At 67.2% G+C, this 55,323-nt stretch carries 50 protein-coding genes and 1 riboswitch (1 of these 51 cut by a window edge); of the genes, 14 read left to right on the forward strand and 36 right to left on the reverse strand.

Translation table 11 applies throughout. From position 1 onward, the window contains the following. Nucleotides 1-1,615, forward strand: the 3' portion of a protein-coding gene (locus CW348_RS01965; RefSeq protein WP_104612853.1) for an iron ABC transporter permease. Its footprint begins 122 nt before the window's first position; the window shows 1,615 of its 1,737 coding nt (coding positions 123-1,737); the start codon falls outside the window, past its left edge; its stop codon occupies nucleotides 1,613-1,615. A gap of 128 nt (nucleotides 1,616-1,743) precedes the next feature. Here the strand turns inward: CW348_RS01965 and CW348_RS01970 are convergent, their stop codons facing one another. From CW348_RS01970 to CW348_RS01990, 5 genes are all read right to left on the reverse strand, one after another. After that, on the reverse strand, nucleotides 1,744-2,604 hold the full coding sequence (locus CW348_RS01970) for an ABC transporter permease (protein WP_011291747.1): 861 nt from the start codon (nucleotides 2,602-2,604) through the stop codon (nucleotides 1,744-1,746). After that, nucleotides 2,604-3,437: an ABC transporter ATP-binding protein gene (locus tag CW348_RS01975; protein ID WP_011291746.1), complete on the reverse strand. Its 834-nt coding sequence runs from the start codon at nucleotides 3,435-3,437 to the stop codon at nucleotides 2,604-2,606. The genes CW348_RS01970 and CW348_RS01975 overlap by 1 nt, the downstream gene beginning before the upstream one ends. A gap of 8 nt (nucleotides 3,438-3,445) precedes the next feature. Next, nucleotides 3,446-4,507, reverse strand: a complete 1,062-nt coding sequence (locus tag CW348_RS01980; RefSeq protein ID WP_227480853.1) for an ABC transporter substrate-binding protein — start codon at nucleotides 4,505-4,507, stop codon at nucleotides 3,446-3,448. 259 nt (nucleotides 4,508-4,766) lie between these two features. Continuing rightward, nucleotides 4,767-6,782 carry an FAD-dependent oxidoreductase gene (locus CW348_RS01985; protein WP_011291744.1) on the reverse strand — a complete coding sequence of 672 codons (2,016 nt, stop codon included), beginning with the start codon at nucleotides 6,780-6,782 and terminating at the stop codon, nucleotides 4,767-4,769. Between the two features lie 123 nt (nucleotides 6,783-6,905). After that, the gene (locus CW348_RS01990; protein ID WP_061783541.1) at nucleotides 6,906-8,984 is read right to left on the reverse strand and encodes an acetate--CoA ligase family protein; all 2,079 of its coding nucleotides are present in this window, start codon (nucleotides 8,982-8,984) and stop codon (nucleotides 6,906-6,908) included. 161 nt (nucleotides 8,985-9,145) lie between these two features. On the opposite strand from CW348_RS01990, the gene CW348_RS01995 reads away from it, so the two are divergent. Further along, nucleotides 9,146-10,162 carry an LLM class flavin-dependent oxidoreductase gene (locus tag CW348_RS01995; RefSeq protein WP_016188582.1) on the forward strand — a complete coding sequence of 339 codons (1,017 nt, stop codon included), beginning with the start codon at nucleotides 9,146-9,148 and terminating at the stop codon, nucleotides 10,160-10,162. Nucleotides 10,163-10,388: 226 nt separating this feature from the next. Here CW348_RS01995 and CW348_RS02000 read toward each other — a convergent pair whose 3' ends face one another. Both CW348_RS02000 and CW348_RS02005 read right to left on the reverse strand, forming a co-directional pair. After that, nucleotides 10,389-12,032 carry an ATP-dependent acyl-CoA ligase gene (locus CW348_RS02000; protein WP_011291741.1) on the reverse strand — a complete coding sequence of 548 codons (1,644 nt, stop codon included), beginning with the start codon at nucleotides 12,030-12,032 and terminating at the stop codon, nucleotides 10,389-10,391. Further along, a complete protein-coding gene (locus CW348_RS02005; protein WP_016188581.1) occupies nucleotides 12,032-12,823 on the reverse strand; it encodes an enoyl-CoA hydratase/isomerase family protein in 792 nt (263 codons plus the stop codon). Before CW348_RS02005 ends, CW348_RS02000 begins: the two co-directional genes overlap by 1 nt. 294 nt (nucleotides 12,824-13,117) lie before the next feature. Here CW348_RS02005 and CW348_RS02010 point away from each other — a divergent pair, with 294 nt between their 5' ends. Together CW348_RS02010 and CW348_RS02015 are read left to right on the forward strand one after the other, a co-directional pair. After that, nucleotides 13,118-13,867, forward strand: coding sequence for an SDR family NAD(P)-dependent oxidoreductase (locus CW348_RS02010; protein WP_016188580.1), 750 nt, complete (start codon nucleotides 13,118-13,120; stop codon nucleotides 13,865-13,867). A 7-nt stretch (nucleotides 13,868-13,874) separates the two neighbouring features. After that, on the forward strand, nucleotides 13,875-14,663 hold the full coding sequence (locus CW348_RS02015) for an amidohydrolase family protein (RefSeq protein WP_011291738.1): 789 nt from the start codon (nucleotides 13,875-13,877) through the stop codon (nucleotides 14,661-14,663). 259 nt (nucleotides 14,664-14,922) lie between these two features. Here CW348_RS02015 and CW348_RS02020 read toward each other — a convergent pair whose 3' ends face one another. The 22 genes from CW348_RS02020 to CW348_RS02125 all read right to left on the reverse strand — a co-directional run bounded on the left by CW348_RS02020 (nucleotide 14,923) and on the right by CW348_RS02125 (nucleotide 37,508). Next, on the reverse strand, nucleotides 14,923-15,420 hold the full coding sequence (locus CW348_RS02020; protein WP_016188579.1) for a nuclear transport factor 2 family protein: 498 nt from the start codon (nucleotides 15,418-15,420) through the stop codon (nucleotides 14,923-14,925). 32 nt (nucleotides 15,421-15,452) lie between these two features. After that, nucleotides 15,453-16,955 (reverse strand): MFS transporter, encoded by a 1,503-nt coding sequence (locus tag CW348_RS02025; protein ID WP_011291736.1) that lies wholly within the window; start codon nucleotides 16,953-16,955, stop codon nucleotides 15,453-15,455. Nucleotides 16,956-17,042: 87 nt separating this feature from the next. Then, a complete protein-coding gene (locus CW348_RS02030; RefSeq protein ID WP_011291735.1) occupies nucleotides 17,043-17,759 on the reverse strand; it encodes an ABC transporter ATP-binding protein in 717 nt (238 codons plus the stop codon). Next, on the reverse strand, nucleotides 17,752-18,528 hold the full coding sequence (locus CW348_RS02035; protein WP_011291734.1) for an ABC transporter ATP-binding protein: 777 nt from the start codon (nucleotides 18,526-18,528) through the stop codon (nucleotides 17,752-17,754). Before CW348_RS02035 ends, CW348_RS02030 begins: the two co-directional genes overlap by 8 nt. Further along, a complete protein-coding gene (locus tag CW348_RS02040; RefSeq protein WP_104612854.1) occupies nucleotides 18,525-19,469 on the reverse strand; it encodes a branched-chain amino acid ABC transporter permease in 945 nt (314 codons plus the stop codon). Before CW348_RS02040 ends, CW348_RS02035 begins: the two co-directional genes overlap by 4 nt. Further along, complete coding sequence (locus CW348_RS02045; protein ID WP_011291732.1) at nucleotides 19,466-20,353, reverse strand: branched-chain amino acid ABC transporter permease; 888 nt, start codon at nucleotides 20,351-20,353, stop codon at nucleotides 19,466-19,468. Before CW348_RS02045 ends, CW348_RS02040 begins: the two co-directional genes overlap by 4 nt. A 101-nt stretch (nucleotides 20,354-20,454) precedes the next feature. Continuing rightward, the gene (locus CW348_RS02050) at nucleotides 20,455-21,633 is read right to left on the reverse strand and encodes an ABC transporter substrate-binding protein (protein WP_011291731.1); all 1,179 of its coding nucleotides are present in this window, start codon (nucleotides 21,631-21,633) and stop codon (nucleotides 20,455-20,457) included. A gap of 485 nt (nucleotides 21,634-22,118) precedes the next feature. After that, nucleotides 22,119-22,880, reverse strand: a complete 762-nt coding sequence (locus CW348_RS02055) for a FadR/GntR family transcriptional regulator (RefSeq protein ID WP_011291730.1) — start codon at nucleotides 22,878-22,880, stop codon at nucleotides 22,119-22,121. A gap of 121 nt (nucleotides 22,881-23,001) precedes the next feature. Then, nucleotides 23,002-24,231, reverse strand: a complete 1,230-nt coding sequence (locus CW348_RS02060; protein ID WP_011291729.1) for a CaiB/BaiF CoA-transferase family protein — start codon at nucleotides 24,229-24,231, stop codon at nucleotides 23,002-23,004. Between the two features lie 47 nt (nucleotides 24,232-24,278). Continuing rightward, the gene (locus tag CW348_RS02065; protein ID WP_104612855.1) at nucleotides 24,279-25,757 is read right to left on the reverse strand and encodes an aldehyde dehydrogenase family protein; all 1,479 of its coding nucleotides are present in this window, start codon (nucleotides 25,755-25,757) and stop codon (nucleotides 24,279-24,281) included. Beyond that, a complete protein-coding gene (locus CW348_RS02070) occupies nucleotides 25,757-26,236 on the reverse strand; it encodes a MaoC family dehydratase (RefSeq protein WP_011291727.1) in 480 nt (159 codons plus the stop codon). The genes CW348_RS02065 and CW348_RS02070 overlap by 1 nt, the downstream gene beginning before the upstream one ends. Before the next feature lie 2 nt (nucleotides 26,237-26,238). Continuing rightward, nucleotides 26,239-27,147, reverse strand: a complete 909-nt coding sequence (locus CW348_RS02075; RefSeq protein ID WP_104612856.1) for a CoA ester lyase — start codon at nucleotides 27,145-27,147, stop codon at nucleotides 26,239-26,241. Beyond that, a complete protein-coding gene (locus CW348_RS02080) occupies nucleotides 27,147-28,313 on the reverse strand; it encodes an acyl-CoA dehydrogenase family protein (RefSeq protein ID WP_011291725.1) in 1,167 nt (388 codons plus the stop codon). Before CW348_RS02080 ends, CW348_RS02075 begins: the two co-directional genes overlap by 1 nt. A 70-nt stretch (nucleotides 28,314-28,383) precedes the next feature. Continuing rightward, complete coding sequence (locus CW348_RS02085; protein ID WP_016188577.1) at nucleotides 28,384-29,154, reverse strand: SDR family NAD(P)-dependent oxidoreductase; 771 nt, start codon at nucleotides 29,152-29,154, stop codon at nucleotides 28,384-28,386. 170 nt (nucleotides 29,155-29,324) lie between these two features. Beyond that, nucleotides 29,325-30,467 carry an acyl-CoA dehydrogenase family protein gene (locus tag CW348_RS02090; RefSeq protein WP_199850761.1) on the reverse strand — a complete coding sequence of 381 codons (1,143 nt, stop codon included), beginning with the start codon at nucleotides 30,465-30,467 and terminating at the stop codon, nucleotides 29,325-29,327. 204 nt (nucleotides 30,468-30,671) lie between these two features. Then, nucleotides 30,672-31,835 (reverse strand): acyl-CoA dehydrogenase family protein, encoded by a 1,164-nt coding sequence (locus tag CW348_RS02095; RefSeq protein ID WP_287462578.1) that lies wholly within the window; start codon nucleotides 31,833-31,835, stop codon nucleotides 30,672-30,674. Between the two features lie 359 nt (nucleotides 31,836-32,194). Further along, nucleotides 32,195-32,977 (reverse strand): crotonase/enoyl-CoA hydratase family protein, encoded by a 783-nt coding sequence (locus tag CW348_RS02100; protein WP_011291721.1) that lies wholly within the window; start codon nucleotides 32,975-32,977, stop codon nucleotides 32,195-32,197. A gap of 65 nt (nucleotides 32,978-33,042) precedes the next feature. Then, nucleotides 33,043-33,801 carry an SDR family NAD(P)-dependent oxidoreductase gene (locus CW348_RS02105; protein WP_011291720.1) on the reverse strand — a complete coding sequence of 253 codons (759 nt, stop codon included), beginning with the start codon at nucleotides 33,799-33,801 and terminating at the stop codon, nucleotides 33,043-33,045. A gap of 30 nt (nucleotides 33,802-33,831) precedes the next feature. Further along, nucleotides 33,832-35,025: a thiolase family protein gene (locus CW348_RS02110; RefSeq protein WP_011291719.1), complete on the reverse strand. Its 1,194-nt coding sequence runs from the start codon at nucleotides 35,023-35,025 to the stop codon at nucleotides 33,832-33,834. A gap of 170 nt (nucleotides 35,026-35,195) precedes the next feature. Beyond that, entirely contained in the window at nucleotides 35,196-35,930 is a 735-nt protein-coding gene (locus CW348_RS02115; RefSeq protein WP_011291718.1) for a FadR/GntR family transcriptional regulator, read from the reverse strand. Between the two features lie 263 nt (nucleotides 35,931-36,193). Beyond that, nucleotides 36,194-37,162, reverse strand: a complete 969-nt coding sequence (locus CW348_RS02120; protein WP_011291717.1) for a zinc-binding dehydrogenase — start codon at nucleotides 37,160-37,162, stop codon at nucleotides 36,194-36,196. Nucleotides 37,163-37,316: 154 nt separating this feature from the next. Then, complete coding sequence (locus tag CW348_RS02125) at nucleotides 37,317-37,508, reverse strand: ferredoxin (protein WP_011291716.1); 192 nt, start codon at nucleotides 37,506-37,508, stop codon at nucleotides 37,317-37,319. 189 nt (nucleotides 37,509-37,697) lie between these two features. Between CW348_RS02125 and CW348_RS02130 the strand changes: the two genes are divergently transcribed. The 8 genes from CW348_RS02130 (at nucleotide 37,698) to CW348_RS02165 (ending at nucleotide 46,298) form a co-directional block, all read left to right on the forward strand. Next, nucleotides 37,698-38,948 carry a cytochrome P450 gene (locus tag CW348_RS02130; protein WP_104612857.1) on the forward strand — a complete coding sequence of 417 codons (1,251 nt, stop codon included), beginning with the start codon at nucleotides 37,698-37,700 and terminating at the stop codon, nucleotides 38,946-38,948. 21 nt (nucleotides 38,949-38,969) lie between these two features. Then, entirely contained in the window at nucleotides 38,970-40,160 is a 1,191-nt protein-coding gene (locus CW348_RS02135) for an NAD(P)/FAD-dependent oxidoreductase (RefSeq protein ID WP_104612858.1), read from the forward strand. A 424-nt stretch (nucleotides 40,161-40,584) separates the two neighbouring features. Then, complete coding sequence (locus tag CW348_RS02140) at nucleotides 40,585-40,941, forward strand: hypothetical protein (RefSeq protein ID WP_258076878.1); 357 nt, start codon at nucleotides 40,585-40,587, stop codon at nucleotides 40,939-40,941. 132 nt (nucleotides 40,942-41,073) lie between these two features. Further along, nucleotides 41,074-42,831: a SpoIIE family protein phosphatase gene (locus CW348_RS02145; RefSeq protein WP_016188570.1), complete on the forward strand. Its 1,758-nt coding sequence runs from the start codon at nucleotides 41,074-41,076 to the stop codon at nucleotides 42,829-42,831. A gap of 173 nt (nucleotides 42,832-43,004) precedes the next feature. Further along, nucleotides 43,005-44,084: a Zn-dependent alcohol dehydrogenase gene (locus CW348_RS02150; protein WP_011291711.1), complete on the forward strand. Its 1,080-nt coding sequence runs from the start codon at nucleotides 43,005-43,007 to the stop codon at nucleotides 44,082-44,084. Between the two features lie 240 nt (nucleotides 44,085-44,324). Continuing rightward, the gene (locus tag CW348_RS02155) at nucleotides 44,325-44,708 is read left to right on the forward strand and encodes a hypothetical protein (protein WP_258076879.1); all 384 of its coding nucleotides are present in this window, start codon (nucleotides 44,325-44,327) and stop codon (nucleotides 44,706-44,708) included. A 77-nt stretch (nucleotides 44,709-44,785) separates the two neighbouring features. After that, on the forward strand, nucleotides 44,786-45,412 hold the full coding sequence (locus tag CW348_RS02160) for a hypothetical protein (protein WP_258076880.1): 627 nt from the start codon (nucleotides 44,786-44,788) through the stop codon (nucleotides 45,410-45,412). Nucleotides 45,413-45,629: 217 nt separating this feature from the next. Beyond that, nucleotides 45,630-46,298, forward strand: coding sequence for a lytic polysaccharide monooxygenase (locus CW348_RS02165; RefSeq protein WP_011291709.1), 669 nt, complete (start codon nucleotides 45,630-45,632; stop codon nucleotides 46,296-46,298). Nucleotides 46,299-46,389: 91 nt separating this feature from the next. On the opposite strand, the gene CW348_RS02170 is transcribed toward CW348_RS02165, so the two are convergent. The 4 genes from CW348_RS02170 to CW348_RS02185 all read right to left on the reverse strand — a co-directional run bounded on the left by CW348_RS02170 (nucleotide 46,390) and on the right by CW348_RS02185 (nucleotide 50,155). Continuing rightward, entirely contained in the window at nucleotides 46,390-47,061 is a 672-nt protein-coding gene (locus CW348_RS02170) for a DsbA family oxidoreductase (protein ID WP_011291708.1), read from the reverse strand. A 247-nt stretch (nucleotides 47,062-47,308) separates the two neighbouring features. Further along, nucleotides 47,309-48,184, reverse strand: a complete 876-nt coding sequence (locus CW348_RS02175; RefSeq protein WP_104612859.1) for a helix-turn-helix domain-containing protein — start codon at nucleotides 48,182-48,184, stop codon at nucleotides 47,309-47,311. A 176-nt stretch (nucleotides 48,185-48,360) separates the two neighbouring features. Continuing rightward, nucleotides 48,361-49,239 carry an NAD(P)-dependent oxidoreductase gene (locus CW348_RS02180; RefSeq protein ID WP_011291706.1) on the reverse strand — a complete coding sequence of 293 codons (879 nt, stop codon included), beginning with the start codon at nucleotides 49,237-49,239 and terminating at the stop codon, nucleotides 48,361-48,363. A 331-nt stretch (nucleotides 49,240-49,570) separates the two neighbouring features. Next, the gene (locus CW348_RS02185; protein WP_011291705.1) at nucleotides 49,571-50,155 is read right to left on the reverse strand and encodes a general stress protein; all 585 of its coding nucleotides are present in this window, start codon (nucleotides 50,153-50,155) and stop codon (nucleotides 49,571-49,573) included. Between the two features lie 179 nt (nucleotides 50,156-50,334). Here CW348_RS02185 and CW348_RS02190 point away from each other — a divergent pair, with 179 nt between their 5' ends. Beyond that, nucleotides 50,335-51,612, forward strand: coding sequence for a hemolysin family protein (locus CW348_RS02190; RefSeq protein WP_104612860.1), 1,278 nt, complete (start codon nucleotides 50,335-50,337; stop codon nucleotides 51,610-51,612). Between the two features lie 645 nt (nucleotides 51,613-52,257). On the opposite strand, the gene CW348_RS02195 is transcribed toward CW348_RS02190, so the two are convergent. Continuing rightward, nucleotides 52,258-52,959 (reverse strand): TetR/AcrR family transcriptional regulator, encoded by a 702-nt coding sequence (locus tag CW348_RS02195; protein WP_081638431.1) that lies wholly within the window; start codon nucleotides 52,957-52,959, stop codon nucleotides 52,258-52,260. Nucleotides 52,960-53,341: 382 nt separating this feature from the next. Beyond that, nucleotides 53,342-53,403, forward strand: a riboswitch (guanidine-III (ykkC-III) riboswitch). 25 nt (nucleotides 53,404-53,428) lie between these two features. Between CW348_RS02195 and CW348_RS02200 the strand changes: the two genes are divergently transcribed. Next, complete coding sequence (locus CW348_RS02200) at nucleotides 53,429-53,743, forward strand: multidrug efflux SMR transporter (RefSeq protein WP_011291702.1); 315 nt, start codon at nucleotides 53,429-53,431, stop codon at nucleotides 53,741-53,743. Between the two features lie 27 nt (nucleotides 53,744-53,770). Here CW348_RS02200 and CW348_RS02205 read toward each other — a convergent pair whose 3' ends face one another. Beyond that, the gene (locus tag CW348_RS02205) at nucleotides 53,771-54,304 is read right to left on the reverse strand and encodes a sugar O-acetyltransferase (protein WP_016188565.1); all 534 of its coding nucleotides are present in this window, start codon (nucleotides 54,302-54,304) and stop codon (nucleotides 53,771-53,773) included. 122 nt (nucleotides 54,305-54,426) lie between these two features. Next, on the reverse strand, nucleotides 54,427-55,179 hold the full coding sequence (locus CW348_RS02210) for an enoyl-CoA hydratase/isomerase family protein (protein ID WP_016188564.1): 753 nt from the start codon (nucleotides 55,177-55,179) through the stop codon (nucleotides 54,427-54,429). Nucleotides 55,180-55,323 lie beyond the last annotated feature (144 nt).

Here is a 55,323-nt window from a genome sequence, read left to right on the forward strand (position 1 = left end):
CATCGTCTACCCGGTGGGCCGCGCCTTCATCGGTGAGCTGGGCATGGAGCTGCCCGCCGTGGTCGAGGTGCTCACCAGCTCCCGCACCCTGGAGGTCTTGCGTAACGCGGTAGTGGCCGTGGCTGCGGGCGGCGCCCTGGCCTTCCTCATCGGCGCGGTGCTGGCGTGGATCAATGTCCGCACCGACGCCCGCATGGGGTGGGCTGCTGAGGCCCTGCCGCTGATGCCGCTGTTCGTGCCCGCCATCGCGGGGTCGATCGGCTGGGTTTTCCTGGCCACGCCCGAGGCTGGTTTCCTCAACTACTGGCTGCGGAAGCTGCTGGCGCTCGTCGGCGTCCACCTGCAGACCGGTCCGCTGGACATCTTCACCTGGCCCGGGCTGGTCTTCGTGTACGCGCTCTACCTGACCCCCTACGCCTACCTGGCGATCTCCAGCGGGCTGCAGTCCTTGGACCCGGCTTTGGAGGAGGCGGCCCAGGTCTCCGGGTGCGGGCCGGTGCAGACCCTCTTCCGGGTGACCCTCCCTAACCTCAAGCCCGCGCTGGGCGCAGCGGTGCTGCAGCTCATCACCATCGGTTTCGCGCTGTTCTCCGTGCCCGTGGTGATCGGTACCTCCGCGCAGATCGAGGTGCTGCCGGTGTCCATCGTGCACGCGGTGACCCGGAAGTACCCGCCGGACCTCATCACGGCGCTGAGCATGAGCCTGGTGCTCATCACCATCGTGGTTGTCGCCTGGCTCGTGGAGCGCCGGATCGTGGCCAAGGGGCGGTTCGCCCGGATCGGGGGGCGTGGAGCGCGCGCAGCCCTGGTCACCATGGGCCGGTGGAAGCTTCCGGCGCGGCTGTTCGTGCTCGGCTACCTGGGCGCCACCTCGGTGTTGCCGTTCCTGGCGCTGCTGCTCGTGTCCTTCCAGGGCTTTTGGACCCCGCAGGTCGACTTCGGCGCGTTGACCGGGGACAACTACGTCGACTTGTGGAACCGCCTGTCGGTGCGCCGGGGAATCACCAACAGCCTGCTGTTGGCGTTGATGACCGCGACCATCACCACGCTGCTGTCGGCGCTGCTGGCGTACCTGTCCTACCGGCGCCGCTCCTTCCTGGGGCGTGTCGTCGACGGCGTGATCAAGGTTCCGGCGGCGATCTCGCACATCGTGGTGGGTATCGCCTTCCTGGTGGCCTTCGCTGGTCCCCCCTTCCGTTGGAACGGCACTCTGCTGCTCCTGGTCACCACCTATGTGGTGATCTTCCTGCCGCAGGCGTCGTTCTACGCCAACTCCGCGATCCAGCAGATCGGTCCGGAGATGCGCGAGGCCGCGGAAGTGTCCGGTGCCCGCGACTGGCGGGTTTTCCTCCGGGTGATCCTGCCGCTGATGGCGCCCAGCCTGGTGGCGGGGTGGTCGCTGCTGTTCATCCTGTCGGCGGGTGAGATCAACGCCTCGGCGATGCTGGCCGGTCCGGGGTCTCCGGTGGTGGGCCAGGCCATTTTGGACCTGTGGACCTCCGGAACGTTCCCGCTGCTGGCAGCGCTGTCGGTGGTGATCACCGCGGTGTCCACGACCGTGGTGCTGACGGTGCTGGCCCTGGGCGTCCGCCCCAACAGCGGCAACGCGCCCTAGCCGGGTGCCGGTCGGTGTGGCGGCCCTCCCGTGACGCTGCGGGAGGGCCGTTTTCGTGTCCCCCGGGCCGGGGCGTGCCCCGGCCGCGGAGCTGCGGGCGGGGACGCTGCGGTCCCTGCCCGCGGCGCTTAGGCCGTGGTGTCGTTGTTCTTCCACAGCAGGGCCCGGCGCGTCACGAGGTTCATCAGCCGGTCGACGAGGAAGCCGACGATGAGCAGCGCGAAGATCGCGGCGAAGGTGCCGTCGCTGTTGAACGTGCCCGCGTGCATCGCCACCAGGAAGCCGAGGCCGCGGTCGCCCGCCAGCATCTCGGCGACCACGACGCCGACGATCGCCTGGGGGACCGCGAGTTTCAGTGCGGCAAACACCCAGATCAGTGCGGACGGCAGCATGACCCGGAAGAGGACGTCGAACGCGGTTCCTCCCATCACCCGCACTGAGTCCACCAGATTCTTGCTGACGTCACGGATACCGAAGAAGGTGTTGTAGAAGACCAGGAAGAACACGATGGCCGCGGCGGTGAGCACGCGCAGCTCCGAGCCGATTCCCACCCACATGATGAACAGGGGGATCAGCGCGTGCTTGGGCATGGTGTAGAACGCGGTGATGAACGGTTCGCACACCCGGGCCAGCCACTGCGACTGGCCGAGTACGCACCCCACGACCAGCCCTAGTCCCCCGCCGGCCAGCAGGCCGAGGAACGCGTCCTTGAAAGTGCTGGAGGCGTGGTAGAGGAGCTCGCCGGAGACCACCCACGACCAGAAGGTCGGGAAGACCTCGGAGGGGCGGCTGGTGAGCAGGTCGTCGATCAGCCGTCCAGCGCTGAGCTCCCAGGACGCCAGCAGCACGACGATCACGCAGAGCTGCACGAAGTGGTGGAGCCGGGGCCGCCACCGCGCCCGGCTGCGGCGCGGCTGCGGCGCGGTCGCGGGTGCGGCCGAGTCGGTGGTGGTCTTGTCCGGCTCGGTGACCGTGGTGCTCACCGACATCACTCCTCTTCCTTCTGTTTCGGCACCCGCGCCCGGGTCAGCGCCTCTTGGAGTTCCTGCTGGATGCGGGCGAACCCGTCTTCGTAGGGCAGCGTCGCGGGGTCGCGTTCCGCTCCGAAGGGGATGGTGAATTCCGCGACCACTCCCCCGGGCGGCCCGCCGCCGATGACGAGGACCCGGTCAGCGAGGACGGCGGCCTCGGTCAGGTCGTGGGTGACGAAGAGGACCGTCTGCTGGGTGCTGTGGACTGCGCGCCGCAGGTCGGCGTGGAGCTGCTGGCGCATCTGCGCGTCCAGTGCGGCGAACGGCTCGTCCATGAGCAGCAGCTCCGGGTCGTAGATCATGCTGCGGGCGAGTAGGGCCCTGCGCCGCATCCCGCCGCTGAGCTGGGCCGGGTACAGTCCGGCCGCGTGCTGCAAGTCCAGGAAGGCGAGGTAGCGGGAGACTTCCTGCTGGATGCGCTGCTTGGGGACTTTGCGCATGCGCAGCGGGAGGGCGACGTTGGCGGCCACGGTGCGCCACGGCAGCAGGGTGTCGTCCTGCGTCATGTAGCCGACGGAGGTGTTCACCCCGGTGATGGGGCGGCCGTCGAAGAGCACCTCGCCCCGGCGGGGGCGCAGGAGGCCCGCCGCCAGGTTGAGGATGGTGGACTTGCCGCAGCCGCTGGGTCCGAGCAGGGCCACGAACTCCCCCGCGTGGACTTTTAGGTCCACGTCGGCGAGGACGTCGGGGCGGTCTCCGAATCCGACGGCCATGCCTCGGGTTTCGAAGACGACCCGGCGGGGTTCGGTGGCCTGGGGGGAGGTGGCGGTTTCCTTAGTGGAGATGGTCATGGCCTGCCTTAGGACTCACCACGGGCGGGTTCGGCGACGAAGTCCTCGTACACGATGCTCTCCAGGTCCTTGTCGGAGGCGTCCCCGAAGAGTTCGAGGTAGGTCTCCCAGTTCTCGCGGGTGAACAGCACGCCTTCGGGGTAGCCGGTCTGCGCCTGCTCCCAGGCGGTGGCGAAGACGTCGGCGTCGAGGTTCGCAAAAGAGTTCTCGTGGAGCGCCTTTCCGGCCGCTTCCGGGTCGGAGGCGACGAACTCTTGGGCTTCGGCGAGGGCAGCGTGGAAAGCTTCGACGATTTCGGGGTTGTTGTCCACGAACTCTCTCGTGCTGACGATGCAGACGCCGATCAGCTCGTTGAACTCTTCGATGTCGCCGCGCGGCAGGGAGATCCACAGGGTTCCGGAGCCGTCGGCGATGTTGGCGTCGGCGACACCGACACCGAAGAAGCTGCCGTCGAACTTGCCTTGGCGGATGCCAGCGACGATGGAAGAGGTGTCGGTGACCGGGACGATGTTGAGGTCCTTGTCCGGGTCGAGGCCGTGCTGCTGCACCAGGTGGCGCAGGGTGAGGTTGCTGGAGGACCCTGGTGGGCTGGTGGCGATCGTCAGGCCGCGCAAGGCCTTGATCCGCTCCTCTACCGGGTCGTCGGGGGCGACGTCGAGTCCTTTGGCGACGTCGGCGTTGAGGACGATGTTGTTGATGAGTCCGCCGGTTCCGGCGACGATGACCAGTCCGGCGCCTTCGGCGACGGCGTCCGCGGCGGTGGCGGTGCCCACTCCGGCGAAGTCGTATTCCCCGGCGCGCAGGGCCGCGATCTGGTTGGTGCTTCCTGCGCCGCTTCTCGTGGGCTGCATGTCAAGGCCGTGGTTGGCGTCGATGTCCTCGTCGATCACGAGGTTGATGAGGGCGGTGTTGAACGTGGGCTCGGCCAGGCCCACCCGCACCGTGGTGAGTCCGTCCTCGTTCTGTGCGGGGCCGTCTGACTCCGACGGGCCGCACGCGCTGAGAGTGAACGTCAGGGCTGCAGCGAGAGCCAAAGCGCGGAACGCTCCACTCCTGCGGGCACTACCCATGATTGCTGTCCTCACTAGTTGGGGGATTCTGTCCTGTCGGTGCGGTGCCGGCAGGACAGGTTCTCGGGGGTACGGCACACCCTTCCTTACTGATCCATCAGTAAGTGAAATACGCCACACGGGTACAAGATCATGATTCAGATAGTTATAACCAATGTCAAGAGATGGGATCTTTGTGGGACGCCCGCACATACGACAGCGGGCTTCCCACACCGGAGCGCCACGGTGCGGGAAGCCCGCCGGAACCAGTCCGCCAGGACTACTTCTGCAGCTCTTTCGCGAGCGCGTAGGCCTGACGGGTCACGGCCACCAGCCGGGTAGGAGCGAACGCGTCACCGAGGATGTGCAGCTCTGGCACACGGCCGCGCAGCTCCTCGTACAGGCTTGAGTCGGCGTCGCCGCCGCAGGCGAGGACCACCGAGTCGAAAGCGCCCAGCTCGCTCTCCTGGTGGGAGTAGGTGTGGCGGATCCGGATCCGCTCCTCCTCGATCCCGATCACGTCCTCCATGAAGCGGAACTGCACGCCGCGCGAAGTCAGCCGCGCCAGCATGCCGCCGAGGATGTAGCGGCCCAGCATCGGAGCCGGACCGGCCGTGGGGTAGACGATCGTCACGTCGTGCCCGCGGTCACTGAGGTAGTCGGCGACGATCAGCGGCGGCAGGTGGTCGTCCTGGGCCACCACGAGGACTTCCTGGCCGACCGCCACATTGCCGAGGAGCACGTCGCGGATGTCGTAGACGAAGTAGTCCTGGTCGACCCCTTCGATCTCCGCGGGACGGCGCGGCCGGGCGCCCGTGGCGACCGCGACCACGTCGAAACCGGCCTCGGCCACCGTGTCGGCGGTGGCGCGCGTGTTGCGGCGGACCGTCACCCCAGCCTTCTCCAGGCGGCGCTCCTGCCACTCCAGGTAGCGGGCCATCTGCTCCTGGAACGGCGCGTTGAGAATGGTCCGCAACTGGCCGCCCAGCTTGTCGGTGGCCTCCCACAGCTCCACGGTGTGGCCGCTCTCCGCGGTGAGGGCCGCCAGCTCCATGCCCGCGGGGCCGCCGCCCACCACCAGGATGCGGCGGGGGTTGGCCGCCTGCTTCCACGGGCCGTCGATCTCATTGCTGGTGTGGGGGTTCACCGCGCAGCCGAACGGCAGCTTGTCCACGTAGCGGCGGGTGATGCACTCGTTTCCGCCCACGCACGGCCGGATGTCGGCGAGGCGTCCTTCCCGCGCCTTGCGCAGGATGTCGCCGTCGGCGATGAACGCCCGGGCCATGCCCACGACGTCGGCGTTCCCGTCCGCGAGGACCTTCTCCGCGACCTCGACACTGTTGATCCTGCCGGTGTAGATGACCGGCAGGGACACCGAGCGGCGGAGCTGCCCGGCGAGGTCGGCCCACTGGGCCGGCTGGTAGAAGTAGGGCTGGATGTAGCTGGGGTCGCCCCACGGGCTGCCGATGACCGCGTGGAGGAAGTCCAAGAGCCCGGTGGACTCGAGGTACTGGGCGATCTCGATACCGTCAGCGAGGGTGTAGCCGCCCGGTTCTTCTTCGCGGAGGTTGAAGCGCACCCCCAGCGCCATGTCGGAGCCGATCTCCTCCCGCACCGCGGTGAGGACCTCGACCGCGAACCGCGCCCGGTTCTCCAGCGAACCGCCGTAGGCGTCGGTGCGCTGGTTGGTCAGCGGGGAGAGGAACCATTCCAGCAGGTCGTCGTGGTTGAGATGGAGTTCGATCCCGTCCAGCCCGGCCTTGCGGGCCTGGCTGGCGGAGAACCGGTACTCTTCGACGAACTCGGCGATCTCATGGGTGCTGAGGACGTGCGGCCGGTGGTTGTACAGCGTGGAGCTGCGCCGCGGGGACGGGGCGTGCGGCACCCCGCCGAGCAGGGTCAACTGGGTGGTGACCACTGCTCCCAGCGCGTGCATCTCCTCCACGAACCGCCCGATGCGCTCCACGTAGAACGGCTGGCGGAAGTAGCCGGTGGTCTCCGCGCCGTAGCCGTGCGGTTCGAACCCGGGGATGAGGATGTTGCGGACCCGCCCGGTCACTCCCCCGACCCAGGCGGGGCCGTCTCCACTGACTCGGGACCGCCAGTAGGCGAAGGTGCGCTCAACCTCCTTTTCGTCGGTGCCCCACAGGTTGCCGATCGCCGAGGAGTGCGGGGGAGCCATCACGCGGTTGCGCAGCCGCATCGGACCGATCTGGAACGGGCTGAACAGGTGGGGGAATCGGGTGCCGTCTCCGGTCGGCACGCTGTTCTCTTGCTGGTTGGGTGTGCTCCGCATCGTGCTTCCTCACTCGTGGTTGCGGTGTGGTCTGCGCGGACGTCCCTGGGTGCTGCTCCGGAGGGGCAGACCAGCCTCGGCGGTCCTGGGTGCGGTCGACCTCCTCGGCTCTTCCGGCGCGTTTCAGGCTTGGGGGGCGATTCCGATCACGGCGTCCACTGCGGCCGCACCCTGGCCTTTGAGGCCGACGATGACCGGGTTGAGGTCGATTTCGGTCATCCACGGGCTGCCCGCGAAGACTCTGGAGAGCGCGACTGCGACATCGACCAGCGCGTCCACGTCGTGGTGGCGTCCGCGGGCTCCGTCGAGCACCGGGTAGACGGCGAGTTGTTTGAGCGCGGCGCGCACGTGCTCCGGTGCGGCAGGGCAGGGCAGGAAGACCCGGTCGGCGAAGTGTTCGGCGAGGATGCCGCCCGCCCCGACCATGAGGACCGGGCCGAAGGTCTCGTCGCGAACCGCGCCGAGGATGATCTCGGTTCCGGAGAGCCGCTCGGCCACCAGGTAGCCTTCGACGGTGAGGTTCTCCTTCTCTGCGACGCGGGCCAGGTCGGCGAGTGCGGCCTCGGCCTCGTCTGCCCGGTCGAGCAGGCGGACCAGTCCCAGCTCGGACTTGTGGGTCACGCCGGAGGCGACGAGTTTCACGACGAGCGGCCCGTCGATGTCGCGGGCGGCGCGCAGGGCCGCTTCCGTATCGGGGGCGAGGGTTTCGGCGACGACCGGCACCCCGCCTTCCGCGAGCAGCCGCTTGGCGGCGTATTCGTTGAGTTCCGTGACCTCGGGCCGGGGCAGGGAAACCGGTTCCGGAGGCGTGGCCGACGGGGCCTGGGCGAGTTCGGCGTAGCGCCGCAGGTTGGCCAGCGCGGCGATGGCCTCGTCCGAGCTGGCGAACCAGCAGATCCCGGACTCGCGGAGCAGTTCTTCAGCCCGTTCGGTGAGGTTGCGCGCGGTCCACGCGGAGAGCACGGCGGGCTTGTCGCAGGCTTTGACAGCGTCGATGATCCGCGGGAGCAGCGCGTTGGAGTCGTAGGGCCCCCAAGTGGGGATGCTCAGGGTGATCATGTCCAGGTTCGGGTCGGCGGTGAAGATCTGCATGAGTTCGCTGAGCAGTGCACCGTCACCGATGACCTGGCCGGTGGTGTCGAGCGGGTTGCCGGGACGCGCCAGCTTCAGCTTCTCGCTCAGTTCGTCGAGGGTCTGCTGGGTGGGCAGGGGGATCTCCAGGCCGTGCGCGCTGGCACGGTCGGCGATGTAGCCGCACTCGCCGCCGGAGGGGCTGAGCGCACCGAGGCGCGGCCCCGCGGGCAGCGGGAGGCTGCTGAGCGCGTAGGCGGTGTTGAGCAGGTCATCGATGCTGTGGACCTCCACCACGCCCAGGTGGCGCATCATGCTGGAGAACACGGCCTGCTCCCCGGCCATTGCGCCGGTGTGTCCCAGGACGGTGCGCCGTCCAGCTTCCGAACCGCCGACTTTGAGCAGCACGATCGGCTTGCCGGCAGCGCGGGCGCGTTCCGCCGCAGCTGCGAACCGTTCGGCGTCGCGCAACTGTTCGATGTAGATGGCGATCACCCGGGTCTGCGGGTCGGCGACGAAGGCGTCGAGCAGCTCGCCCATCTGGATGTCGGCCTCGTTGCCGAGGCTGACCATGGTCCGGATGCCGATGGTGCGCCCTTGGGCCCGGTTGAACAGGGCGGCGGCCATTCCGCCGCTCTGGCTGAGCAGGGCGATCGAGCCTGGCGTGTAGGAGTAGGTGATGTTGAAGGTGGGGCAGCCCACGTAGGTGTCGACGGGGTTGAGCACGCCGATGCAGTTGGGGCCGAGGATGCGGACGCCGCGTTCCCGGGCCCGTTCGACCAGGCGCCGCTGGCGTTCGGCGCCTTCCGCGCCGAGTTCGGCGTAGCCCGCCGAGCAGATGGTGACCGTGCGGATCCCGCGCTCCAGGCAGTCCTCAAGCGCGCTTTCCACGGCCCGGGCCGGAACGAGCAGGTAGGCCGCATCCACCTGTTCGGGGAGGTCGCGCGCGGAGGGGTAGCAGGTATGCGCGCCGATGCGGTCGTACTTGGGGTTGACCGGGTAGATCCGTCCGGGGTAGCCGGTCCGCTCGAGGTTAGCCAGGCAGCGGCCAGCGTGGCCGGCTTCGTTGGGTGAAGCGCCGATGATGGCCACCGAATCCGGGTTGATCAGCGGTTTGAGATCGAGAGCCATGCTGTGCCGTCCTGGAAGTTGTGAACCGTACCGCATTTATCAAAACAATCATTAGCATAGTTAAGGACTTGCCCTCAACCCTGGCGACCCCCCTTGCCGCCATGGGGCCTATAGGCTAATTTGATTTTTGATTATCATCAATAACATCGAATGAGTGGGGTGTGCTTGTGCCACTGAAGTTCGGTCTCGCCATCATGAACGACTTCCCCCCGGACGTGGTCCCTGCCGACCGCATCGCCGCTATGCGGGAGCAGGTCCGGGCCGCCCGGGACGCGGGAATCTCGTCGATCTGGGTGCTGCAGCACTACCTCGGCAACATGCCCACCCTCCAGCCGGTGCCGATCCTGTCCGCGCTGGCCCAGGAGGCAGGCGACATGACGCTGGGCACCAACATGTTCATCCTGCCCCTGCACCACCCGGTCCAAGTCGCTGAAGACTTCGCCACCCTCGACCACATCACCGGTGGGCGGGTCATCGCCGGCTTCGGCATGGGCTACCGGGAGAACGAATTCGCCTCCTTCGGCATCCCGCTGGAGGAGCGGGTCACCCGCTTCGAAGAGAGCGTCACCCTGATCCGCCAACTGTGGTCGGGGGAACGGGTCACCTTCGAAGGCCAGCACTACAGCGTCAAGGACCAGCACATCAGCCTCAAGCCGGTCCAGGAGGGCGGCCCGCAGATCTGGATCGGGGCCGGCCCGCACAAGAAGGGGGCGCAGCGCGCCGCCCGGCTCGGCGACGCCTGGATCGTCCCGCCCCACGCCAGCCCGGAGAAGCTGAAGGTCGTGCTCGGCCACTACAAGGAAGAACGGGAGCGGCTGGGCCGCGGGCCTTCGGAACTGGTGGTCCGGCGGGAGCTCCTGCTCGACCCCGACCCGGAGCGCGCCCGTGAACTCGGCCTGCGCTACCGGGGTGCGCTCACCCGCAAGTACGCGGAGTTCAACGCGCCGGAGAAAGGCGAGAACTACCGCCACCTGACCACGGAGCAGGCCGCGGTCGAGGTCGCCGACGCCTCCTACCTGTTCACCAACCCGGAAGGCGCGGTGCAGGCGCTCAAGCAGTTGGAAGAGCAGGGGCTGACCTACATCGTCTTGCGGGCGCAGTGGTACGACACCCCCCAAGAGCAGGTCTTGCGCACCTTGGAACTGTTCAAGAACGAGGTGCTGCCCGCCTTCCGCTGATCGGTTCTCCGCACCCGTACGGCTGGCCCTGCCTGGCAGGGCTGCGCCGTCCCCTCCGCACACGCGAAGGCCCGTCCCACCACCCAAGGGACGGGCCTTCCTCTTTGTGCGGGCCGGGGCCCCGCCTGTGGCCCCGGCGCCGGGTGCGGCATCCGCTCAGCGGCCCCGGACGCCGCACCCGGGGGAGGCGGACCGGTCGGCTCGCCGACGACCGGTCACGCGTGGCTTACTTCTGCTGCTGCCGGTACTTCTCCCGGTCGTGGGTGTCCGTGGTGACCCCCTGCTCCCGCAGCACCGCCTTCTGCACCTTCTCCGAGGGCGTCTTGGGCAGCGCCTCCACGAAGCGCAGGTAGCGCGGGACAGCGAAGGCGGGCAGACGGGAGTCGCACCACTCCCACAGCTCCTCGGGAGTGGTGGGCTCGCGCACCACGACGCACGCCATCACTTCGTCCTCGCCCGCGTCCACGTCGGCGGGCACGGCGACGACCGCGCACTCCACGACCGACTTGTAGCCGAGGATCGCCTGCTCCACCTCATAAGAGCTGATGTTCTCGCCGCGGCGGCGCAGGGCGTCCTTGTAGCGGTCGACGAAGTAGAACCAGCCCTCCTCGTCGCGGCGCAGCGCGTCCCCGGTGTGGAACCACAGGTTGCGCCAGGCCTCGGCGGTCTTCTCCGGCATGCCGTAGTAGCCCAGGCTGGTGATCCACGGGACCTTGGGCCGCACCACCAGTTCGCCAACCTCGCCGACGGGGACTTCCTCGTCGGTCTCCGGGTCGACCAGGCGCACGTCGAACCAGTCGTCGGCCACGAGTCCGGCCGCACCCGCAGGCCGGTCCTCCCCGTAGGGCGACAGGATCGGCGCGGACGTCTCGGTCAGGCCGAAGACCTCGACGAACGCCTCGATACCGAAGCGCTTCTTGAAGTCTTCGAGGATGGAGGAAGCCGTGGGAGCCGCGAAGATGCAGCGCAGCGGGTTGTCGGCGTCATCGGGTCGGCGCGGCTGCTTGTAGACGAAGTCCATCATCACGCCGATGAAGTTGGTGACCGTGACCTGCGACTCCCGGATCTGGTCGATCCACCGGCTGGCGCTGAACCGGCTGCGCAGCACGAAGCGGGCGCCGCTGATCAGTGCGGGGTAGGCCGACATGAACTGGGCGTTGCCGTGGAACAGCGGGGTGACCGCCATGGCCGCGTCCTTGTCGGTGAGCCGGGTCAGGCAGGCGGTCTCCGCGGCGAAGAAGAACATCTGCGCGTGCGGCATCGCCACGCCCTTGGACGGCCCGGTGGTGCCGGAGGTGAAGAAGATGGAGGCCAGGGAGCGCGGGGAGACCTCGGGCAGTTCTCCGTCACGGTCGACGGTCAGGTCCTCCCACCGTTCCGCCTGCCATCCGGCCTTGCGCAGCTTGTCGATCGCCTGGTCGACGTCGCCGTTGTCGATCACCCAGAAGCGTTCGATGTCCTCGATCTCGTCGGCGACGTCGGTGAAGCGGTCGGCGAGCTCGGCGTCGATCACGGCCCAGCGGGGACGTGCGACACGCACCTGGTGGGTGAGGAAGTCGCCCTTGTAGGCGGTGTTGATGGGGGCTTCGACCATGCCCGCCATGGCGCTGCCGAGCCAGGTGAAGATGAACGCCGAGGAGTTGCGGGCCATGATGAGCACCCGGTCTCCCGGCTCGCCGTGCGCGAGCAGTGAACGGCCGACCTTTTCGGCGGTGGCGAGCGTCTCAGCGTACGTCCAGCGCCGGCCCTCTTCCGGAGTGTCGAGGTAGATCGCGTCGGGGGCCTGGGCGGCGCGGTGGCGCAGCACCGTGGGCAGGGCCCAGTCCTCACGGTTCGGGAAGGCAGGACGGAGATCCTTATAGGTGCGCATCAGTTCTCCTCGGGGCTGGTGAAGAGAGGGGCGAACCGGGGAGGCCTCTTCTCAGCGAAGGCCCGGGCCCCTTCGAGCATGTCGTGGCTGGCGATGGCTTGGGCGAGCATGCCGATGCCGGAGCGGAAGGAGTCACGGGCGCTGTTCCACCACAGGTTGGAGCTGATCTTGGCGATCTCCAGGTAGCGAGGGCTGAGCGCGAGGAGTTCCGCTGCCCACTCCTCGACGGTGGACTCCAGTTCCTCAGGTTCAACGACCGCGTTGACCAGTCCCATCTCCAGCGCCTGGGCGGCGGTGTAGCGGCGGCAGAGGAAGGACAGCTCTTTGGCGCGTTTCTCGCCGATCTGGATCGGCATGATGTTGGTGCCGCCGAGGACGGGGGCGCTGCCGACCCGGGGGCCGGTCTGCCCGAACGTGGCCTTCGTCGAGGCGATGGCCAGGTCGCAGGCGATGACCAATTCGTTGCCGCCGCCGGCTGCCGGGCCGTTGACGGCGGCGATGACCGGGCGCGGCGAGGTGCGGATCGCGTCCAGCAGGGCGAGGGAGCCCTCGTACATGGCGCGCACTTCCCGCGGGTCGGGGTTGTCCATGGTGGCCAGGTATCCACCAGCGCAGAATCCTCGTCCCTGGCCGGTGATGACGATGACTCCGCTGTCGACGCTGCAGTCTTCGATCGCCTTGACCGCAGCCCGCGCCATTGGTCCGTCGAAGGCGTTGAGCCGTTCGGGGCGGTTGAGTCGAATCCAGGCGACCTGTCCTCGTCGTTCGACGAGCACGGCTTCCTCTGCCATGGCACCTCCCATACTTACCATATAATCATATTCATGATTAATATTCGAGCGGTCACACCACTGTGTTAACCGCACCGCCCTAGCGCCATGGCGTCATAATCATTATAATAATTAATTGTGGCTGCCGGAGGTAGAGGTCCGATGCGGCTCCTGGGCGGTGAGACGCCCACTTAGCCAACAGCAGAGATCCCGCAGCAGTCAATCACGAGTAGGAGAGTCACCGGTGTTGGACCGACCCCTGATCCGCCCCTACCCCGTATCCCCCATGCCGCGTTCCGTGAGGGGGTGGATCTGATGGCGGGAGAACTCAACGGCAAGGTCGCCCTCGTCACCGGTGCGAGCCGGGGAATCGGGGCCGCGATCGCCCGCGGCTACGCTGAACGCGGCGCGCTCGTCGTCGGAGCAGCCCGCTCCACCGACCAGTTGCGCGAACTCGAGGCCACGAACCCGGAGCGCATCTCCACCGCCACCGTCGACCTGCGCGACGCGGAGTCGCTCAACAGCCTCGTCGACCTCGTCGTCGAACGGCACGGACGGATCGACATCCTCGTCAACAACGCCGGCGTGGCCCCGGCAGCCGACTTCGCCACCGAGCCCATCGAGCAGTGGCGCACCACCTTCGAGGTGAACGTCATCGCCCCGATGACCCTGGCCCAAGCCGCCGGCCGCTACTTCATCCCGCAGCGCAGCGGCAAGATCATCAACATCGCTTCGACCACCGGTATCCGCGGCAAGCCCGGACTGGTCGGCTACTCCACCTCCAAGGGCGCCGTAGCGCGGTTCACCGAAGCCCTGGCTGCCGAGTGGGCCCGCCACAACATCCAGGTCAACTGCATCGCCCCCGGCGCTTTCGCCACTGACGCGCAAAGCGCGGTCCTGGAGTCGCCCGACCTGCTCCACCGCCGGGTGCGCCGCATCCCCGCCAAGCGCATGGGAGACGTCTCCGAGCTCGTCCCGCTGGCCTGCCTGCTGGCCGCCCCCGGTTCCGACTTCATCACCGGCTCCATCTTCGTCATCGACGGCGGCGAGTCCGGGAAACTGTGAGGCCATCATGATCATCGACGCACACACCCACGTCTGGCCGGAGAAGATCGCGGCCAAAGCCCTGGCCGGACGCGTTCCGGGCATGGAAGCGAAGTTCGACGGCACCGTGGCCGGGCTGAAGCGTTCCATGGACGCTGCCGGGATCGACCACTGCGTCGCCTTCGGTATCGCCGACCACGCCCGCCACGTGGAGCGCGCCAACGAGTTCATCTCCTCGCAGCGCAGCGACTGGCTCACCCCGTTCGGCACCATCCACCTCGACCTGTCGGTCGAGGAGAACATGGAGATCCTCCAGCGCCACGGCATCAAGGGCGTCAAACTCCACCCGCTGTTCCAGCGGTTCCGCCTGGACGACCGGCGGCTGTGGGCCCTGTTCGACGCCTTCGGATCAGACATCGCGGTCATCACCCACGTGGGCTTCGGCGGTCAGGGCAGCGCCAACGAGAACTCCACGCCGCAGATGATCGTCGACATCGCCCGGAACTTCCCCAAGCTGCGGTTCATGGCCTGCCACTTCGGCGGCTTCCGGCGGTTGGACGAGGCAGAGAAGTACGTGGTCGGGCTGCCGATCGTGTTGGAGACCTCCTGGCCGCCCGGCCTGGCCGAGATCCCCACGGAACGGCTCCGCGCGATCGTGCACCGGCACGGTCCTGACCGGATCATCTTCGGCTCCGACTGGCCGATGGTCGACCCCGCCGACGAGATCGAAGCGATCCGGCGCCTCGAACTCCACCCGGACGACGAAGCCGCGATCCTCGGCGGCAACCTCGCCCGCATTCTCGGCATGGAAAGCTAATCTGGGGAAAATCCGGCACACTGGCGTGGTGCGGTGAGGGACACGGCACCGCACCACCTTCCCTTGAAGCTCCCGCTCCGTGCCCCTGCTTTTCCCCTGGTGCGGAGGCGCGGAGCGGGACCCGGGGCCGGTGTCGGCGTCAGGGGAGGGACCCGGCACCGGCTCCAGAGGTGTCCCGCCCGTACCGGACCTCACCTTGCGACGGGACGGATCCGGGGCGGCTGCTTCCGCGGCCGCCCCGGCACCTCCTTTGCTGGGCCTACCACTCGCCTGGGACCGGATCGGTTCCCGGCCAGCGCACGGTCAGTGGGCTGCGGAAGAGCTCCTTCAGGGCGTCCACCGGGGCGACGTAGCGGAACTTCGTGGTGCGCTCCTGGAACTTCCAGGCTCCCTCGTCGCGGACGTAGGTGTCGTCGTAGCGGAACGCGGCGACGAGGAACTCCCCGCCGCGTTCGATCTCGGCGTGCCCGGTGACGGTGCCCCGCGCCGTATCGTCGTCGACCCAGTCGATGACGACGGTGTGCGGCGTGTGCACGGTCTTGCCGTTGAGGTGCGCCCGCTCCTGCAGGAATGCGACGATCGCCTCCCGGCCGCGCAGGACCGCCCCCGCGTGGCGGAAGACCGCATCCGCGGCGTACATGCCCTGCAGGGCGGCATAGTCGTGGTCGTCGACGGCCAGGGCGTAGCGCGCCACCAGGTCGTGGATCGCGGCCCGGTCTTCTAGGCGGCGCAGCCGCCGCGCAACGTCCTCAACCATCCCTCAGTCTCCCTATCATCCGATGTTTTTTGTCAGGAGGGTGGCCAGCTCCGCTGTTCGCTCTCCTCCGCGGCCGGTTCCTCCCGCCTGACCGCGGCAGCCTTCGGGTGCGCATCCGCCTTACCGCCTCCCCGGCCGCGGCGGGCCCCGGCCACCACGATGCACGGCACCAGGAGCAGCGCCAGCAGGTTGAGCAGCGCGCTCATACTGAAGTCGACGGTGAACGCCGCCCGCAGCGGATAGTCCTGGCCCGGCGGGGTCCCCACCACCAGCACCACCGTGGTCACCTGCGACAGGATCGCCATGGCAATCGTGCGGATGATGGTGTTGATCCCGTTGACCGTGCCAGTCTCCCGTTCCGGCACGGCTTCCGCGATGAGCACCGGCAACGCGCTGTAGATCGTCCCGCCGCCGATCCCGGTGATCCCCGCGCCGAGCAAGACCGTGGCGGGCTGCACGGGGAGGAACGCCAGGATCGACAGACCGGTGACAGCGGAGGCCGCGCCCAGTGCCATCAAGGGCCGGATCCCGAACCGGGCCACGGCCTTCCCGGTCAGCGCACCCCCGACCAGGGTGGTCATCGAGAACGGCAGGAGGTACAGGCCCGCCTGGGTCACCCCCACGCCCAGCCCGGTTCCTCCCTCAGCGGGCGCCTGCACCATCTGCGGCACCAGCAGGAACGTGGTGATCTGCCCGCAGGTGGTCAGGAAGCCGATCACGTGGGCCAGCCAGACGTTGCGCTGCCGCATCAACCGCAGGTCGATCAGCGGATCGGGGATCCTCCGCTCCACCCCTAGCAAGACGACCAGTCCGATGACCCCCACGGCCGCCAGGGCCAGCACCGGTGTGGACGACCAACCCCACTCTGCGCCCCGGCTCACCGCGAGCAGGCCGGTCGTCAGTGAGAATGTCAGCAGGGTCGCGCCGATCCAGTCGACCCGGCCGCGACCGCGGCGGCGCGGTTCCGGGACCAGCAGCGCGATCGCGACCACGGAGCCGGCGGCCATAGCCGCCGAACCCCAGAAGAGCCCCTGGTAGCCGAAGTATTCGGCGACCAGGCCGCCCACGGGCAGCCCCAGGGCACCGCCCAGGCCGAGCATGGAGCTGACCAGGCCCATGCCGAACGCGGCCCGGTCCCGGGGCAGCAGCTGCCCGAGCAGCGCAAACGCCAAGGGGAAGACCCCGCCGGCCACGCCCATGATCACCCGCCCGGCCACGACTGCGCCCAGGGTTCCGCCTGCCGCGGCGATCAGCCCGCCGAGCGCGAACAGGCCGAGGGAGATGAGCAGCACCGGCTTGCGGCCGAACAGGTCCCCCAGCCGTCCGGCGATCACGGTGAGCACCGCGGACGAGATGAAGAAACCGGTGACCACCCATGCCGCTTCGCTTGCCGTGGAGCCGGTGGCGCGCTGGATCTCCGCGAGGACCGGGACGATCGCGTTCTGCGACATGGCATAGGTCAGGCCGCCCAACACGAGCGGCACGATGACCCGGAGTGGGGAGATGTGGGGGACTGCGGCCGGGGTTGCTGCCACGCTTTACCGCCTCCGTCGTCGCTGGGTGGCTGGAACGTCTCGTGACACACGTCGGGGCCGTGCACTGCACGGCCCCGACGCCTACGGTCAGGAACTGAGCGCTGCCTCCCCGAGGAAAGCGCGGACCACCGAAGAGTTCTGGCGGGCCTGTTCGGCGGGGCCGCTGAAGACGACCTCGCCGCGCGCCACGACCACGACGTCGTCGGCGATCTCCAGTCCCATCTCAGCGTTCTGCTCCACCATGAGCAGCGCGATCCCGGAGTCGGCGATGCTGCGAACACTGCTCAGCACCGACTCGACCATCGTGGGCGCCAACCCCATGGAGGGTTCGTCGAGCATCATCGCCCGCGGAGAGGACATGAGCGCCCTCCCGAAGGCGAGCATCTGCTGCTCCCCACCGCTGAGCAGGCCGGCCGGGCCGTTCCGCCGCTCCTTGAGGATGGGGAACATCTCGTAGACCTGTTCCATGGTCTCGGCCGCCTTCTCTTTGGACACCGTGTAGCCGCCGAGGATGAGGTTCTCCTCCACGGTCAACGGCGCGAAGACCTGCCGTCCTTCAGGAACGAGGACGAGACCGTCGCGGACGATGCGGTGGGTGGGCCGGCCGGTGATCGGCTTGCCGTCCAGCAGCACCTCACCGGAGCGGACGGGAAGGAGCCCCATGGCCGCCCGCAGCGTCGTGGTCTTCCCCGCGCCGTTGGCGCCCAGGACCAGGGTGATCCTGCCGGGGGACGCGGATGCGCTGACCCCGCGCACCGCCTCGATCTTTCCGTAGCTGACGTGCAGATCGCGGATCTCAAGCATGGGACCGCCACCGCTTTCCCAAGTAGGCTTCCTGCACCGCGGGGTGGGAGACGACCTCCTGCGGCGAGCCTTCCGCCACCAGGGAGCCGAAGTTCATCGCCACGAGGTGGTCGCAGGTGTCGACCATCATCTGGACGTCGTGTTCGACGATCAGTTGGGCCAGTCCCTCGTCCCGCAGTTTCTGCATCAGCTCCGAGACTTCCTGCCGCTCGGAGTGGTTCATGCCCGCGGTGGGCTCGTCCAGTAAGAGCAGGCGGGGCCGGGCCGCCAGCGCGCGGGCGATCTCTACCCGCCGGGCCATGCCGTAGGACAGCTCGGTCGGCCAGGCGTTCCGGACGTCGCCCAGACCGGTCCGCTCGATCGCTTCTTCCACCGCTTCCGAGGGCCGGTCGCGTCCCAGCCAGGACCGCAGCCGTCCCCGCGGGTCGTTGATGTCCGCGCCGAGCTGGACGTTCTGCAAGACGGTCAGCTCGGGCAGCAGCCGCACGGTCTGGAAGGTGCGGGCCAGGCCTTTGCGGGCCAGCTTCATCGGCGGCTCGCTGTGGTACTCCTTGCCGTCGAGCAGCAGGCGTCCCCGGGTCAGCGGCACCAGCCGCGTTACCGCGGCGAGGAAGGTGCTCTTCCCGGACCCGTTGGGGCCCAGGATGCCGTAGATCTTTCCGGGTGGCAGCCGCAGCCCGAAACCGTCCACGGCTTTGATCCCGCCGTAGTGCACCGCCACATCCTCGGCTTCGAGGACGTAGGGTGCCGCGGTCTCGGTGGTGGTCATCGCACCCCCTCCTTGGACTCGCCGCTGAGGGCTTGGAGCATCGCGCGTTCCTCCACCGCCTCCTCGGCGGGCGGCTCTGCGGGGGCCGCGGTCCGCGACCGGCCGCGGAGCTTCTGGTACAGGCTCTGCACCAGCCCGAGCAGCCCGGTGGGCATGAAGATCGCCGCGAGGATGATGATCAGGCCGTACACCACGTCCTGCCAGCGGCCCGTGGTGGCCAGCATGCTCGGCAGCCAGGTGAAGATGACGGCACCGATGAACGCACCCATCCAGGAGCGCGACCCGCCGATGATGACCATCGTCAGGGCGAGCACGATCAGGTGGAAGTTGATCTCCTCCGGGGAGACCGTGGTGCGCAGCAGGGCGTTCATCGCTCCGGCGCAGGCGCCGAGCGCACCGCTGACGGTGAAGGCGATCTGGCGGACCGTGACGACGCCGATCCCCATGGACATCGACAGTTCCGGGTCTTCGCGGACCGCTTCGATCCGGCGGCGCAGCGGGCCGCGTTCGGTCAGTGCCAGCAGGAACGCCACCACGACGCACACCGCGACCACACCGCCGGTGGTCAGGTCGCTCAGCGCCCCGTACAGCCCGTTCGCCCCACCGGTCAGCTCGCCGCCGTTGGTGGCCAGCACCGAGATGATCAACACGAACGCGATCGTGGCCATGGCCAGGTACAGGCCGTTGAGCCGGGCGACGATCAGGGAGAACAGGTAGCCGACCACGGCTGCGAAGACGACAGCCGCACCGATGGCGACGAACGCCGGCACGTCGTAGCGGATGGTGAGGATGGCCGCGGTGTAGGCGCCGAGCCCGTAGCTTCCGACCCCGGCGAAGGAGAAGACACCCACCCGCAGCGGCACCTGGATGCTCAGCGCCAGCAGGAAGTTGAGGAAGGTGGCCTCGATGAGGACGATGTTGGCCTCGTACCAGCCGATCATGTCCGCCGTACCTCCTTACGGCCGAAGATGCCGCGGGGCAGGAAGAGCAGCACCACGAAGATGAGCCCGAAAGCCACCGCGCTGGCCCAGGTACCTGACAGCTGGGTCACCACGAGCGTCTCGGCGAGCGCCAGGATCATCGACCCGACGACCACGCCGATGACCGATCCGATACCGCCCAGGATGATCGCGGCGAACGCGCTGATCAGGAAGCTGTCGCCGGTTTCGGCGGCAATGGAGCCCAGGTAGTAGGTGAGCAGGATGCCCGCGGTTCCGGCTAGTGCGCCGGCCGCGGCCATGGTGCCCAACGCCATCCGGCCACGGTCCACCCCCATGAGGCTGGCGACCTCGGGGTTGACCCCGATTGCTCGCAGCGCCAGCCCGGCCCGGGCGGACTTCAACCACCATGCAGCCAGGCCGGCCAGGCCGAAGGCTGCCACCAGGATGACCAGTTGCACATTGGAGATGTGTATGGCGCCGAGCTGGTAGGTGGTGGTCTTGAACGTGCTGGCGGAGAAACCGAACGGCACGCTCTTCGTGTAGTGCTGGGCGATCGCCAGCAGGACGCTGGCGGCACCGATACCGCCCACCACGATCTGCATCTCCGCTTTGAGCAGGTCGGGGTTGCGGCGCAGGATGAAGTTGAAGATCAGCGCCTGGGTCAGGACGGACAGCACCATGCCCACTGCGGCCCCGAGCAGGATCATGGCCCACATCGGCAGGGCCACCATCTGCACCGTGTAGTAGGCGACCATCGCCGAGAACATGAAGGTGCTGCCGTGGGCGAAGTTGAGGATGCCGATCGTTCCCCACGCCACGCTCATGCCGAGCGCGAACAGCAGGTACAGCGATCCGAGGGTGACCGCGTTAATCAGGATTTCCACAGCGGACCCCTCCTCTCGATCGTCTCCTGCCACACGCGTGTGTCATGCCTGTTCATCGTGTTTCCGGATAGTTGGTTGGGCACCAGTAGCCGCGGACCGGATCAGTCATCACCCAGCGTGACGACGACTTCCTCGGAGCCGTTCCAGCTGGCGATCACGCCCTCGACACGGACGTCGTTGTTCTCGAAGCTGAGGGGGCCTTGTGCGCCGTCGAAGCCTTCAGCGGCAACCTTGGCGATGCCTTCCCGGATAGCGACTCGGTCGGCGCTGTTGGCTTCCTTGATGCCGCGGGCCAGCAGCCACACGGCGTCGTAGCCTTCGGCGGCGTAGTTGTTGGGCAGCTCGCCGTACTTCTCTTCGTAGGCCTTGACGAATTCCTGGGTGGAGGGGACTTCGCTGCGGGCGCTGAAGTTGCTGGGCCACACCACGCCTGCGGCGTCCTCACCGGCGGTCTCCAGGTTGCCGGCGCCCATGGTGGTCATGCCGATGATCTCGCCGTCGTAGCCCTTCTGCTTGAGCTGGCTCACCGCACGGGGGTTCTGCGGGCCGAGCAGCAGGAGGAAGACAGCGTCGGGGTCGGCCTTGATGATCTCGGAGGTGACGGCGGTGAAGTCCTGGGTGTCGTTGCTCACCGTGTCGGAACGCTTGATGGTGACACCGTTCTCCTCGATCACCCCGGGAACCGCCTTCTCACCGAGCTCGGTGAGGGTGGGGTTGCCGCTGGTGTAGAGGACGGCGGCGGTCTTCACCTTCTTCTCGGCCAGGTAGTCGCCGATGATGTGGTAGTAGGAGGCGGCCGGAGCGGTCACGCGGTAGGTGTAGTCGCCGACGAGGACACCGTCGCTTCCCGCCTGGTAGTAGATGACCGGGATCTCGCCTTTTTCTGCGATCGGGGAGATCGCGGAAGCCTGGCTGCTCAGGCCGGGGCCGAGGATCGCGGAGTAGGACTTGTCCGAGACGGCCTGGGTGGCGAGGCTGGCAGCCTCCTGGGTGCTGTCCGAGGCGTCCTTGAGGTCGATCTCCAGCTTGGTGTCGCCCAGGAAGCCTTGTTCGTTGATCTGTTCGACCGCCAGGTCGATGCCCTTGGTGCTGTTCTCACCTGCGAAGGAGACGGGGCCGGTCATCTCCTTGATGGACATGATCTTGATGGTGTCCGGCAGCCCCTCTCCCGTGGAGCTGCTTTCTCCCGCCTCGTTGGTGCCGCAGGCGGCCGCGGCGAGCAGCGCTGTGGCTCCGGTGGCGGCGAGCAGGGTGCGGGACCAGCTCTTGCGCATGTTCATGGACGCTCCAATCACGCTGACCACGTAATCGTGATGATTATCGTGATGGTTGTCACGTTAGAGGTCCAGGTCACAACTGTCTAGTCCGTCCGGACTCCTCTAGAGCCGTTGGCCACAACCTGCAAGGTCCATCAGCCTGGCCCCACCCGCCACAAGGCTCTCTCTCCACCCACTGCAACCTGCAGTTATGACGTTCTGTAGGGTTTCGAGAACAGTCCACCGCCAAAGATTCACGAGATTATAACTATTAATATCAATAGGAGGCAGGTGAGTGCCAGAGGTCACATTCCGCAGGCCTCGCGAGCACGAGCTTCCAACGACAACACCCCGGTCACGGCCGACGCGCCCACTGCAGCCGACCGTGACCGGGGTGTTGTGGTCACCAGCCCTCGTCCAGCCGTCGCGCTGAGCAACGATTCCGGACGCGGATTGTCCCCGAATTCAGCGGTTGTCGCCCCGGCAGGTTTCCCGGGGTTGATTCTTGCTCAACGCCAGTCGACGACCTCGTTCATCAAGGTCGGTTCGCGTTCCGCAACCAAATCCGCGTATTCCTGGAGATGCTCCCGCATCAAGCGCTCCGCGGTCTCCGCATCGCCCCCGATGACCGCTTCTGCGATCTCCGAGTGGGTCTCCCTGATGTGATCGCCCTCATTAGCCACATAGATAGTCGAAGCGCGTTCCGTGAAAATGTCCTTCAACGCGCACGCAATGAGCGTGAGCAAGCCGTTGCCGGACATCGACAGGACTTTGGTGTGAAACGCGTCGGTGGCCTGCAACCACGCATCCGTGGTCTTTGCGGCAAACCCCTGCTGCACGATAGCCCGCAGTTCCTCGTGGTCCTTCGGGTCGTGCCGCTCGGCTGCCAGACGGGCCATAAACGGCTCCAGCATGAGCCGGGCCTCAACAAGTTCGCAGAACCGAATGTCGAGTACCTGGAAGAACAGAGTCGCCATCCGACCGAAGTCGCGGCTGCTCACCTCGGACAGCACCGGACCTCCGCCAGGCCCCGGTTTCATCCGGATCAGCCCGTGCACTTCGAGGATGCGTAGCGCCTCACGGAGAGAACCGCGCGCTACCTGGTAGCGCTTGATCATGGCGCTTTCGGATTCCAAAACGGAATTCGGAGCGGGGCGTCTCTTAGCGATGTCGCGCACGATCTCCCGCGCGACGATCTCGGAGACCTTCTCGCTACGCCGTTCCCATGTGACGCCGGATGGCCCAAATCCACTCATAATGTTCGGCAGCATACCGCTATTCCACTCCCCCGCCGATTTCACGACGGTTTATCTCCGGGAAAAGCACAGACCCCAAATCCCGAATGCGACCGTTTCGCGAGCCCGGCGGAGGAGTGGATCGCGGTTCCTCAGCTCACTGCTTCGCGGGAGCGCTGATCACACCTTGATCAGCGAGTTCCGCGAGCTCTGCTTCGGAGAATTCGAACTCTTCGGCCAGCACCGTGTGCGTGTGCTCGCCGATCTCGGGCACTCCGTGGTATTCGGGACCTGCGTAGCTGGACATGTGCAGCACCGGGCCCGGCATCAGCACCGACTTCAGCTTCTCGTTGCCGGTGATCTGCACAAGCGTGCGCTCCAAGAAGTGCGGATCGACCACGATGTCGCTGGCGTCGTTGACCGGGGAGCTGACCACCTCGTGCTCCTCCAGGATGGCCAGCACCTGGTCGCGCGGCAGGGAGCCGACCCAGTCGGAGACCTGCTTCTGCACCAGCTCGTTGTTGGCGAGCCGGGCCGCGTTGGTCGCGAACCGCGGGTCCTTGATCAGGTCGGGCTGCCCCATCGCTGCGAACAGCCGGGCCGCGATCGTCTGGCTCGACGCGGCAATCGCCAGGTACTTGCCGTCGGCCGCCCGGTAGATGCCCCGGGGCGAGGCCGCACCGGTGTCGTTGCCGATCCGGCCCTGCACCTCACCCAGCGCCGTGTACCGTAGCACCATGTCGCCGATGATGAACATCAACGGCTCGTACAGGGCCACGTCCACCACGTCTCCCTTGCCGGTCCGCTCCCGGCGGAACAGCGCCATGGCTGTCCCCATGGCCGCGGAAATACCGGCAATCGAGTCGGCGAACCCGAAGGGCGGCGCGGTCGGCGGGGTGTCGGGCCACCCGTTGATGTGGGCGAACCCGCAGGCGGTCTCGGCCACGGTGCCGAACCCGGGCCGTTCCCGGTAGGGGCCGGTCTGCCCGAAACCGGAGACCCGGGTCAGCACCAGGCCGGGATTGTCGGCGCTCAGCGCCGCATAGTCCAGCCCCCACTCCTCCAGTCGTCCCGGCCGGAACGACTCGACGACCACGTCCACGTGGGCCGCCAGCCGCCGGACGAGCTGCTGGCCCTCTGGCTTGCGCAGGTCGACGCCGATCGAGCGCTTACCGGAGTTGAGCCGGGAGAACCCCAGCGACAGGCCATCCTTCTGCGGCACCCACTGCCGGGCATAGTCCCCGGTCTTCGGATCCTCGACTTTGATGACCTGGGCTCCGAAGTCCCGCAACATCCGCCCCGCCGTGGGCGCAGCGTACATCGACCCGAGTTCGAGCACCCGCACCCCGGCGAGGGGACCGTTTGCTCCGGCCCTGTTCTCCGTCATGTTCGCCTACTTTCGAAGAGCCGTACCGAAGGGGGTTGGAACGGGTATCACAGAGCCCACTGGATGTGGCGCGGCTCCAGGAACTCCTGGATGCCCCACTCACCGAGCTCCCTGCCGATACCGGAACGGCCCGAGCCGCCGAAGGGTGCGTCGGGACGCATTGCACCGCCGCCGTTGATCCACACGGTGCCGGCCCGCAACTGCTCGGCCACGCGGCGGCCCTCCTCCAGGGTGGGCGCCCACACGTTGGCAGCCAGGCCGTAGGCGGTGTCGTTGGCCAGCCGGATCGCCTCGTCGACGTCCTTGTAGGTGAGGACGACGGCGACCGGGCCGAAGATCTCCTGCTGCACGGCGCGGGCGCTGTGCGGCAGGTTGCCCAGCAGGATCGGGTTGACGTACCAGCCCTTCTCCGGCAGCGGGGTCTCCACCTGGAGGAGCGCCTTGCCGCCCTGCTCGAGCGCCTCGGTGATGAACCCGTTGACGCGGTCGCGGTGATCGGGGCGGATCAGCGGGCCGATGTGGGTCTCCGGGTCCCACGGGTCGCCGACCTTCATCTTCGGGAACGCCTCGGCGCCCGCCTTCATGAAGCGGTCGAAGAGGTCCTCGTGGACCAGCAGCCGGGCCAGTGCCGCACACCCCTGGCCGGAGTTGCGGGACCAGCGCATGTGCATGTCCACCGCGAAGGACTCCACGTCGCAGCCGGGCAGGACGATGTTGGCGGACTTGCCGCCCAGCTCCAGGACGACGTCGTTGAGGTTGGCCGCCGCCTGCTCCATGATCTTGGCGCCCACCGCGTCAGAACCGGTGAAGGACACCTTGTCCACGCCCGGGTGGGAGGACAGGTACTGGCCGATGTCCGCCCCACCGAGGACGACGTTGATCACCCCGTCGGGCAGGTCCGACTCGCGGATGATCTCGCCGAGCAGCAGGGTGGTCAGCGGGGTGCGCGGCGACGGCAGCAGCACCACGGTGCAGCCCGCGGCCAGCGCCGCACCGTACTTGAAGCCAGCCAGGTTGAGCGGGTAGTTGTAGCCGGTGATCGCGGCGACCACACCCACCGGGTAGTGGTCGACGTCGCTCATCGTCGGCACGGGCACGTCGTAGGGGCCCAGGTGGACGGTGCGGTCCTTCTTCGCCGCGTCAGCGAACCAGCGCAGGTGGCCGAGACCCATCTTCACCTGGAGGAACTCGGCGGTGGAGACGGGGGTGCCCACCTCGTTGACGATGGAGGCCAGCAGCTCCTCCCACCGGGCCTCCAAGCGGTCGGCGAGGCTGTGCATGGCGGCGGACCGCTCCTCGCCCGACATCTTCGACCAGGTGTCGAAGGCGGTGCGGGCGGCCCGGATCGCCTCGTCGATCTGTTCTTTAGTGGCTCCGCTGACGGTGGCGATGACCTCTTCGGTGGCGGGGTTGTAGACATCCCAGGTCTCGCCGGCGGGCTTGACCGGCTTGCCGTCGATGGTCAGCTCGCGTACCTCGGGGACATAGTCGCGGAGGGCTGCGATCCGCTCGCTGCTGATGCTCATCAGGCCTCTCCCTTGTTGTCGTCGGCGTTGGCTGGCTTCTTGAGCATGAGACCTGCCCGGCGGCACACGCAGACCAAGACGTCGTCCTGGTTGTATCCGCGGTGTTCGAACCAGACGATCCCCGAGTCGGTGCGGCTCTTGGACTCGCGCTTGTCGAGGATGGTGGTCTCACCGCGCAGGGTGTCGCCGTGGAAGACCGGGTGGGGGAACTTGACCTCGTCGTAGCCGAGGTTGCCCAGGGTGGTGCCCATGGTCAGCTCGGGCACGTGGAATGCACCGATGAGCGCCAGGGTGAACAGGCTGTTGAAGACGCGCCGGCCGTGGATGGTGGTCTTCGCGAACTCCTCATCCAGGTGCAGCGGCTGCAAGTTCATCGTCAGCGAGGTGAACAGGATGTTGTCCATCTCGGTGACGGTCCGGGTGAACGGGTGCTTGTAGACCTTGCCCACCTCGAACTCTTCGTAGTACAGCCCTCGCATCGTTATTTCGCCTCCTCCGCGCTCGCGGCGTCACGCGCCCGCAACTGCTCGGCGCGCTCCAGCCATTCCAATGCCTTGTCGTAGTGGGCCTTGTCGATGTGCACGCCCCGGTAGCGCAGTGCGCCGACCCCCTCCGCAGCAGCTTTCTCGTACGCCTCGACCAAGCCTCGGTAGAAGGCGATGTCGGCGTCAGAGGGTGTGAAGACCTCGTTGATGACCGCGACGTGGCTGGGGTGGATCGCGATCATGCCCCGGTAGCCGAGCTGGCGGCCGCGCCGCGCGAACTCCCGCAGGCCGTCGAGGTTGTCCAGGTCCTCCCACAGCCCGGTGAGGGCGTGGATCCCGGCTTCTCGGCAGGCGAGCAGGATCCGGCTGCGGTGGTAGAGCGTCTCCGTGCCTTCCAGGGTCCACTCGTATCCCACGGCCCTGGCAATGTCGGCGTGCTCGGCGGTGGGGCCGATCATGGCGCCCACCCGCGGGGATGCGGCAGCCACCTCACGGCAGGCGTGGATGGCTTTCACCGTCTCCACCGGGATGATGTACTCCAGCCCGCTGACCCCGTTGCGGGTCTCGAAGTGGTCGAGCAGCGCGTCGTAGCGCAGCACATCGGTGGCCTGCTCCACTTTGGGAGCGAAGATACCGGTCAGTCCGGGGACCACGACTTCTTCCAAGTCGGCCCCGGTCAGCTTGGTGTGCAGCGGGTTGACCCGGACGAACAGCCCGATGTCGGAGTTGGTGGCGCGCACCCGCCGGATGGACTCGGCGACGGTGGCGCGGGCGGCTGCCTTCTCCGCCTCGGGCACCGAGTCTTCCAGGTCGAGGACGATCGCGTCCGCCCCGGAGGCCACGGCCTTGTCCACCCAGGTGGGCCGGTGGCCGGGGACGAAGAGAACGGAACGGTACGGCCGCATCAGTAGCTCCTCGGCAGACCCAGAACGTGCTCGGCCACGTAGTTGAGGACCATTTCCTGGCTGATGGGGGCGATGCGCATCAGCCGGGCTTCCCGGAAGTACCGTTCGATGTGGTACTCCTTGCTGTAGCCGTAGCCGCCGTGCACGCTCAGTGCCGCGTCCGCGGCGAAGAATCCGGCTTCGGCAGCCAGGAACTTGGCGGCGTTGGCTTGCCGTCCCGCGGGGTAGCCGTTGTCGATCAGCCAGGCGGCCTGCTGGCACATCAGGTCCGCGGCGTCGAGTTTGATCAGGGCTTCAGCCAGGGGGAAGGCGATGCCCTGGTTCTTGCCGATGGGACGGCCGAAGACGACGCGTTCCTTGGCGTAGTTGGTGGCCCGGCGCAGGGCGGCGCGGCCGATGCCGATGGCGGCGTTGGCGGAGATGACCCGCTCGGCGTTGAGCCCGGCCAGGATGGTCTTGAAGCCCTTTCCGACTTCGCCGATGACGTCTTCGTCGGGAACGAACAGGTCGTCGATGAACAGCTCGTTGGTGTCGACCGCGTTGCGGCCCATCTTGGGGATGGGGCGCACGGTGACCCGTTCGCGGTCCATGGGCGCGAAGAACAGGGTGAGCCCGTCGGTCTTCTTGGCCACCTGGTCGCGCGGGGTGGTGCGGGCCAGGAGGATGAGCCGTTCGGCTTCCTGGGCCTTGGTGATCCAGACCTTCTTGCCGGAGACCAGCCAGCCGCCGTCGACCTTGCGGGCGAAGGTGGAGAGGTTGGTGGTGTCCGTGCCGGCGTCGGGCTCGGTCACGGCGAAGGACACGTGCAGGTCACCGCTGACCAGGCGGGGCAGGAAACGCTGTTTGAGGTCTTCGCTGCCGTACTTGATGATCGGTTCGAAACCGAAGATGCCGATGTGGACGGCGCTGCACCCGTTCATGCCCGCGCCGGAGGCGGCGATCTCCTGTTCCACGATGGCGGCTTCGGTGACGCCGAGTCCGCCGCCGCCGTACTCGGTGGGGACGGTCAAGCCCAACCAGCCCGCCTCGACGATGGCGTTGTAGAACTCCCAGGGGAATTCCTGCGACTGGTCGTGCTTCATCCAGTATTCGTCGGGGAATTTGGCGCACAGGTCCCGGACTGCTTGGCGGATGTCCTCGTGCACCGTGTCTTTGCTGAAGTCCATGGGGTCCTCCCGTTCAGCCCTCGTCCGCCCGGGGCCGTGCTCCCGCGCGGACGAGGTGGTGTCCAGGTCGCTACTTGGCGGTCAGGCCGCCGTCGACAGGGATGGTGACGCCGGTGACGTAGCTGGCGTCGTCGCTGGCGAGGAACGCGATGACCGAGGCGATCTCTTCAGGCTGGGCACCGCGGCCGAGCGGGATGTTCTTGATGAAGTCCTTGGTCAGCTCGGAGACGTCAGCTCCCGGTTCCCGACCGAAGAACTGGGCGAGCATGGGGGTCTGCACGGTGCCGGGGCAGATGACGTTGACGCGGATGCCGTCCGGGGCGCCCTTGAGTGCGAGGGCGCGGGCGAAGGGGACAAGGGAGCCCTTGGTCAGCGAGTAGATGGGGCTAAAGGGGGATCCGACGAGCGCCGAAGTGGAGGAGGTCATGGTGATCGACCCCTTGCCGTTGGCGGCTTTGAGGAGGTCGTAGCCGAGGGTGCAGGTGTAGTAGGCGCTCTTGATGTTGACGTCGATGTTCTTCTGCCACTCCTCGTCGCTGGTCTCGATGCCGCCGGGGCCGGGCATACCGACTTGGGCGTGGAGGACGTGGAGGACGCCGTGGTCGGAGCGGATGCGGTCGAACAGCGCCCGGAGGCTGTCGTTGTTGGTGGCGTCGACCTGGACGGGAACGGCCTTGCCGCCTTGGGCGGTGATCTCCTCGGCGACTTTCTTCGCGGACTCTTCGCTGAGGTCAGCGACGTAGACGGTGGCTCCCTCTGAGGCCAGGCGGTGCGAGATGGCGCGGCCCATACCGGATCCACCGCCGACGATGGCGGCGATACGTCCTTCAAAACGGCGCATTGTCGCGTCCTTTCGCAGTGGTGTCGTGTCGTCGTCCGTGTGGGCTCCCCCGCCGCGACACACCCCACACCCTATTAGTCGTAATCATCATAATAGTTTTCTGTGTGAGGTGGGTCAAGGGATGCGGTTATGCAGAGCACAACCGCATCCGCTGCGGCTGGCGGGGACGTCTAGCTGCTGCGCTTGGCGAGCCTGCGGGCCAGGGAGTCGAGCAGGACCTCCGTGGCGCCCTCGTAGATGCGGAGCGGGCGGGCATTGCGGTAGAGGCGCTCGATCTTGGACCCGCGGATCAGCCCGAAGCGGCCCATGGCCTGCACCGCGCGGTCGACCACTCGTCCAGCCGCCTCCGTTGCGCTGACCTTGGCGATCGAGGAGTAGTCCAGGTGCGCGAGCGGATCGTTCTTGGCGAGCGCTGCCGCTCGGTAGGTGATGGCCCGGGCCGTCTCCACCTCGGTCCACGACAGGGCCAGGCTCTGGGACACTGCCCCCAGTTCCAGGAGCGGGCGGCCGAACTGGGTACGGGTCTTGGCGTGGCGTAGCGCCTCGTCCAGCGCAGCCTGGGCCAGGCCGACCGCCGAGCCCGCCACGGTGACCCGGAACACCGCGAGTGTCTGCAGCATGAGGGAGAACGCTTTACCCGGCACGCCGAGCCGGTGGTTTTCGGGCACTTCCGCACCGTCGAAGTGCAGTTCGCCGAGGATGTGCGGAGCGATCAGGTCGTCGCCACGCTCGACCGTCAGCCCGGGGGTGTCGGCGGGAACCAGCACCATGGAGTAGCCCTCGCCCTCCCGGCCGAGGACACAGTAGAAGTCGGCGGCACCGCCGTTGGTGATGAACGACTTGCGTCCGCTGACCCGCACCCCGGTGGGGGTGGCCTCGATCGTCGTGGTGACCCCGCGCAGGTCGGAGCCGATGTCCGGTTCGGTCAGGGCGAGTCCGGCGATCGCTTCCAGGCGCGCCACCTTAGGGAGCCACTCGCGTTTGAGCTCCTCGGTTCCGCCGACCGCCAGCGAGTAGCTGCCCACCCCCTGCATGCCGAAGAGGGAGTCCAGGTGGGCCGAGGTGTACATCAGCGCTTCGCGGATGACGGCGATCGCCAGCGGGTCGAGAACGTCGCTTTCTCCCCCGTAGGCGGCGGGAACCACATGGCGTGCCAGACCGCTCTCCCGCAGGATCTCTGCCACGCCCTGGTGGACCTCGACCGCCGCGTCTGCCTCGTCAGCGTACTCTTCCACCCGCTCGGCCACGGACCGCGCGATGCGCTGGATCTCGCGGTGACGCGGTCCCAGGTCGAACATCTGCCCCTCTTCCACGATCGCCCCTTCTCGTCTGAAGCTGTCTTGGTCCACGGTCCAGCTCGCGGCGGACCGTTTCGACGCGCGGCGTGTCTTCCGCCCGGGACCTGGTGGGCGTTCCGCGAACGTCGCTGTGGGCGGGCCCCCGCGACATGCCGCCGCTGTCCAGCCGCGTGTGGCGGGGGCCGACCGCTGATCCAGGAAATCCCTGTGGGCCAGGTGCTAGGCGCGCTGGTTGAACTTGCGGCCCAGCAGCTCGGAGACGATTCGGATCCGCTGCATGTTCGGGGTACCGCCCGCGATAGCCCAGCCGTGGGCGTCCCGGTGCAGCCGCTCGATGCCGTACTCTTCCGTGTACCCGTTGCCGCCGTGCAGTTGCATGGCCATGTCGGTCACGCGCTTGGCCATCTCGTTGGCGGCGCACTTGGCCAGGGAGACCTGCAGCGGGTCGGGCAGCTTCCCGCCCTCGGCGCTGGCCGCGGCGCGCTGCTGCAGCAGGCGCGCGGAGTCCACTTGCATCACCATGTCGGCCAAAGTGATCTGGACACTTTGGAACTCGATGAGCGGTTTGCCGAACTGCTCCCGCTCTTGGACATAGGCGATGGTGCGGTCGAGTGCCTCCTGGCCGATGCCGAGGCTCATGGTGGTGTTGCCGAGCCGCTCGATGGAGAAGACTCCGAACAGCTTGCCAAAACCGCCGGCGGGGACGACCAAGTTCTCCTTGGGGACCCAGACTTCGTCGAGGATGACGTCAGCGGAGGGAATGCCGCGGAAGCCCATGAGCCGTTCGGGGGGACCGAAGCTGAGGCCGGGGGTGCCTTTCTCGACGACGAGGGCGCCGATCCCCTTGGAGCCGGGTTCGTCGGTGAGGCGGGCGTAGACGAGGGAGAGGGCGGCTTCACCGCCGTTGGAGATCCACCGTTTGGTTCCGGTGATGACGTAGCCGTCGCCGGAGGGGCGGGCCGTGGTGCGCATGTCGGTTGCGGCCGATCCGGCGTCGGGCTCGGAAATAGCGACCGCCATGGTCTTCTCACCGGAGATGATGTCCGGCAGCCAGCGTTCGCGCTGCTCTTCAGTCCCCAGGTAGTTGATCACCTGGGCCGGACCGGTGTTGGCCTCGAAGATCTGGAAGGCGGCCGGGCGGCAGACCCGGGCAAACTCCTCAATCACCGCCAGCGCCTGGGCCAGCGGGGCTCCGGCACCGCCGTAACGCTCCTGGTGGGCGATGCCGAGGAATCCGAGCTCCCCGAGACGGATCCGCTCTTCGCGGGAGATCGGCTTCCGTTCCACGTCCAGTTGCTCGGCGATCGGCCCGTATACCTCGCGGGCGACCTTTGAAGCCAGTTCGCGGATCTCCGTGTACTCATCGACGGGTCTGGCCGTCATGGGGCTGTCCCCTTCCGGTCTTGGTTAATCATTATACTAGATTTCAGCATCCGGCTCCCCCTGGGTCAACAGACGTCGCACCGCCTCCAGCACGATTCCCCTCAGTGCGGCATTCCCGCCACCCTTGAGGTGCGCCGGGCGCTAAAACTCCCCCCACGACGCCTCCCACCCACGGGAGCTCTCCCCCACACCAGAAGGCCGCCGAACAAGCCGGTGGGATCGTCGTCACACCCCTCACACAAGCAGAATCATACCATAACCATGGTTATGTTGATCAGCAATTATGTGCTGGTTTCCCCCTTCGATACATCGAGGGCGCCCGCTCGAGCGCCCTCGATGCCTGTCTGCTCTTATTCCGGCTACCGTCCGGTCCAGCGCGGCTCGCGCTTCTCCACGAACGCGCGCGCCCCTTCCTTGGCGTCCTCGGACTCGCGCACCGGGTTGACGTACTCTTCCTGCTTCTCGAACTGGGTGTCCAGCGGCCAGTCCACCGAGCGGACCAGCACCTGCTTGGACGCGGCCAGGGCGAGCGGCGCGTTGGCGGCGACCTCCTCGGCCAGCTCCAGCGCGACCTCGAACGCCTTGCCCGGCTCGGTGAGCCGGTTGACCAGGTGGACTTCGGCGGCCTCGGTCGCGGGCCACATCTTCCCGGTCAGCACCAGCTCCATGGCGAGGTGGTAGGGGATGCGGTGCTGCAGGCGCAGCAGGCCGCCCGCCGCCGCGGTCAGCCCGCGCTTCACCTCGGGCAGGCCGAACTTCGCCTCTTGCGAGGCCACGATGAGGTCGCAGGCAAGCACGATCTCAAAGCCCCCGGCCAAGGCGTAGCCTTCCACCGCCGCGATCAGCGGCTTCTTCGGCGGCTGCTGCACGAGTCCCGCGAACCCGCGGCCCGGGACGACGGGGCGCTCCCCGCGGGCGAACCCCTTGAGGTCCATGCCCGCGCAGAAAGTGCCGCCCGCCCCGGTGATGATGCCGACACTCAAGTCGGGGCGGCTGTCCAACGTCTCCAGGGCCTCCGCGATGCGGTAGGCCATCGCCTGCGACATCGCGTTGCGGACCCGGGGCCGGTTCATGGTGATCACGAGCACCCGGCCGCGCTCTTCGACCAGAACCTCAGGTGCGTCGTCGTTGGTGGTGCTCATCGTCGCTTCTCTCTCCTGCCGCCCGCCGCTGCGGCGGCGGGACGCTGTGCGGTCGGGGCTCTCCGTTAGCGCGCGCTCATGCGCAGGGCACCGTCGAGGCGGATCACCTCGCCGTTGATCATCTTGTTCTCGATGATGTGGTGGGCGAGCATGGCGTACTCGTCGACGTGGCCCAGCCGGTTGGGGTGCGGCACCGACTTGCCGAGGGCGTCGCGGAGCTCCTGCGGGAAGCGGCTGAGGATCGGCGTGTCGAACACCCCGGGGGCGATGGTGGCGACCCGGATCTTCTTCGACGCCAGGTCGCGGGCGGCCACGAGGGTCATACCCACCACACCGGCCTTGGCCGAGGCGTAGGGGATCTGCCCGATCTGCCCCTCGTAGGCGGCGACCGAGGCGGTCAGCACGCACACGCCGCGCTCCTCGTCGACGACGTCGTTCTTCGCCATCCGGGCGGCGGCCAGACGCAGCATGTTGAACGTGCCGAAGAGGTTGACCCGGACGATCTCCTCATAGGTCTCCATAGACCCGGGGCTGCCGTCCTTCTCCACCACGCGCACGGTGGCGCCGCGTCCCGCGCAGTGCACCAGGGCGCGCAGCGGGGCCTTGGCTTCGGCGAGGTCGAGCGCGGCGTTGACCGCGTCGGTGTCGGTCACGTCCGCGGGGCCGAACTGCCCGCCGATCTCCTTGGCGACCTCCGCGCCCTTGGACTGCGGCAGGTCGATGATGACCACGTGGGCTCCCTGCTTCGCCAGCCGTGCCGCGGTCGCGGCTCCCAGCCCGGAAGCCCCTCCGGTCACGACGACGGAAGCTCCGTTGACGTCCACGCTGTCTCCTCCGAAAGTCAGTGGTCGCGGTCAGATGCGTTCGATGATGGTGGCGTTGGCCATACCGCCGGCCTCGCACATCAGTTGCAGGCCGAACTGCTGGTCGTTGTCTTCCAGGGCGTGCAGCATCGTGGTCATCAGCCGCGCGCCCGAGGCGCCGAGCGGGTGGCCTAGCGCGATCGCGCCGCCCCGGGGGTTGACCTTGTCGATGTCGATGTCGAACTCGGAGAGCCAGGCCAGGGGGACCGGAGCGAAGGCTTCGTTGATCTCGACGTGGTCGATGTCGGACAGCGAAAGGCCGGAGCGTTCCAGGACCTTCCGGGTGGCGGGGATGGGGGCCGTCAGCATGAGCAGCGGGTCGTCACCGCACACCGCCATGGAGTGGATGCGGGCACGCGGGGTGTAGCCGAGCTCTTCGCACTTGGCGCGGCTCATCAGCAGCAGCGCACTGGCCCCGTCCGTGATCTGGGAGGAGTTGCCCGCGGTGATCCGCCACTCGATCTCCGGGAAACGCTCGGACAGCTCGGGGGTGCCGAAGACGGTTTTGAGGGTGGCGAGTTTCTCGACGGTGCTGTTGGGGCGGATCGTCTCGTCGCGGTTGACCGTGCCGGACGGCGTCTCCACCGGGATGATCTCCCGGTCGAACAGTCCTGCTTCTTGGGTTTGGGCGGCCAGCGTGTGGGAGCGGACCGAGTACTCGTCCAGCGCGGTGCGGTCCAGGTTCCAGCGCGCCGCGACCAGTTCGGCCGCCACTCCCTGGGAGACGAGGCCCGGGTGGTAGCGCTTGGCGACGAGGGTGCCGTAGGGGTCAGCGCCCATACGCGCGGAACCCATGACGACGCGGCTCATCGACTCGACACCGCCGGCGACCACGATGTCGTAGACGCCGGCCATGATGCCTTGGGCGGCAAAGTGGACTGCCTGCTGACTGGAGCCGCACTTGCGGTCGATCGTTGTCGCCGGCACATGGGTGGGGAAACCAGCGCCAAGCCAGGCCATGCGTCCGGGGGTCGCCGACTGCTCGCCCACCTGCGACACACAGCCAATGATGACGTCGTCCACGGTCCCCGGGTCGAGGTCGTGGCGCGAAATCAGTTGGCGGAGCGTCTGGGCGAGCAGGTCCACCGGGTGGACGTCGGCGAGGGCTCCGCCCTCACGTCCGCGACCGGCGGCGGTGCGCACCGCGTCGACGATGACCACATCGTTGGATCGCGCTTTTGCCATACGTATTTCTTATCATGATTTGGATCATTCGTCTATATGTAGGCACAGCGCGACGCTCTGACGTGACCAGGGAAGACGGGAGGCGTGCCACCACCGCCACTCTGTCGCCGTCCAGCGCTCCCCCATGGGAGCACTGTTCACTGCTGCGGAGCGCGCGGCAGCGGGGAAGCTCAAGAGCTCCACACGATAGGAGCGTCGAGCACCTCGGGGAACTTCTTCTCGGCGTAGCGGACGTACTCGTGAATGTGCTGCGCCATCGCTTCAGCCGAGGCTTCCGGATCACGAGAGGCGATCGCCTCGTAGATGTTCAGATGGGCCTTGTGCACTGCGGCCCGACGGAACTGGGGATAGTCGATACCGATAGCCGAACCGTCGAGGATGCCGAGCAGGGAGTCCACGAGATACCCGAACATCACGTTGCCGGAGCCGTGGGCGATGAGGTCGTGGAAGCGCCGGTTCTGCTCCAGGAAGACCTCCTGGTCTTCCAGGTTGTCGCGCATCATGTCCACGCTCTCTTTGAGCTCTTTGAGCTTCTCGTCGCTCATGCGCTCCGAAGCCAGGCGGGCCATCATGGGCTCCAGCGCGGTGCGCGCCTCGGTGATCGTCCGGAAAGGCGCCTTCTCGAACTGCATGAGTAACGTCAGCGTGGTCGTGAGGCTGCTCGCATCCGGCTGCTGGACGATCGGACCGCCCCCGGGACCCGGCCGCAGTGAAATGACCCCTTGCAGTTCCAGGAAGCGCAGCGATTCACGGAGGGTTCCTCGCCCCACGGAGTACTCGTCGAGCATCACCCGCTCCGGGGGGAGTCGGTCACCCACCCTGTTTCCGCGCCGGTGGATGTCGGCGACGATCTGCTGGGCGACCAGCATCGCTGTCTTCTGTGGCCTCAGGGGTGGGTGGGCCATGGCAAGCACCTCCACTTCGGGGTCGATCCTCTGGCGGCGTGATTATCGCCAGATAGATTAATGATACGCATAGTTAAACTAACTAAGCTTCCTAGTAATACGAAAAGCAACATCTCAAGCACAGAGTGCTAGAGATTGCGCTACGGCAAAGAAAAAAGGGTGGCGCCATGTCAGAACACAATGGCGAACCACCCACTACGTAGCGCGAAACCGTCCCGGGAGCAACACGACCCCACTGGGTCGCTGCCGAAACGGCGTCGGGCCTACCGCGTGAAGACGATCTTGCCGAACAGGTCGCCTGCCACCATGGCGGCGAACCCGTCGCGCGCCCGCTCCAACGGCATCGTGTCGTGGATGACCGGCCGAACTCCGGTGAGGTCGAGGAAGCTCAGCAACTGCTCGAGCTCCCGTCGGCTGCCCATCGTGGAACCCTGCACCCGCATCTGCTTGAAGAAGATCCGGGTCAGCTCGGCGTTGTCCGGCTGGGGCCCCGAGGTGGTCCCTGCAATGACGACCGTGCCCCCGGGACGCAGCGACTTGACCGAGTGCGACCAGGTCGCCCGGCCGACCGTCTCCATGACCGCATCCACCCGCACGGGAAGCCGTTCGCCGGGCGCAAAAGTATCGTGGGCGCCCAGTTCACGGGCGCGTTCGCGTTTAGCGGCATCCCGGCTCGTCGCAAAGACCCGCAGCCCCGCGGCCCGGCCCAGCGCGATCAGCGCGGTCGCCACTCCCCCACCCGCGCCCTGCACCAGCACGCTGTCGCCGGGCTTGAGTTCAGCCTGGGTGAACAGCATGCGGTAGGCGGTCAGCCACGCGGTCGGCAGGCAGGCAGCCTCCTCGAAGGAGAGCGACCGGGGCTTGGGGACGAGGTTGCGTCGGGGAACAGCCACTTTTTCCGCGAACGTCCCCTGGTACCGTTCGCTGAGCAGCGAGCGGTGCGGGTCGAGGGTTTCATCCCCCACCCAGTCCGGGCTGCTGATGACAGCGTGGACCACGACTTCGTTGCCGTCCTCGTCGTACCCGGCAGCGTCGCAGCCGAGGATCATCGGCAGCTGCTCTTCGCGCAGACCCACCCCGCGCAGCGACCAGACGTCGTGGTGGTTGAGCGACGCGGCCCGGACCGTGACCACCGTCCAGCCCGCTGGGGGTTCGGGGTCGGGACGCTCCCCCAGGCGCAGCGCAGACAGCGGGTCATCGGACGAGAAACTCTCGGCGTAGACGGCGAACATTGACTTTCCCCTCGGGTCGCGAGCGCATCCGTGTGCCGGAGTATAGATGTCGCTCCGTGGGCTTCCCGGCACGGCACCGCGTCAAAGGGCAGGTTCGCCGGGGCCCGCCTCTTTTCTTAAGAGAAGAAGAGACGCGGCCCCGCGTCCGACGATCTCACTCGACGGTGATGGCCCGCTCCGGGCAGGCCTCGGCTCCATCCCGGGCCGCCGCCTCCAGTTCGGGGCCCACCTCTTCGTGGAGCACGTAGGCGTGCCCGTCTTCTTCGCGCGGCGCAAACACGTCGGGCGCGGTCATGTAGCACACACCGTGCCCTTGGCACTGCTTTCCGTCGACTCGGACGCGCATGTTGCCCTCCTTAGGGACCAGAGATCCCTATTCTCCCTGGCCATCTTGACATTAATGCTTTTGAGTATAACGATTATCACCAGGACCGCAATAAAGATCACACACCATACGAGATCTCGTCACAGACCATATCCGCACAGCTCACAACGGACTTCCGCGCACGAACCAGGACAGGAAAGGGCACACAGCATGAGCAACCCCACGCGTTGCCCGGTGATCCACTTCGATCACCACTCTCCGGAGCACGCCAAGGACCCGGTGGGCGCCTACCGCGCGCTGCGGCAGACCCACAAGCGCGGCTGGACCGAGGCCCACGGCGGCTACTGGGTGCTGTCGGACTACCAGAGCGTCTTCGACGCCGCCCGCGACGACGACCTGTTCTCCTCCACCCGTGAGGCGGCGGGCACTGACGGGCTGGCCATCGTCATCCCCCCGACCCCGATGTACCACCACATTCCCATCGAGGTCGACCCGCCGGAGTTCCGGAAGTACCGCAAGATCGTCAACCAGGTCACCGCGCCCGCCGCGGTGGAACGGATGAAGGAGATGGTGGAGCGGTACACCGTCGCCTTCGTCGACAGCGTCATCGAAAAGGGCGAGTGCGACTTCACCACGATCATCGGTGTGCCCGCGATCGTCACCATCGACTGGCTGGGCCTGCCCGTGAAGGACTGGAAGCGCTACGCTGACGCCCACCGCGCCACCCTGGCCGAGCCCCAGGACAGCGAGGCGTTCCGGCACGCCGTCGAAGTGGAGCTTCCCGCCCTGTCCCAGCAGATGTGGGACACCATCCGGGCCCGCCGCCAGGAGCCCAAGGACGACGTCATCAGCTTCCTGGTGTCGCAGAAGGTCGACGACCGTCCCATCACCGACGAGGAGGTCTTCGCCATGGTCGACCTGCTCGTCTCCGGCGGCACCGGAACCACGGCTTCGCTGGTGAGTCAGGCCCTCGTCTGGCTGGCCAAGAACCCCGACGTCCGCCAGGAACTCATCGACGACCTGAGCCTGCTCGACCGCGCTGTGGAGGAGTTCCTCCGGGTCTTCTCCCCCACGCAGGCTCTGGCCCGCACCGTCACCCGCGACGTCGAGTTCCACGGCTGCTCGATGAAGAAGGGCGACCGGGTCCTCCTCTCGTGGGCGTCGGCCAACCGGGACGAAGAGCAGTTCGAGAACCCCGACACCATCGACATCCACCGGTGGCCCAACCGCCACGTCGCCTTCGGTATCGGTATCCACCGGTGCGCGGGCTCCCACCTCGGCCGGTTCATGGCCAAGCGGCTGCTGCAGGAGATCCTCACCCGCATGCCCGACTACACGATCGACTTCGACGCCCTGGTGCCCTTCCACGACCAGGGCACCAACGTGGGCTTCCGGAGCATCCCCGCCAAGTTCACCCCCGGCAAGCGGGTGCTTCCCCTGTCCGAAGCGGTCATCGGCTGATCCCGCACGCCAACGCCCACTATGGAACGGATCGTCATTGTGGGAGGCGGCCTCGCCGCCTCCCGAACCTGCGAACAGCTCCGCAGCCGGGGATACGAGGGCGAGCTGGTCATGCTCTGCGCCGAGCCGCATCCCCCCTACGACCGGCCGCCGCTGTCGAAGGCTGCACTTCTTGAGGAGGAGCACGACTCCACCTTCCCCACCGACTACGCCCAGTTGTCGGTGGACGTGCGGCTCGGGGTCGCCGCCACCGGGCTCGTCCCCGATGCGCGCACCGTGCAGACCACTGACGGAGAGCTGTCCTACGACGCGCTCGTCATCGCCACCGGGGCCTCCCCGATCCGGCTGCCCGGCCCGGGACGCCAGTTCACGGTCCGCACCGTGGAGGACGCGGCCCAGCTCCGGGCCGAACTCAAGCCCGGACAGCGGGTGGTCCTGGTGGGAGCGAGCTGGATCAGCGCCGAGGTCGCAACCGCGGCCCTGCGCCGGGGATGCTCGGTGACCTGCATCGAAGCAGGGCCCGCTCCCCTCTCCGCTGCGCTTGGTGCAGACGTAGGCCAGCGCTTCCTGCCCTGGTGGTCGGAGGTGGACTTGCGGCTGGACACGGGAGTCGCCGAGGTCACCGAGACCGGGGTGCAGCTCGCCAACGGCGAGCAGGTGGACGCCGACGTGGTCGTCACCGGGATCGGGGTACGTCCGGCCGTCGACTGGCTGTCCGGTTCGGGGATCGCACTGGACACCGGGGTGGTCGTGGACGAGCACCTGCGCACCTCCCTGCCGGGCATCTACGCCCTCGGCGACGTCGCGGTGCGCTGGTCGCCGCGGTGGAACACCCGGATCCGGGTCGAGCACTGGGACGACGCGCGAGAAGCAGCCCGCACTCTCGCTGGCGTTCTGCTCCACGACCCGTCCAGCCAGGACCCGCTGCCTGTCCACGATCCGGTGCCCTACTTCTGGAGTGACCAGTTCGGTCACAAGATCCAGTACGTGGGACACCACAGCCCGGAGGACACGCTGGTCATCCGGGGCGACGGCACCCCGCAGTGGGCCGCAGCCTGGGTGGATGCCGAGGGGCGCCTCACCGCGCACCTGAGCATCGACGCGCCGCGGCTGATGATCGACGCGCGCATGGCCATCGCCGCGGGAGCCCGCCCTGACGAGGCCGCCCTGCGCGACCCGCAGGCCAAACTCGCTCCACCTTGCGGGCGTTGACCTCTCCAGGGGATACCGCCGCTACCGTCCCCGGTGCTGATCCCCCAGCACCGGGGACGGTTCTTTGTGCGCTCCTGCCAGGTGAGGTGGGACTCCTGGCGCCCGCCCCACCTCTTCTCCCAGGGTCCTGCTGCCCTGTCCCGCGGGGAAACGAGGGCGACACGGCTACGAAGACTCCCACCAATAGGAACGCTATGTAACCATAAGGTCACTAAGAGACGTGACATTGGGGGAGTCATGCGCCGTTCCATCACTCTTGCTCTCACCGGACTCCTGACCGGTGTGCTGGTCTCCACGAGCACGCCCAACGCCGCGGCCGAGGTCGACCACCAGCCGGTGATCTTGCCGAACTGTGCGGTAACCCTGGTCCCTAAACGGCGGGGACGCCGATTCCGCGGAATGCCTCCAGCCTGCCCGGGACACCATGGCCTCGAACCGCGGCAGCGGCCACCACCACTGCGGACACCACCACCATGGCCGCTGCGACGACGACTACGTCCCATACGTCGTGGTCGCGGAGCACGGGCCGTGGGGGTCGCGGGCTGAACGCGAAGGCTGGCACCTCTACTTTGTCGAACCCGGGCTGTACTACATCCCGCAGAAATTCAACGACCAGGCGAGCTCGTGGGCCTCCTACGGGTTCTGCGGCTACTTCCACGTCCACGCTCCAGGCACCGAGCCGGCCGCGTTCTTCCCGAAGAACCGGGCGGGCAACTTCCCGTACGGCAGGGTCGGCAACGACGAGCTCTCCGGGGTCAGCGTCTACGACCACTGCGCCTGACCAGCCCCGACCACAGCAGGGCTGGGGCGGTGTCGGGCACCGCCCCAGCCCTATGCCCGGGGTTATTGCTCTGCGGCCGGGGCAGAGGAACGGCGTTGGAGGAGCAGTCGCACCTGCGCGGAGAGTTCCGGCATGAGACACCAGGCAGAGCACGGCAAGCGCAGTGGCCAGGCCGCCGCTGCAGACCCGCTGCTTGTCGAAAAGGTCCTGACCGGCCTGGACATCGGGATCTACGTCACCGACGCACAAGAGCGCATCGTCTCAGTGAACCCGCGTGCCGAAGAGATCCTGCGCTGGTCCGCAGCGCTTCTGGTCGGCAGCAACGCGCATGACGCACTGCATCGGAGCGCAAACGGCACCCTGCTGTCGCCCCAGGAGTGCAAACTGACCCAGGACTACCAGCACGAATTCACCATCCGTGCGGGCAGCGCATGGTTCATGTGCGGCGACGGCGGACTGCTGCCGGTGGTGTGGCTGGTCGCCCCCTACCGGTTGGAGAACGGAGATCCGGGGACGGCGGTGCTGTTCCACGAACGGGTCTTCGACCCTGAAATGTTCGGCACGTACGACCCCGACCATGTGGCAGCGCTGACCGCGAACCTGTCGCTGATCTCCGCAACCACCACGGTGCTGACCTCCCATGTGGAGATCGCGGAAGCCCTGCGCCAAGTCGTGCAGTTGGTGCTGCCGCGCCTCGCCGACTGGGCCATCGTGGACTTGATCGACGAACACGGCCACGTCCGCCGGGCCGCGGCGATACACTACCACGACAACCGCCACGTGCGGGTCGAAGAACTGGAAGGCTCGCTCCCACCGGTTCCCCCGGAGTCGCAGATGCCGCTCTCCCGGGTCCTCAAAGGCGCCCCGGTGTCCCGGATCAGCCCCGAAGACTACAGCGTGCCCCCGGACGCGGAGATGGCCGTGGTGCAGCGGCGACTGTTCGCCACCACGGGGATGCATTCCGCGATCGCCGCTCCGCTGCGCGGCCGGGGCGGCAGCATCCTCGGCGCGCTGACCCTCGGCCGTTCCAAGGAGCGTCCCGACTTCACCTCCACCGAGATCACCCTGGTCGACGACATCGCCCACCAGGCCGGGCTCGCCCTCGACTACGAGCAGCAGCGCCGAGTCGCAGAAACCATGCAGCGCTACCTGCTGCCGCAGCTTCCCCGCATCCCCGGACTCGAAATGGAGGCACGCTACTACCCTGCACCCCAGTCCTCCCGGGTCGGCGGCGACTGGTATGACGCGTTCACCTTGGCGGACGGCACGCTCACCATGGTGCTCGGCGACGTGACAGGACACGACCTGCGCTCGGCCGCCCAGATGGCCGAGATCCGCAGTATGCTGCGCGCTTTCGCCTGGGACCACACGTCCACCCCCGGGGAGATCGTCTCCCGGCTCGACCAGGCGCTGGTCACTTTGGACGCCCCCACCATGGCCACCCTCATCTTCGCCCGGCTGGAACGGACAGCGGACTCTTCATGGCAGTTGGCCTGGACCAATGCTGGGCATCCGCCCCCGCTGCTGCTCGACCGCGACGGCCACAGCCGCTTTCTCGACGCGGAGAATGACCCTCTGCTCGGCATCGTCCCCTTTGCGCGTCGCCAGAACTTCACCACCACCCTGACACCGTCGACCACCGTGGTGTTCTACAGCGACGGCCTGGTCGAATCGGCTGCGCGCCCTATCGACACCGGCCTGGAGTCGCTGCGCGACCACGCTGCCCGCCTGGCGCACTCCTCCCTTGCGGACTTGTGCGACGGGCTCATCTCCCGGGTCCGTGCCGCGGGCCACGACGACGACGTGGCGCTCCTCGCGCTCCGTGTCACCGACCCTCAGATGGTCCCGTGCACCCCGAAGACGCAGATCAACAGCGCATCCCCCACCTGATCCCGAGGCCCGCTCCCGCTTCTTAGGCTGGGCGTGCCGCAGGCTTCGGTGCGGCGGGCGGCTGCCCGCACTCTCCAGCACCCAATGAGACTCAGATCACTCACATCTATGAAATTAATAATAAGCAATATATTGTTATCTGCGTCTCATTGCCGACCCCTCTGGGAGCGTTGATGAAAGCAGCCGTCCTGCACGAGTTCCGCAAGGACCTAGTGATCGAGGACGTCACTGTCTCCGAGCCCGCCCCCGACGAAGTCCTCATCCGCGTCGCAGCCTCCGGTGTCTGCCACACCGACCGGACCATGCAGCAGGGAGCCAACGACCTTCCCCTGCCCCTCATCCTCGGCCACGAAGTCGCAGGAATCGTGGAACGGGTAGGCAGCGCCGTCACCGCCGTCGAACCCGGCGACCACGTGGTGACCTGTGCTTCCGCCTTCTGCGGCACCTGCCGCTGGTGCATGCGCGGCGAACTCCAGCACTGCGCGCACAAGCGCCGCTCCAGAGACCCCGGCCAGCCGCCGCGGCTCTCCCAAGGCGACACCCCCGTCGAACCGTTCGTCGGCCTCGGCGGATTCGCAGAACAGGTCCTCGTCTACGAAGGCGCCGTCGTCAAACTGCCCGAGGAGATGCCGCTCGACCGCGCCGCCCTCCTCGGCTGCTCCGTCATCACCGGCATGGGCGCGGTACGCAACGCCGCCCAGGTGCAATCCGGTCAGACTGTGGCCGTTATCGGCTGTGGCGGTGTGGGCCTCAACGTGATCCAAGGAGCCCGACTGTGCGGGGCCGCGCAGATCATCGCCATCGACCGGCTCGCCGACAAACTCGACCTCGCCCGGCAATTCGGCGCCACCCACACCATCGACGCCAGCACCACCGATCCGGTGGAGGCCGTGCGCGAACTGACCGGCGGCGGAGTCGACCACGCCATTGAAGTGGTCGGCATCGCCGCGACCATGGAGCAGGCCTTCCGGATGCTCGACACCAAGGGCACCGCCACCGTCGTGGGTGTGGCCCACCCCGAGGTGCAGGTGAGCATCCGCGCCACCGACCTGCTGCTGGAAAAACGCCTCCAGGGATCCAAGATGGGCTCTGCCCGCCCCCGGATCGACATCCCCTTCTACTGCCAGCTCTACCTGGACGGCCGCCTCAAACTCGACGAACTCCTCACCGCCCGGGTGCCCCTCAGCGAGGTCAACAGCGCCCTGGCCGCCCTCGACAACCCGCTCGGCGCACGCACGGTCCTCACCTTCTGATCGCTGCCGACGGCCTGGCTTTTCCTCTCACACTTCCTCGTCCTCTCAGTACGGTTGGGGCCTCCCCGCGGGGAGGCCCCAACCGTACTGGCACGGAGAGCGCACCGCACCCCGCTCTCCGCCCTGGAAGCTCCCGGCAACGTCCCCGAGATTTGACGCGGTCTTCCGCGCCATAGAGCATCGAAGGCATTCGGGATCCCACAGCATCCCGTCCTCTCGAACAGGAAGCTGGGAAAGAGAGTGCCAGTCGCGATGTCCTCCCACGACAAGCACGAGGATGAGGGAGTCGCGCAACTACTCCCGATCTTCGACCCCGAACTGCCCGCCGAGGTAAGAGAGCGGCTCGCCCGTCGCACCGGCTCTTTGCTTCCTGCCGAGAAGAAGCCCAGCCGCACCAGGGGCGAAGAGGTCAGACCGCGCTCTGCCGGGGGCAGAGCAGTCAGCGCGGTCTTCCTTGTGGCCCTGACCGCAGGGGCTACTGCAGCAGTGGCGTGGGCGGTTTCCACTTTCATGGATTTCTTCGCTGTGATCGCCACGCTGCTCATGCTCGCAGGGATTGTGGCTGCTTTCCGCGTCCGCGGTTGGCTGGGAGGGATAGCTGCCTTTTCCTTTTTGGTGGCCTGATCACCTTTGGAGATTGGCTGGGCCACGACGGTATTGTCATCCTGGCCTCCGTTGTCACCGCCCTCCTGGGGATTCTGGTGACGATCGGTGTGCTCGTCGCGGACGACTCTCCCCGCACGCACCACGACCGCTATTTCATTCCCGACGACTTCGACGAGTACGGGCAGACACTCCTGCTGCATGTCCAGCGGACTCGACGTCTCATCGAGGAGTCCGCGGCGGCCCTCGGCGAAGCCTTCGACGGCCAGCAGGCATCGATGATCGTGCAAGATCAAGAGTGGCAGCTGGCGCGCCTGCTCTACCAGCAGCAGAAACTCAGTGCTGAGCTGGCGGAACGCGAGGAGAACGCCGTCTCTGCCACCGTGCGCGCGTCACTGCGGCCCCAGCGGGAGGCGATCCGCGCAGTGCACGAGGCGATCGAGCGGCGGGTCGCTGCCATCGTCGACTACGGGGAGAAAGTGCGCCTGGCCGTGCAGCGGCAGCGCGAGTGGGAGCAGATCGAGGAAGCACGGAGCCGGGACAGCGCCTACGGGGAGCTGCTCGCCGAAGCCACCGCGGCACAGCTCGGCGTCGACCACTTGGCCACAGCCGCAGACCTGGAGGCGATCCGCGAGGCCCGCGACGCCAGCATCCGCGACGCCCTGGCTGCAGGCCAGTGGCTGGCACAGGCCGCCGATGTGCTGTCCTCTCCCGAGCAGGACTGACGCGCTGCAGGACTCCCGGGGGACATAACCTCCCAAATCATCACTCATTTCACTTCTGTCATTTTATTTAAAAAATCCAACTTATGAAACAAAAGGGAAATATTCTCTTATTTTTATCACTCCCTGTTTTTGATCAATTCCAATTAGTAATATTTCTCTCAGCATGGGAGCGTTCCCATGCCCGGAGCCCCCACATCCGGAAATTTGGAGAACACTAATGCATCGTTACTCTCGTACCGGGAAACACCGGTGGACAGTACGGGCTCTCGCGGTCCTCTTCACAGCCCTTCTCGGGCTGACCCAGTGGACCGCCCCCGCGTCCGCCCACGGGTCGGTCATCAACCCCGCGACCCGTAACTACGGTTGCTGGCTGCGTTGGGGCCACGACCACCTCAACCCCAACATGCAGTACGAAGACCCCATGTGCTGGCAGGCCTGGCAGGACAACCCCAACGCCATGTGGAACTGGAACGGCCTGTACCGCGACTGGGTCGGCGGCAACCACCGGGCTGCCCTCCCCGACGGCCAGCTGTGCAGCGGTGGCCTCACCGAAGGCGGCCGCTACCGCTCCATGGACGCCGTAGGCCCGTGGAAGACCACCGACGTCAACAACACCTTCACCATCCACCTGTACGACCAGGCCAGCCACGGCGCAGACTACTTCCTGGTCTACGTCACCAAGCAGGGCTTCGACCCGACCACCCAGCCGCTGACCTGGGACAGCCTGGAACTGGTGCACCAGACCGGCAGCTACCCCCCGGCCCAGAACATCCAGTTCACGGTCCACGCCCCCAACCGCAGCGGCCGCCACGTGGTCTTCACCATCTGGAAGGCCTCGCACATGGACCAGACCTACTACCTGTGCAGCGACGTGAACTTCGTCTGATGCACCAGGTCTGACCGGAACAGTGCAGGCCCCGCCGGCAGCCGCACCGGCGGGGCCCTTCCTTCTCTCACCCGGGCTCGGCCCGACGTCCTCAGCTTGGGGCGGGCCGAGCGCGGGTGTAGGCGGCGCGCAGCGCGGACACGAACGTCTCCACGGGCTGAGCGCCGGACACCGCAAACGCCCGGTTCAACGCGAAGAACGGCACCCCGCGCACCCCGAGGGTGCGTGCCGCCGCGAAATCGTCCCGCACCTGCTGGGCGTAATCGTCCCCCGCCACTACCCGACGGGTCTCCTCCTCGGGAAGCCCGATCTCCACACCCAACCGGACCAGCGTGTCCGCGTCGTCGAGGACCTGCGCCTCCACCAGTTGGGCGCGCAGCAGCCGCTCGTGCGCGGCATCCCCCTTGCCATGCGCCTTGGCCAGATGGGTCAAGCGGTGGGCGTCGAACGTGTTCACCATCGTGGCCTGTTCGAGGCGGTACTCCAGGCCCTCCTCCGCGGCCAATGCGGTGACCCTCGCGTTCATCTGCCGGACCTGCTCGAGTGTGCCGCCGATCTTCTCCGCCAGCATCTGCGGCACAGGCTGGCGGACCCCTGCGGGGAACGTCGGGTCGAGCTGGAAGCTCCGCCAGACGACCTCCACCTCATCGGCGTGCTCGAACTGCGCCAAGGCACGCTCCAGGCGGCGCTTGCCGATGTAGCACCACGGGCACACCACATCCGACCAGACCTCGACGGTCACAGCCCGGTCCGGGGCGCTCACCAGCACACCCCGTCCGTGCAGGTCGGGGCGTCACTCTCCCCGACGATGACCAGTCCGTTCCCGGGGGGCGGTGAAGGAGCCTCCAGGTCCTCGTGCGGGTCGCGGGATCCAGCAGACGGTGTCTCTGGAAGCTGCGGCGTCTCCATCAACATCCTCACTCACCGGTGCTTACGGGGGGTATCAGTGGCCGACCGCACCGCAGTCGGCCACTGTCATCAACAGCCCCGGCTCGCGTCCTCTTCCCGCTTCACCGTTCGACCCGCTCCACCGGGACCCACAGTTCGGCTTCTACATAGGCTCCGTCCTGCGACATCGTGGTGCGCAACAGTTCCGGCCCCGGCACACTCTGGTAGGGGTTGGCGGGAAACCACTGGGTGAACACGTCCCGCCACAGGTATTGGATGGCGTACGGCGCCTCTCCCTCCACTTCGAACACCGCCCACAGCCCTGCCGCCACGGGCAGCACCGCCATGTCCTCGGGTGCTGGCGCACTAGTGACCACCCCGTGGTAGTAGTCCAGTTCGGTGCCTTCCGGTGCGCTCACCCGCTCACCGGCGATGTTGGCAACAGCTGCGACCACTCCCCGCGGCTCCTGATCGGACAGTTCCGCCAGCCGCTGCAGTGTCCCAGGGTCGATACTCCGCACAAACTCGACGATGGCCGGGTTAGGCCCCTCATAGACGAGAGGCACGCGCGCCTTCTTCCCAACCACCTGGAAAGCGTCCTTCTCCATAATCCGGTATCGCATGTCTGTGCTCCCTTCAACGACGAGCCGGAAGGACATCCGAGGTTGGGAGCGCAAAGGCGCACCGGTGCGCCGGGCCTCCCCCGGCCCTACCCCGTGCATGGCGCGGAACGCCCGCGCAAACGCCTCCGCCGAGCCGTAGCCGTAGCGCACGGCAATGTCGAGCAGGGTGCGGTCCCCCGCCAGCACTTCGGCTCCGGCAACGGTGAGCCGCCGCCGTCGGATGTACTCCGACAGCGGCATCCCCGCCAGTGCAGAAAAGAGCCGCCGCATGTGGTACTCCGACGTGGCCGCGATCCGCGCCAGCTCAGCACCCTCGATCCGCTGGTCGAGGTGGCGCTCGATGTACTCCATGGCCTGGTTGAGCCGGTCCAGCACCTGGATCTCCTTCCTCTGCTGTTTCACGCTAGAAGGAGCCCCCGCGGCCCCGCCCGATCTTGTATGCCCGATTCGGTCAGGTGGCTGGGCCGCTGCATTCACGCAGCCCAGCCACGCCGTACTCCTGCCCTGCCAGGCGGACTCCACCGGCCGGGGCACGGCGCTGCACGCGTGGCTCAGTCCCGCCCGGAGAGCCGAGCAATCGTGCGGAAAAGCGCAGAATGGTCCAGGTCGCCGTCACCGTTTGCGCGCGCTGCCGCAATGAGCTGCGCGGCCGCAGCCGCCACAGGAATCACCACCCCGGCTTCCCGGGCAGCTGTCGTGACAATGCCGAGATCCTTGTGGTGCAGGTCGAGCCGGAACCCCGGCGTGAACGAGCGGCGACGCATCAGCTCAGCCTTGTGCTCCATGATCGCGGAGCGCGCCAGCCCGCCGCCGAGGACGTCCAGAGCGGCCGACACATCCACCCCGTAGGCTTCCAAGAAGACGATCGCTTCGGCGAGCACCGCCAGATGCCCCGCCACAATGAGCTGGTTGGCGGCCTTCACCGTCTGCCCCGAACCGCTCGGCCCCACGTGCACGATCGTCTTTCCGACCACTTCGAGGAACGGTCGGGCGGCCGCGAAATCCTCCTCGGTGCCGCCAACCATGATGGACAGGGTCGCGTTCTGCGCGCCCACCTCGCCCCCGGACACCGGGGCGTCAACCATGCGCAATCCCCTGCTGCGGGCCTGGGCGGCAAGATCAGCGGTCACATCGGGGCGGATTGTGGAAAAGTCGATGATCAGCGTGCCAGGCTTGGCCGTCTCGAACACGCCGCCCGCACCGGTGAGAACCTCGACCACGTCAGGCGTGTCGGTGACCATGAGCGCGACCACGTCCGCATCGGCGACCGCCTCGGAGACGCTTGCCGCAGCGGTTCCTCCGGCCTCCACCAAAGCCTTCGTCTTCGCGGGAGTGCGGTTGTACCCGACAACCTGGTGTCCAGCATTGTGGAAGTGGACGGCCATCGGGCTTCCCATGATGCCCAGTCCGATGAAAGCGATACGGGCCATAGCGCTGCGGTTCCTCTCCACTCGGATCAGTTCGCGGCGACGCGCTGCGCGACCGGGGACCACTGCGGATCAGCGGGACCGCCCCGGCCCTCGCTCGGCGCGTCCGCCGGGCCACCACCATCCCTACCAAGTCCGCGTAGCCGCGCGCCCACGCGGGGTACCCGTGCCCGTTCCACGAGCAGGCTCTAGGCAGCGGTGGCGTCCTTGTCAGTCGAGAGGAACCGCGATGAGGTGTTCCGAGACGCCTCGTCGGCCGTCCCGCGGGACAGCCGGTCTGGGCACAGGTCTTCCCGGTGCTGCCGTTTTTCGCCTGGCAGCGCCCGCCAGCAGGCTAGAGGTTCGCTTCCTGGCGGAAACGTTCTGCCTGCGCAGCGTGCATGGCATTGACGTAGACGTCGTAGCGCTCTGCCTGCAGGCTCTGCACGCTGGAGAAGTCCCGCTGCCCCCGGGTCGCCCAATGTGCAGCAAACCCGAAGACCGCACCCCAGAGCGCACCGATCGCCACGCTGACCAGGATCACCCAGAACCATGCCGGGCCGATCGCGAACAAGCCGAACAGCAGGCCGACGAACAGGCCGAGCCAGGCCCCTGTCCCTGCGCCGGCCAGGGCCGCTTTCACCTTGGTCATCCGCCCGGTGACCTGCTCCACTGTGCGCACACCGTCCCCGATGATGCGCACATGCTCCACGGGAAATCCCCGGTCGGACATCCGATCGACTAGCCGCTGCGCTTCCGCGTACGTGGCATAGCTCGCGATCCGCCGCTGTCCTCGCTGCGCGGGGATGCTGCCGGAGGGAGCGTTGAACTCGGGACCGTTCATCATCGCCTCCGTGGACTCGTCCACCTGGGCGGGACCGCACAGCGGTTCCGCGTTCTCTGGCACGGCTGCCCCCAGCGGCGCGGTCCAATCATCCACCCGCCTACTTCCCGCCTCTTGCCCGCGAACCGGCAGGCAGCAGCCCCGTACGGTATCCGCTGGCTGTCCTGTTATCCCGTGCACCCCACCGTCCGGAAAGCCGTGCTCCCCTGCGCGCAGCGTGTTGCTCTTTTGATGTCCGCGGGTAGAGGCCACGGGGCACCGTCCGAAGAGGCCCCATGGAGAACTACACGGTTCAACTCGCGCTCGTCGCAGTTCTGGTGTTGACGAACGCGGTCTTCGCGGGCAGCGAGATCGCGCTCGTCACCCTGCGGGAAAGCCAGCTACGGCAGCTCGAGCGGCGCGGGGCAGGCGGGCGTGCTGTGGCACGCCTCGCCCGCGACCCCAACCGGTTCCTGGCCACCATTCAGATCGGTATCACCTTGGCCGGGTTCCTTGCCTCCGCGACCGCTGCGGTCTCCCTCGCCCAGCCGTTGATTCCGCCGCTCAGCACAGTCTTCGGCACAGCTGCCCCGCCCGTGGCGATCGTGCTGGTCACCGTAGCGCTGACTTTCATCACCCTGGTCTTCGGGGAGCTCGCTCCCAAACGCATCGCCATGCAGCGGGCGGAAACCTGGGCGGTGCTCATCTCCCGGCCGCTCACCCTGCTCTCCGTGCTGTCTCGGCCCGCGGTGTGGCTCCTCAGCGTCTCCACCGACCTGGTGGTACGGCTCAGCGGAGGCGACCCGGCAGCCACCCGGGAAGAAATGTCGCAAGAGGAGCTGCGTGACCTGCTCGCCACCCAGCCCAACATCACCCGCAAACAGCGCACCATTCTCACCGGGGCGTTCGAGATCGCCGACCGGAACCTGCGACACGTCCTCATCCCCCGCCGCGACGTCGTTGTCGTCCCCGCGTCCATGCCCGCCCAGGACGCGGCACGTTTCCTCGCCGAGCACGGGCATTCCCGGGCCCCGGTCGTCGCTGACGACGACCTGGAAACCGTGGTGGGAGTCGCGCACTGGGCGGATCTGCTGCGGGGGGAAGGCAGCGCTCGCGCAGCCGCTCGCGCCCCGCTGCTGCTCGCCGACTCCCTGCCGGTCTCCCTGGCTTTGGAACGCATGATCGCGGAACGCCAGCACTTGGCGCTCGTCGTCGACGGCACGGGAGCGATCGACGGCATCGTCAGCCTCGAAGACCTGCTCGAGGAGATCGTGGGAGACATCTACGACGAAACGGACACGGCTCCCCTCGCCGTTACCCGGCTGCCCGACGGTTCTTTGCGGCTGCCCGGCACGTTCCCCGTGCACGAACTCCCCGAGCTGGACGTGCACCTCACCGACCGGCCCGCAGGCGACTACGTCACCGTGGCCGGGATGCTGCTAGCCCAGCTCGGCCACATCCCCGAGAAACCCGGGGAGCAGGTGGTCTTGGGCTCGTGGACTGCCACGGTCGCAGCTGTGAACGGCCGGGCCATCACCGAAGTCGTGCTCAGCCCGCACGCAACGCCGGAGTGACCGCTCTTAACGTGCCGGGCCACCGGCGACAGAAAAGCGCGAACCGCCCGCACAACACAGCTCCCCTCCACCTTCGTCTCTCGGTGCAGGGGAGCTTGCACCACGCAGGCGTCCCGTTGGGACACCGCTGACCGCGTCCCAGGGCGGGCTGAACGGAACCCGGAAAACGGTTCTCACAGAAATTGAACCCGTCTCATACTTCCCCCCGCCCTACGAAAACCGGAACGGACAGTACGCATCAGTGCTCGACGTCGAGGAACAAAAGGCCTATCGATCCCCACGAAGGGATAAATCAGCCACTGTCGAGGATCTTTCTTCGCTAAAATCGACACACTTTAGCAACCAGCCAGCTCAGTCGCCTCGACTTTGCACCAGGAAGACGCACTAGCGCCAATAGTCTCCGAGGTACTGTGCTGAAATCCTTGCACAACTCCAGCAGCGGGAGGCTCCTTGAGCTTCTTCACACAGCGTCGGCTCCACCAAAAACGAAAACAGCGCTTCGGAAACGCCGGAGAGCCATTCTCCCCCTTCGCTCTCACCCTTTCCGTATCGGCAGCCGAGAAAAATCTTCCAGAGAAGAAAACGCTGGGTGTCATTACCTATGGCTATTTTCCCTGGTGTCTAGCCTCTGCTCCCGAGCTCCCCTCACGCTGCTTGCGGCTCCGCTCCCAGCAGGTAGCGCAGCGCCATCTCCGCGAGATGCCGGTTGAAATCGTCACGGTCGAGAGAAGCCGGCGCCAGCACTGCGCCGCACCCGACGTGCACGATCAGCGCGGAGTAGACAGCAATCAGGCACATCTGCACCGCCGTCTCCGGATCACTGTGCGCGATCTGCGGTTTTGCCAGCAGCAACAGGTTGGTGAGCCGGTCGATGAGCTGCCTGTTGTACCACTGGACCCGCCGGTAGATCCTGTCGTGGGTAGTGGGTGAAAGAGTCATGAGTGACCGGGTGAAGGACTCGTGGCGACGAAGGATGCTGCCGAGCTCCGTGAAGAGCCGTGTGACTAGTTCAGGACCGTCAAGACCGATCCACTGCTCCTCGTCGTCAAAAATCCGCATCTCCTCCCAGACCCGGTTCACCCAGTACTCGTAGACAGCAACGAGAAGCGCATCCTTGCTGGGAGTGCGGTCGTAGATAGCCCGAGGGGCAACCTTAGCGCGCTCACAGACAGCCGCAATGGTGAACGCCTCATACCCGCCTTCTTCGAACAGGGAAGCACCGGCCTCCAGCACCCGCGCCCACGCTCGACGGCTCCGCTCCTGACGTGGCGGTCGGATCAAGAATTCCTCGGTGAGCGCATGCGACTCTGCCTCTTTCACGATCTTCCCCTCATACCTCCGTGTCATCAGGGGGAACCCTACTCCTGTCCCAGCCATTATTCAGGCATTTAAACGTTCCCCCACCAACCGTAGTTTGGATTTCGCTTTGAAGGGATTGACCAGTTGGCATCGCGCAAATAACCAGTTGCCTTAACCCGTTTTGGAGCGCTTTTCTACCGCCCATCAAGAATGGCTCTTCTCACAGGCGAACCCTCTGCGCAGGCCAGCTGCACCAGCCACAGCCCCTGCACCTGCCCGCAAGAGAGCCCTCCGCAGACCACAGGCACCAGACGCCCCGCTCACCCCACCCCGCCGCACCCGCGTGCAGCCCGCACGGTCCACCAAACCCCGTCCCGGCCCACCGCCGGCATGACCACTCACCCCGCTCCGTTAACCTGATCCGACGGCGGGGCCCCGAGCCTCAGCCCCGGACGAGGTGCGCCGTACCCGGTCAGGACAAGACGGCGCGGCACTTCCCTACGACTCGGAGGCGGAGATGGCCTGGCTGCTCCTTATCTTGTCCGGACTCCTCGAAACCGTATGGGCGATCGCGCTCGACGCCTCACGCGGCTTCACCCGGCTCTGGCCCTCGGTGATCTTCCTCGTCGCCATGGTGCTCAGCATGGTTGGCCTGTCCCTGGCCCTCAAATCCATCCCCGTCGGCACCGGCTACGCGGTATGGGTCGGTATCGGCGCGGTCGGCACCGCCACCGTCGGCATGGTCTGGCTCGGCGAAGCCGTGAGCGTGGCGAAAATCTGCTGCCTCCTGCTCATCATCAGCGGCATCGTCGGGCTTCGAGTACTGGAATAAGCCGCTTCCCGCCGAGCCCACACGGTTCTAAAGCTCGCGGATCACCCGCGCAGGATTCCCCACCGCGACCACGTTCGCCGGAAGGTCACGGGTGACCACCGCCCCCGCGCCCACCACCGTGTTGTCGCCGATCGTCACCCCTGGGCAGACGATGACACCGCCGCCCAGCCACACGTTCTCCCCGATCGTGATGGGCTCGGCCGCCTCCCACTTGGCGCGCCGCAACTCGGGATCCAACGGATGGGTGGGGGTCAACAACTGCACGTTCGGGCCGATCTGCGTGTCAGCGCCGATCCGGATCGGCGCCACGTCCAACATGACCGCCCCGAAATTGACGAACGTCCGCGGTCCGATACTGATCTGGTAGCCGTAGTCCACGTACAGCGGCGGGCGGATCTCCACATCCTCCCCGACCTCACCCAACAGTTCCGCCAGGATCGCCCGCCGCCCGTCAGCGTCCTCCGCAGGAGCCGTGTTGAACCGCTCCATCAGCTTCATCGCCCGCCGCAGGTCAGCCGCCAGCTCAGGATCGTCGGCAATGTACAGTTCGCCTGCGAGCATGCGTTCCTTCTGCCCTGCCACAGTCGCCTCCCGTTTCCGCCCAGCGGAATGCCTGCCCCAGCCTACTTGCGCCCTGCCTGTCCGCGGCACCCCGCCCAGCCGCGGGATGCCGCACCCGACGGTTAGCGCTTCAAGAACGCGTCAATCAACCGGGCCGCATCATCGGTACCGATCGCGCGGCTGATCGTCTCCGCCTCATCAGTGACACTCTGCTGCGGTGACACCGTCCACGACGAGCGGAGCAGCCGCTTCGCCTGGCCGAGAGCAAACGCGGGCCCCGCAGCAAGCTGCGCGGCGACCTCTTCTGCCCGGCTGACCGCCGCCTCGTCGTCAACCACTTCGGTGACCAGCCCCCACTCGCGTGCCTCCTCTGCGGTCAACGGCCGGTTCATCAAGGCCATCTCCAACGCCCGCTGCTGCCCGACCGCTCGGGGAAGCAGATAAGACACCCCGCAGTCAGGCGTCAACCCCACCCCGGCATAGGCCATGAGGAACTTGGTGGAACGCGCCGCCACCACCAGGTCAGCGGTGAGCACGAACGCGAGACCGGCCCCGGCGACCGCCCCGTGCACCGCGGCCACCACCGGCTTAGCCAACTCTGTCAACCGCAGCAGCCCGTCGCCCAGCGTGGCAGCGAGCTCGTTCAAATACCCCGACCGGTCCTCAGCCGCCATCATCGACGCCACGTCCCCGCCGGCACAGAACCGCTTCCCCTCGCCGGTGAGGAGCACCACCCGAACCGCCGGGTCCCCGGCCTGGTCAACCGCCTCCCCAAAAGCCCGTGCGGCCGCCATGTCCACCGAGTTCGACGCTTCCGGACGGGCAAGCGTGATCCGCGCAATCCCCCCGTCCACCACGCAGCGCACACCACTCATCCGACCCACCACCTTCCCCTCGAATCCTGCTGTCTTCCAGTGGCGGGCCCGAAAACACTTCGCCAGCGGCACCGCCACGGGGATTACCAGCGCCACACTAGGCCGCCCCGCCCCCCCCCCCCCCCGGCCCCCCCCGGCCGCCTC

It is taken from the genome of Thermobifida sp., from assembly GCF_017577275.1.
In the GTDB taxonomy this organism is placed as follows: Bacteria; Actinomycetota; Actinomycetes; order Streptosporangiales; family Streptosporangiaceae; genus Thermobifida; species Thermobifida fusca.

Bases quoted from the DNA above. Each gene is read 5' to 3' on its own strand.
- CW348_RS02200 (WP_011291702.1), top strand. From the start codon at position 53,429: ATGGCCTGGCTGCTCCTTATCTTGTCCGGACTCCTCGAAACCGTATGG.
- CW348_RS02015 (WP_011291738.1), top strand. From the start codon at position 13,875: ATGATCATCGACGCACACACCCACGTCTGGCCGGAGAAGATCGCGGCC.
- CW348_RS02075 (WP_104612856.1), bottom strand. From the start codon at position 27,147: ATGCGGCCGTACCGTTCCGTTCTCTTCGTCCCCGGCCACCGGCCCACC.
- CW348_RS02070 (WP_011291727.1), bottom strand. From the start codon at position 26,236: ATGCGAGGGCTGTACTACGAAGAGTTCGAGGTGGGCAAGGTCTACAAG.
- CW348_RS02145 (WP_016188570.1), top strand. From the start codon at position 41,074: ATGAGACACCAGGCAGAGCACGGCAAGCGCAGTGGCCAGGCCGCCGCT.
- CW348_RS02135 (WP_104612858.1), top strand. From the start codon at position 38,970: ATGGAACGGATCGTCATTGTGGGAGGCGGCCTCGCCGCCTCCCGAACC.
- CW348_RS02005 (WP_016188581.1), bottom strand. From the start codon at position 12,823: ATGGCAGAGGAAGCCGTGCTCGTCGAACGACGAGGACAGGTCGCCTGG.
- CW348_RS02000 (WP_011291741.1), bottom strand. From the start codon at position 12,032: ATGCGCACCTATAAGGATCTCCGTCCTGCCTTCCCGAACCGTGAGGAC.
- CW348_RS02040 (WP_104612854.1), bottom strand. From the start codon at position 19,469: ATGATCGGCTGGTACGAGGCCAACATCGTCCTCATCGAGGCCACCTTC.
- CW348_RS02060 (WP_011291729.1), bottom strand. From the start codon at position 24,231: ATGACGGAGAACAGGGCCGGAGCAAACGGTCCCCTCGCCGGGGTGCGG.
- CW348_RS02080 (WP_011291725.1), bottom strand. From the start codon at position 28,313: ATGGACTTCAGCAAAGACACGGTGCACGAGGACATCCGCCAAGCAGTC.
- CW348_RS02120 (WP_011291717.1), bottom strand. From the start codon at position 37,162: ATGTTCGCCGTCTACGCCGAGAGTTTCTCGTCCGATGACCCGCTGTCT.
- CW348_RS02190 (WP_104612860.1), top strand. From the start codon at position 50,335: ATGGAGAACTACACGGTTCAACTCGCGCTCGTCGCAGTTCTGGTGTTG.
- CW348_RS02110 (WP_011291719.1), bottom strand. From the start codon at position 35,025: ATGGCAAAAGCGCGATCCAACGATGTGGTCATCGTCGACGCGGTGCGC.
- CW348_RS01970 (WP_011291747.1), bottom strand. From the start codon at position 2,604: ATGTCGGTGAGCACCACGGTCACCGAGCCGGACAAGACCACCACCGAC.
- CW348_RS02095 (WP_287462578.1), bottom strand. From the start codon at position 31,835: ATGACGGCCAGACCCGTCGATGAGTACACGGAGATCCGCGAACTGGCT.
- CW348_RS02065 (WP_104612855.1), bottom strand. From the start codon at position 25,757: ATGAGCATCAGCAGCGAGCGGATCGCAGCCCTCCGCGACTATGTCCCC.
- CW348_RS01990 (WP_061783541.1), bottom strand. From the start codon at position 8,984: ATGGCTCTCGATCTCAAACCGCTGATCAACCCGGATTCGGTGGCCATC.
- CW348_RS02125 (WP_011291716.1), bottom strand. From the start codon at position 37,508: ATGCGCGTCCGAGTCGACGGAAAGCAGTGCCAAGGGCACGGTGTGTGC.
- CW348_RS02180 (WP_011291706.1), bottom strand. From the start codon at position 49,239: ATGGCCCGTATCGCTTTCATCGGACTGGGCATCATGGGAAGCCCGATG.
- CW348_RS02100 (WP_011291721.1), bottom strand. From the start codon at position 32,977: ATGAGCACCACCAACGACGACGCACCTGAGGTTCTGGTCGAAGAGCGC.
- CW348_RS02210 (WP_016188564.1), bottom strand. From the start codon at position 55,179: ATGAGTGGTGTGCGCTGCGTGGTGGACGGGGGGATTGCGCGGATCACG.
- CW348_RS02130 (WP_104612857.1), top strand. From the start codon at position 37,698: ATGAGCAACCCCACGCGTTGCCCGGTGATCCACTTCGATCACCACTCT.
- CW348_RS01985 (WP_011291744.1), bottom strand. From the start codon at position 6,782: ATGCGGAGCACACCCAACCAGCAAGAGAACAGCGTGCCGACCGGAGAC.
- CW348_RS02050 (WP_011291731.1), bottom strand. From the start codon at position 21,633: ATGAACATGCGCAAGAGCTGGTCCCGCACCCTGCTCGCCGCCACCGGA.
- CW348_RS02165 (WP_011291709.1), top strand. From the start codon at position 45,630: ATGCATCGTTACTCTCGTACCGGGAAACACCGGTGGACAGTACGGGCT.
- CW348_RS01975 (WP_011291746.1), bottom strand. From the start codon at position 3,437: ATGACCATCTCCACTAAGGAAACCGCCACCTCCCCCCAGGCCACCGAA.
- CW348_RS02150 (WP_011291711.1), top strand. From the start codon at position 43,005: ATGAAAGCAGCCGTCCTGCACGAGTTCCGCAAGGACCTAGTGATCGAG.
- CW348_RS02030 (WP_011291735.1), bottom strand. From the start codon at position 17,759: ATGCTTGAGATCCGCGATCTGCACGTCAGCTACGGAAAGATCGAGGCG.
- CW348_RS02205 (WP_016188565.1), bottom strand. From the start codon at position 54,304: ATGCTCGCAGGCGAACTGTACATTGCCGACGATCCTGAGCTGGCGGCT.
- CW348_RS01980 (WP_227480853.1), bottom strand. From the start codon at position 4,507: ATGGGTAGTGCCCGCAGGAGTGGAGCGTTCCGCGCTTTGGCTCTCGCT.
- CW348_RS02115 (WP_011291718.1), bottom strand. From the start codon at position 35,930: ATGGCCCACCCACCCCTGAGGCCACAGAAGACAGCGATGCTGGTCGCC.
- CW348_RS02010 (WP_016188580.1), top strand. From the start codon at position 13,118: ATGGCGGGAGAACTCAACGGCAAGGTCGCCCTCGTCACCGGTGCGAGC.
- CW348_RS02140 (WP_258076878.1), top strand. From the start codon at position 40,585: ATGGCCTCGAACCGCGGCAGCGGCCACCACCACTGCGGACACCACCAC.
- CW348_RS02035 (WP_011291734.1), bottom strand. From the start codon at position 18,528: ATGACCACCACCGAGACCGCGGCACCCTACGTCCTCGAAGCCGAGGAT.
- CW348_RS02020 (WP_016188579.1), bottom strand. From the start codon at position 15,420: ATGGTTGAGGACGTTGCGCGGCGGCTGCGCCGCCTAGAAGACCGGGCC.
- CW348_RS02085 (WP_016188577.1), bottom strand. From the start codon at position 29,154: ATGCGCCGTTTTGAAGGACGTATCGCCGCCATCGTCGGCGGTGGATCC.
- CW348_RS02055 (WP_011291730.1), bottom strand. From the start codon at position 22,880: ATGCTGCCGAACATTATGAGTGGATTTGGGCCATCCGGCGTCACATGG.
- CW348_RS02195 (WP_081638431.1), bottom strand. From the start codon at position 52,959: ATGACACGGAGGTATGAGGGGAAGATCGTGAAAGAGGCAGAGTCGCAT.